The sequence below is a fragment of the Vibrio sp. 14G-20 genome (assembly GCF_026241515.1).
In the GTDB taxonomy this organism is placed as follows: Bacteria; Pseudomonadota; Gammaproteobacteria; order Enterobacterales; family Vibrionaceae; genus Vibrio.
Genome location: NZ_JAPHPW010000003.1, coordinates 173,015 through 230,685 on the forward strand (window position 1 = coordinate 173,015; position 57,671 = coordinate 230,685).

Consider the following 57,671-nt stretch of genomic DNA (forward strand, 5'->3'; position numbering starts at 1 on the left):
CAAGTTCAATGCAATCATCGAAGACATTAAAGACCGTGTAGCAGCTGGTCAGCCATCATTGGTTGGTACAGTTTCTATCGAGAAGTCTGAACTGCTGTCTAATGCACTGAAAAAAGCAAAAATTAAGCACAGCGTTCTAAATGCTAAATTCCACGAAATGGAAGCAGAGATCGTTGCACAAGCTGGTATGCCGAGTGCGGTAACTATCGCAACTAACATGGCTGGTCGTGGTACCGATATCGTGTTAGGTGGTAGCTGGCAGGCACAAGTTGAAAAGCTAGAGAATCCAACTAAAGAGCAGATCGAGAAGATCAAAGCTGACTGGAGAATCATACACGATAAAGTGCTTGAGTCAGGTGGTCTGCACATCATTGGTACTGAGCGTCATGAATCTCGCCGTATCGATAACCAGCTACGTGGTCGTTCTGGTCGTCAAGGTGATGCGGGTTCTTCTCGTTTCTACCTATCAATGGAAGATTCTCTGCTACGTATCTTCACATCGGATCGTATGGCTGGTCTTATCCAAAGTGGTATGGACGAAGGCGAAGCGATTGAATCTAAGATGCTGTCTCGCTCAATTGAAAAAGCACAACGTAAAGTGGAAGGTCGTAACTTCGACATCCGTAAGCAGCTTCTTGAGTACGATGATGTAGCCAATGACCAACGTAAGGTTGTTTATGAGCTACGTGATGAGCTGATGAGTTCTGATGACATCAGTGAGATGATCGAACACAATCGTGAAGATGTACTGGCATCAGTTATTGATGAATACATCGCTCCTCAGTCTCTTGAAGACATGTGGGATATCGCGGGTCTGCAAGATCGCCTGAAGAATGATTTCGATCTAGATTTTGATATTCAAGGTTGGTTAGACGAAGACGACAAGCTTTATGAAGAAGCATTGCGTGAACGTATTCTTGGTATGGCGGTAGATTCGTACAAACAGAAAGAAGAAGTGGTTGGTGCTCAAGTACTGCGTAACTTCGAGAAGTCTGTGATGCTACAAACGCTAGACGGCCTTTGGAAAGAGCACTTGGCTGCGATGGATCACCTTCGTCAAGGTATCCACTTACGCGGTTATGCTCAGAAGAACCCGAAACAAGAGTACAAGCGCGAGTCGTTTGAACTGTTTGAAGGCCTACTAGATGTACTGAAAACAGACGTTGTTACCATCCTTTCTAAAGTTCGCGTTCAGCAACAAGAAGAAGTAGAAAAGATGGAAGCTCAACGTCAAGCTCAAGCTGAAGAAGCGGCGCGTCGTGCACAAGCACAACACGCAACGGCTGAAAATCAGTTAGGTGACGATGAAGCTGAACCAGCATCTCCACAAACGGTAGTACGTGATGAGCGTAAAGTGGGTCGTAACGAACCATGCCCATGTGGAAGTGGCAAAAAATATAAACAGTGTCACGGTAAAATTGACTAAGTTTGGTGAATCGTTGCTGTAACGGATGATTGCAGTGTCGGAGGTACTCACTTACTAACGTAAGCTCCGTGCCTCCTCCTTGCACTCACCACGTCACAGCTTAGCTTCACACAAACTTATTGATAAAAAGAGTCGCTTAGGCGGCTCTTTTTGTATGTAAATTTCATGGCTTACTTTGTTACACAAGGAAGTCGTCATTCCCTATAGCGAGGAACGAGCGTAATAGGGAATCTCGTTTAGTTAGGCTCACGTTGCTTTAGCTCCTCAACTCAGTCGCTCCTCCTTCTTGAGGATGACGTATTCAGGGACTATGTGAGTTAAGCGTTTTATTAAGGAACACCATCACATGAAAAGAATCCATATTGTAGCGGGCATTATCTTCAACCAAGATAAGTCACAGGTATTTATCACTAAGCGCCCAGACGACAAACACAAGGGCGGTTTTTGGGAGTTCCCAGGCGGCAAGGTAGAAGCAGGCGAAACCATTGAACAAGCAATGACTCGTGAGTTGTATGAAGAGATTGGCATCAAAGTAACTGAACAGTCTCTGTTTGAGCACCTTGAGTTTGATTACACGGACAAGTCGCTTAAGTTCGACTTCATCCTTGTGACCGATTTTGAACAGCAACCTTATGGCAAAGAAGGTCAGCAAGGTGAATGGGTTAGTCTTGAATCATTGAATCAATACGCCTTCCCTGAAGCAAATGTGCCAATTTTAGAGCGAGTGGTAAAAGAGTTTTCGTAATTGCTAGCCTGAGTTTGAGATTGTTGTTAGTTTAAAGAGATTAATCGAATGAACGTTGCTGCAAGAGATAAGTGGCAACGGTAACCAAAACAATGGAGATATTCGCAGTGGTAAGAATTGCAATTGCAGGAGCAGCGGGCCGTATGGGTCGCAACTTGGTGAAAGCCGCTCATCATAATTCAGAAGCAAGTGTTGGTGCTGGCTCAGAGCGTCCAGAGTCATCTTTGGTCGGTGTTGATGTTGGCGAGTTATGTGGTGAAGGTCGTTTTGATGTCGCTCTAGTGGATGACTTGTCTAAAGCCATCGAAGAGTTTGATGTGATTGTCGATTTTACTGCCCCTGTTAGCACATTAGCGAATATTGAACTTTGTAAACGTCACGGTAAAAAGCTGATCATCGGTACGACGGGTTTTTCTGAAGAAGAGAAACAGGTGATTGATGCGGCTTCGAAAGAGATGCCTATCGTAATGGCACCTAACTACAGTGTCGGTGTGAACCTTGTATTTAAGCTGCTAGAAAAGGCCGCTAAAGTGATGGGCGATTACTGCGATGTTGAGATCGTTGAGGCTCACCACCGTCATAAAGTCGATGCTCCTTCTGGTACAGCGATTGGTATGGGCGAGGCGATTGCTGGTGCGATGGGCAATGAGCTCAACGATGTAGCCGTATGGTCACGTGAAGGTATTACTGGTGAGCGTACGAAAGATGAGATTGGTTTCGCTACGATTCGTGCCGGTGACATTATTGGTGAACACACCGCTATGTTTGCGGATATCGGTGAACGAGTCGAAATTACTCATAAAGCCACGGACCGAATGACTTTCGCTAATGGCGCAATCAAGGCTGCAGTCTGGTTAAATGATAAACCAGCCGGCTTTTATACCATGACTGATGTCCTAGGTTTGAATGACCTGTAAATAGATATTTATGCGCTGGCAATTGCCGGCGCTTTCTTTATTTAGCCTCTTTTTCGCAGTAATCCCTCTTCTAAGATCTTCCTTCTACTTTCTTATTATCGTCATTTTCTCTTGGTTTAGGTGCTATTTATGCTAACTTTGATGTGATTTCTGTTTTAGATCTTTAAATTGTTATGTTTTCTCTTTGAATTTATCGTTTGCTTTTTGTTGCTGATATTTTTGTTACTCTATACTTGGTTAAAATGAGGGGTGAAAATTAGAAAATCGTAATATTCGGCCTAAATGAGCATGAAAGTTAAACTTTTGAAGCTTTGATGGCGTAAATTGAATTAGTCCTTACAAATGTTTAATTTCTTTTGCGTTAAATGTTGACACGTATCACGCACATCACTAAAATACCGCCAATTTGTCTAATTTCCATAAACACGCAGTTTCTGGTGTTGCAGGAAGGTAGATTTGCAAATTAAATCAATTTTAATGCATTTTTATTTCTGGAGGTTGTCTTGAAGAAGTCAGCACTACTCGTCCTAGAAGATGGGACAGTATTTCACGGTGAAGCCATTGGCTCTGTAGGTTCTGCAGTTGGTGAAGTCGTTTTTAATACCTCGATGACGGGGTACCAAGAAATCCTCACTGATCCTTCCTATTCTCAACAAATCGTTACCCTTACTTACCCTCACATTGGCAATACCGGAACCAATTCCGAAGACGAAGAATCTTCTTCAATCCACGCTCAAGGCCTTGTGATTCGCGATCTCCCTCTAATCGCTTCTAACTTCCGTAATGAACAATCCCTTTCTGATTACCTTAAGTCGCAAAACGTTGTTGGTATCGCTGATATCGATACTCGTAAGCTGACGCGTATTCTTCGTGAAAAAGGCGCACAGAACGGTTGCATCGTAGCGGGTAACAACCTAGACGAAGCTTTGGCTCTAGCTAAAGCAAAAGAATTCCCTGGCCTGAAAGGTATGGACCTTGCGAAAGAAGTTACAACAAAAGAAGCGTATCAATGGAAACAAGGTTCGTGGACGCTTACGGGTGGACTTCCTGAAGCGAAAGCAGACTCTGAATTGCCATACCACGTTGTTGCTTATGACTTCGGTGCAAAACGAAACATCCTACGAATGCTTGTTGACCGCGGCTGCCGCCTAACGGTTGTTCCAGCTGAAACTTCTGCTGAAGAAGTACTAGCTCTGAACCCAGACGGTGTTTTCCTTTCAAATGGCCCTGGTGACCCAGAACCATGTACTTACGCAATTGAAGCGACAAAAGTGTTCCTAGAAAAAGGCTTACCAATCTTCGGTATCTGTCTAGGTCACCAGATTCTTGCTCTTGCGTCAGGCGCTAAGACTGTGAAGATGAAGTTTGGTCACCACGGTGCAAACCACCCGGTTAAAGATTTAGATCGTGATGTTGTGATGATTACTTCGCAAAACCACGGCTTTGCTGCTGACGAAGAAACCCTTCCAGAGACACTACGTGCAACGCACAAATCACTATTTGATGGTTCTCTACAAGGTATTCACCGTACAGACAAACCAGCATTCAGCTTCCAAGGTCACCCAGAAGCGAGCCCAGGTCCAGAAGACGCAGCGCCGTTATTCGACCACTTTATTGAACTAATCAAACAGCACACAGCGTAATTCGGAGTAGTAGACAATGCCAAAACGTACTGACATTAAAAGTATTCTTATTCTAGGTGCTGGCCCGATCGTTATCGGCCAAGCATGTGAGTTCGATTACTCTGGTGCTCAAGCTTGTAAAGCGCTTCGCGAAGAAGGTTACCGAGTTATTCTTGTAAACTCGAACCCAGCGACAATCATGACTGACCCAGACATGGCCGATGCAACTTACATCGAGCCTATCCAATGGGAAGTTGTGCGTAACATCATCGCTAAAGAGAAGCCTGATGCAGTTCTACCTACTATGGGTGGTCAAACTGCATTGAACTGTGCGTTAGACCTAGAAAAGCACGGCGTTCTTGAAGAGTTCGGTGTTGAAATGATTGGTGCAACGGCTGACGCTATCGATAAAGCAGAAGACCGTTCACGCTTCGATAAAGCAATGAAAGCAATTGGCCTTGAGTGTCCAACTGCTGATACAGCGAAAACGATGGAAGAAGCTTACAAAGTTTTAGACATGGTTGGCTTCCCTTGTATCATTCGTCCATCGTTCACGATGGGTGGTACTGGTGGTGGTATCGCTTACAACAAAGAAGAATTTGAAGAAATCTGTCGTCGTGGTTTGGACTTATCTCCAACTAACGAACTTCTTATCGATGAATCACTTATCGGTTGGAAAGAGTACGAGATGGAAGTGGTTCGTGACAAAAACGACAACTGCATCATCGTATGTGCGATTGAAAACTTCGACCCAATGGGTATTCACACAGGTGACTCAATCACTGTGGCTCCAGCTCAAACGCTGACAGACAAAGAATACCAACTAATGCGTAACGCATCTCTAGCAGTACTGCGTGAGATTGGTGTTGAAACAGGTGGTTCAAACGTACAGTTTGGTATCAACCCGAAAGATGGCCGCATGGTTATCATCGAGATGAACCCACGTGTATCTCGCTCTTCAGCACTAGCTTCTAAAGCAACAGGTTTCCCAATCGCTAAGATTGCAGCGAAACTGGCTGTTGGCTTCACGCTAGACGAGTTAATGAATGACATCACTGGCGGCGCAACGCCAGCATCATTCGAACCAACAATCGACTACGTAGTAACTAAGATTCCTCGTTTTAACTTCGAGAAATTTGCAGGTGCTAACGACCGTCTAACGACTCAAATGAAGTCTGTTGGTGAAGTTATGGCTATCGGCCGTAACCAACAAGAATCTCTACAAAAAGCACTTCGCGGCCTAGAAGTTGGCGCGACTGGTTTTGACGAAATGGTAGACCTAGACGCACCTGATGCTCTAACGACTATCCGTCATGAACTGAAAGAAGCTGGCGCAGAGCGTATTTGGTACATTGCTGACGCATTCCGTGCTGGCATGTCGGTAGATGGTGTATTCAACCTAACGCAAATCGACCGTTGGTTCCTAGTTCAAATCGAAGACATTGTTAAGCTAGAGCAAGAACTGAAAGCGAAAGGCTTTGCTGGTCTGAACAAAGACGAGCTAAACAAGCTTAAGCGTAAAGGTTTTGCTGATGCGCGCCTATCTAAGATTCTAGGTGTAGCGGAAAGCGAAATCCGTCGTCTGCGTGACCAATATGATATCCACCCAGTGTACAAGCGTGTAGATACGTGTGCGGCTGAGTTCTCTTCTGACACGGCTTACATGTACTCTTCTTACGATGACGAGTGTGAAGCGAACCCAACAGACAAAGACAAGATCATGATTCTAGGCGGCGGTCCAAACCGTATCGGCCAAGGTATTGAATTTGACTACTGTTGTGTACACGCATCACTAGCACTACGTGAAGATGGCTACGAAACTATCATGGTTAACTGTAACCCTGAGACTGTTTCTACAGACTACGATACATCTGACCGTCTGTACTTCGAACCAGTAACTCTGGAAGACGTACTAGCAATCGCTCGTGTTGAGAAGCCAAAAGGCGTTATCGTTCAGTACGGTGGTCAAACGCCACTTAAACTGGCTCGTGCTCTTGAAGCTGCTGGCGTACCAATCATTGGTACTAGCCCAGACGCAATCGACCGTGCAGAAGACCGTGAGCGTTTCCAAGTTGCTGTAGACCGTCTAGGCCTACTTCAGCCAGAAAATGCAACAGTAACAACAATGGAGCAAGCGGTAGAGAAATCTCGTGAAATCGGTTTCCCACTTGTTGTACGTCCTTCTTACGTACTTGGTGGTCGTGCGATGGAAATCGTATACGACGAGCAAGATTTACGTCGCTACTTCAACGAAGCAGTTAGCGTATCAAACGAATCTCCAGTACTACTTGATAGCTTCCTAGACGACGCTGTTGAAGTGGACGTAGATGCAATTTGTGACGGTGAGCGCGTTGTTATCGGCGGTATCATGGAGCATATCGAGCAAGCGGGTGTTCACTCTGGTGACTCAGCATGTTCTCTTCCTGCATACACGCTAAGCCAAGAAATCCAAGACGTAATGCGCGAGCAAGTTGAAAAGCTAGCGTTCGAGTTGGGTGTTCGTGGTCTGATGAACACGCAGTTTGCTGTTAAGAACAATGAAGTGTACCTAATCGAGGTTAACCCTCGTGCAGCACGTACGGTTCCATTTGTATCTAAAGCAACTGGTGCGCCAATCGCTAAGATTGCAGCTCGTGTAATGGCGGGTCAATCGCTAGAGTCTCAAGGCTTTACGAAAGAAATCATCCCACCTTACTACTCAGTGAAAGAAGTTGTACTTCCATTCAACAAGTTCCCTGGTGTTGACCCGTTGTTAGGCCCAGAAATGCGCTCTACTGGTGAAGTTATGGGTGTTGGTGCGACGTTCGCAGAAGCATACTCTAAAGCTGAATTGGGTTGTGGCAACATCTACCCAGAAGGCGGCCGTGCACTTCTTTCTGTTCGCGAAGGCGACAAAGAGCGTGTTGTTGACCTAGCATCTAAGCTATCTAAGCTTGGTTACCAGCTAGACGCAACACACGGTACAGCGGTTATCCTTGGCGAAGCGGGTATCAACCCACGTCTAGTAAACAAGGTACACGAAGGTCGTCCTCACATTCTTGACCGTATCAAGAACAACGAGTACACGTACATCGTGAACACAGCTGCTGGTCGTCAAGCGATTGAAGATTCTAAAGTACTTCGTCGTGGCGCATTGGCTGAGAAAGTTAACTACACGACTACGCTAAACGCTGCATTCGCGACTTGTATGGCGCACACTGCAGACGCGAAGACGTCAGTAACTTCAGTTCAAGAACTACACGCACAGGTTAAAGCTTCTCAAGCTTAATCGCCTAAAGTGTATCGCTGTTAAGCGGATATAAATGCTCAAAGCCCACTCTTCGGAGTGGGCTTTTTTATGTCTGTTATCTAGCATGAGTTAAATGATGAAAATCTGGAATAGGTTACAATCTTGTGTTTCGTTGTTGATCGTTTGCTCAGGGTGGTAACTTGTCGCTACACGAGAATTTAAGGCGTTGGGTATATGGAAATCACTCTAGAAATATTGGCTATCTTGTTTGTTGTTGCAACGGCAGCAGGCTTTATTGATGCAATGGCTGGCGGCGGTGGGTTGTTGACTCTACCTGCATTGCTCGCGGCTGGAGTGCCACCAACACAAGCTCTGGCGACCAACAAACTTCAAAGCTCATTTGGCAGTTTCTCAGCGAGCTGGTACTTCGTGCGTAACGGTATCGTTAGTATTAAAGAGATGCGCCTCGCTATCTTTTGTACTTTTATCGGTTCGGCTATTGGTGCAGAGTTAGTTCAATACATCGATGCGAGTCTTCTGACCAGCGTGATCCCACTGTTACTTATCGCTATCTCTCTCTATTTCTTATTAGCACCACAAACCAGAGCCTCTGAAGGCAAACAAAAGATCTCTGAGGCGATGTTTGCGTTATGTGTTGGTGGCGGTGTTGGTTTCTATGATGGCTTCTTTGGCCCAGGCACTGGCTCAATCTTCACGGTTTGTTTTGTCGCGATTGGTCATTTCTCATTAGTCGATGCTACAGCACGTACCAAAGTACTGAACTTCACCTCGAACATTGCAGCACTGATCTTCTTTATTTTGGCTGGTTTGCCAATTTGGGAATTAGGATTGGTGATGGCGGTTGGTGGCTTTATGGGGGCTCAGCTTGGCGCTAAAGTCGTGGTGACAAAAGGGCAGAAATGGATTCGCCCCCTTGTGATCGTGATGTCGATGCTGATGGCTTCTAAACTGCTTTGGGAACAGCATCAACAATGGATTCTATCAGTATTTTAACTCTCGGAGACTGATAGCTATTTGGTCTCACACAGATATGAATCGGTCGGATTAAGCCTGCTAATTCAGGGAAGCTATACAAATATTGAGGCTCAATATTGAGTGTTTTTACGATAGAGAGCGGGATTAAAGCCGGCCCAGTTCCACCCAATGCAAGCTGCGCTGCTGCGGTGTAGGCATCCATCTCCATCAAGGGCTTGATACCGAATTTTTCCAACACAGATAATTGATAAGAGTTAGCTGGGTTGGTCATATCGTTAGTAATGACCAATGGAGGAAGAGCCGTGAGTGGTTGCTTACTCACAATGTAAAACGGCTCATCAAACAGGTGGAAGGTCATCAACCCGTGATGCGGTGGCAATAAGCCTGCGCACAATCCTAGAGTTGCCTTGCCTGATTGCACTCGCTCTATGATTCTTGGCGTGTGGTTAGTGGTAATGGTGATGTATTTATCTTGCTGGATAAATTGCCCCATCATCTCACCTAAGTAGCCCGCTATCAGAGATTTAGAGCTGTCTAGGGTAATTAGAGTGGTATCTTCCAACTCTTGCTGTTCATAAATAAGACCACGAAGTTCATTGAACGTAGGGCCGATACTCTCGATCAATGCAATCGCATCTGGCGTCAGTTTTATCTGTCGGCCACTCGGCTCGATGAGCTTTTTACCTAGCTTCTTTTCTAAATTTGCAATCCGTTTGCTGACCGCAGATTGGCTGATATAAAGCAAACTGCCTGTACGGCTCATCGTCTTTGCTTTACTCAATACCAATAGAGTTTCGATTCCTTCGAGTAGCATTTAGTAATATTCATGAAAGTTGGGAATGATTGAATCAAGTTACCTCAAACACTCTTCATTCTCTAGATTTGAAGCGAAAGGTTTGAACTCAGTTAGGTATTTTAAATTGGGAACGTAAAGTGTCACGAAAGATCATAAGAATGGACTGGAGAGTGAGCCGGATTAAAAAAGGCTCCGTTGCGGAGCCTTCAATTTGTAACGATGGCCTATTTTATAGCAAAGGTTGGTAATGATAAATGCCAACGAATGGCGCCAAGCCTGATCAATAGTGTTGAAAACACGCCGGCCAAAAATGCAGTTTCTGAGTCGTGTCCCATGCTGATCGCTATAGTATGGAAAGCGCCACCAATGATACAAGCAGTCGCGTAGACTTCACTTCTTAGGATCATTGGGACCTCACGAGCAAGTACGTCACGGATAATGCCGCCACCGCAGCCTGTGATCACACCCATGATAATAGCAACCAATGCAGAGTCTTGATAAATCAGTGCTTTCTCAACACCAATGCCAACAAATACCGCTAAGCCGATCGCATCACATACAGGCAGGATCCACCAAGCCAAACGCTTTGGGCGTCTTACTATAATCATGGTCAGCAAACAGGTGGTGATGATGACCCAAAGGTAGGTGGTATCGGTGATCCAAAATACGGGAGTTGCACCTAATGCCATGTCACGAATAGTGCCGCCGCCAATCGCGGTTACACTGCCTAGAACGGCGACGCCAAAGGGATCCATCTTAAGACGGCCAGCGACAAATACGCCTGAGACAGCAAAAATGGCAGTGCCAAATAAATCGATAATATAAAGCAGCATGGAGTCCATGATACTGGTGCTCTTATAGTTAAAATTGTAGGGATAGGTCGGTGGCGAATTGTACGAAAAAATGCAGCAAATAGTTAGTGATTTTGCCTAGCTCTATCGAAGAAATCGCACACTTGTTGGATCGCTTTCAAGGTTCTCGTTGTCGGGCGATTAATCCAGTCAGAATTGAGGGACCAAATCTGATTTTGAGCGACAGCTGGGATCTCATCTTCCCATGTTTGCCACATGGTTCCATTCTCAATCGCGTGCTGAGATGTGAAGATCACTTGCGGTTTCCTTAAGACAACTTGTTCAATTCCAACTTGCGGATAAGGGGATGCGCTGTCTTCAAAAATATTGTGACCACCACAAAACTCAAACACCTCACTTGGCCAGTGCCCTTGAGCCACAGTGATGATCGGCTTTTCGCTAAGCTGATAAAAGTAGTTTACAGGCTCGGCGTCTTTATATTTTAGCCTTAACGCGTTGAGCTGTTCTTTGTATTGTTTGGCATTATTCTCACCGATACTAGGGTCACTTGCGTATTGGCTGAGTTGTTCAATATTGGTCGCGATGCTGTCTAGGCTTTTGGTTTTTGAGTAGTAAATATTGAAACCAAACTGCTCTAATTTCGCGAGTTCTCTAGGCGGGTTGCCTGCAGGCCACGCAAGAATCAGATCTGGCTGCAGTGCGATGATTTTCTCAACCTTGATGCCTTGATAGTTTGCTACCTTCTCAAGCTTATCAGCCTGTGGTGGGTAATCACTTCGTTCACTCACTGCGATAAGGTTGTCACCCAAGCCTGCGCTGTATGCAAGTTCTGTGGCATGAGGAGCGAGGCTGATAACACGTTCGGCCGTCACGACTTCTGTCGCAAGTGAAGTGGGTGCCCAAAAACTGAAGCTGAGACTGAACGCGAGGGCTGTACATCGTGTAACAAGTTGAGAGGGTTTCACTTTAAATCCCTTGGTGAATAATGAGTAAGGCTAGGCTTTGTAAGAATATCCAGACAGCGATGCGACCAAAAAGCAGCTTTTGAACCTGAGATAAGTGCAGCGCTGATGGGGCGATTCTGCCGCCTAATTTTGCACGAATGGCTTTGGTGTTGTCATAAATGGCAGGGCCACCCAATGATAACTCTAACTTGTTACCTACGGCGGTAATTAACCATGCAGGGCCGGGTAGAGGCCAAGAGCGGCTCTGAACGAGCATCATCTTGAATGTGTGAGACGCTTTATCACCACATACGATCATCAAGGCAAACAAGCGCATTGGTATAAATTCTAGGATAGCGACGATCTTGATTGCCGTTGAGCCAAAAGGAGAGAACTGCTTACGGCTTGGTGACCAAGCTCGAGCTAATTCTACAATCAGGCGATACATCAATGCGGCGATACCACCACCGATGGCATACCAGAACAGCACACAAACCACGTTACGAGCGTAACCCATGATGATAGTTTCTGTGGCGGCTTTGCCTAGTCCAAGTGAAGAAAGTGATTCGGTCTGACGATTGACAATTGGAGCCAGTAACTGACGAGCGGCAGCTTTATCTTCTCGACCAAGTGCTTTGATCAACTGATTAGCCAGCTTTTCATTATTACGCCAATCAATCGCGAGTAATAGCAGCGCTAACTCAAATAGCTGAGATTGCCAAACCAAAGGTTGCAAGGCCAACAGAATAATCAGAGTCGGCAGCACCATTAATCCCCAGGCTAATGTGCCCGAGATTAAGCTTTGGGAATAGTTTTGGTTGTTATTAACCTTGCTTGCTAAAAGCTCAGCAAACTTATGCCATAAGGTCGTGGGGTGTGCGGCATGAGGAATAGGTAAAATTAAATGAAAAAGCAGTGCTCCCCACATTACAAGGAGCACGCCATTGGCAAATACCTGATCAAACAGTGTTTGCATGTCTAGTCGCTTACTTTAGTAGGGCAACCATTTTGATAACCATTTCAGAAGAGCTTTGTGCTGCTAGCGGCAGGAACTCTTCGAAGCTCATTGGTGATTCTTTGTCTGCAACGTCAGAGATTGCACGTACAACCACGAATGGAACTTGGAATTGGTGACAAGCTTGAGCAATCGCAGAAGCTTCCATCTCTACAGCAACCACTGATGGGAAATGCTTACGGATGAACTCTTGGCGTTCAGCTGTGCATACAAATGCGTCGCCAGTACAGATAAGGCCACGAACAGCGTGCTTATCTTCCATTTGAGATAGCGCTTGTTCAGCAACTTGCATCAGCTTGTCGTCAGCTTTGAATGCTGCAGGTTGACCTGCCATTTGACCAATTTCGTAACCGAAAGCCGTAACGTCTGCATCGTGGTGACGAACTTCAGTTGAGATAACCACGTCGCCAAGGTTCAGTGTTGAATCAAAACCGCCAGCAGAGCCAGTGTTTAGAACGACATCTGGTTGGTATTCGCTTAGAAGGATTGAAGTACCAACTGCTGCTGCTACTTTACCAATGCCTGATTGAAGCAAAACAACGTCAACACCATTTAGCTGACCAGAGAAAAAGGTACAACCGCCTTTATTAACTTCAGTAATGTCTGAAATTGCTGCTTTTAGGATCGCAACTTCTTGCTCCATTGCGCCAATGATGCCGATTTTCATGTGTAGTCTCTTAATAAAAATATTTAAACAGTAGAGCGAAATTGTAGCATGGAAGAGAAGTGTCGAGCGACAGCCCTGAGGCACTTCTCATCCGAATAGCAGCGATTTATCTACGTATTCTTTTATCTATTTGATTAGGCCTTCGCTTTTTAGGCTTGCGCGAAGTTGTTCAGCACGTTTTCGGTTCACACCAAAATCAGAATGACCAGTACGAGACTCAGAACGTACGATCAGTTTGCCATCGGTGATTTTAAGTTCTAAGTCATCGACAAAACGCATGATGCGAGAGGTACATTCAACACGCAGGTAATCTTCTGTTTTGCTCGCGGTTTTTGACCCCGGTAAGGTGAGTGCAACCTGCTCAATCGCATCTAGGTTTGCTGAATCTGATAACTCAAACGCGGCCAATGCATGCTGCTCACGGTCATCTTGAGTTGATACGCAGTTTGGTTTGTCTCCACAAGGTGATGAAGTTCTGTCTTTCATGTCCGTGATTCCTTGGCTGCAAGCGGTTAACGTTAAAAGTGATAGCGAGAGGAGAGCGGCTTTTTTCATAGTGTTTCCTATGGCTTGTTTTTAATTCTAATTGTAGTTATCGGTATTGGCTTATTTGTAATTGTTTTACGTATTTTCGTTGTGCTTGTGATAAACGAATCTAATTCAAAAAAGGATCCATAATTGGATCCTTTTTTATAGTAACGAACTGAGTAATAAAGGAAACCTTGTATTAGGGCGTGTTGACCTTTCGTGGTTAAATTTTGTTCGAGATAAAAGCGTTTTAATCGCGGCGAGGGGGAAGTAGCCTAGTCACTCTAAGCAAATCTCCCTCAACAAAGAGTAAAACGCTTTTTGCGGGGGCGCCCAGCTCGAACCCTTCGGGCAGCGTTTGCTGGTCATTTCTACTGCGTTATCGGCTTCTCATGTAGGCTAGCTACACATCGACGCCTCTGCCTTGTATAAATACCCAGCAACTCGCTGCAAAAATCAGCTCGAAAGATCAACACGCCCTAGTCACACTTCTAGGTAATCCAATATTCCTTCTGCGGCTTTACGGCCTTCATCGATAGCGGTTACCACTAAGTCAGATCCTCGAACTGCATCACCACCTGCAAAGATCTTACTGTTGGTGGTTTGGTATTGAAACTCTTGTTTGCCGGGAGCCTTGATGCGGCCCCATTGGTCGAGTTCAACACCAAATGGTTCTAGCCACTCCATCGCGTGAGGTTGGAAACCAAATGCCATGATCACGGCATCGGCCTCAAGAACATGCTCACTGCCTTCGACCGGTTCTGGGCGACGACGGCCTGCTTCATCAGGTTCACCCAAAGCGGTTTTCACGACTTTTACACCAACCACATGACCAGCGCTGTTAAGCTCTAAGCCAATAGGTTGTAGGTTGAACTTGAACTTCACACCCTCTTCACGTGCATTTTTTACCTCACGGCGAGAGCCTGGCATGTTGGCTTCATCTCGGCGGTAAGCACACACAACATTGGCTGCATGTTGGCGAATCGAGGTTCTTACACAGTCCATCGCGGTATCACCACCACCAAGCACGACCACCTTCTTGCCTTGCATGTCGATGAACGGAGTTGGGTTTTCTAAATCCATTACCTTGTAGGTGTTAGATATTAGGAAAGGTAGGGCATCATAAACGCCCGGTGCATCTTCGTTGTCTAAGCCTGCACGTATGTTTTTATAGGTACCGACACCTAAGAAGACAGCATCGTAATCATCGACAAGCTGCTGAAGTTGTATATCTTTGCCGACTTCGGTATTCATTTGGAACTCAACGCCCATCTCGCTGAAGATACGGCGACGATTTTCCATGATGCCTTTCTCAAGCTTGAACGATGGGATACCAAATGTCAGTAGGCCACCGATCTCTGGGTAACGGTCAAATACAACAGCTTTCACGCCATTACGAACTAGGATATCAGCCGCCGCCAGACCTGCAGGTCCCGCACCGATGATAGCGACCTTTTTATCAGTCCACTCAACGTGAGACATGTCAGGCTTCCAGCCCATCTCAAAGGCTTTGTCGGTAATGTATTTTTCAATATTACCTATGGTGACCGCACCGAAATCGTCATTGAGGGTACAAGAACCTTCACACAGTCGGTCTTGAGGACAAACTCGTCCACAAACCTCAGGTAAGCTGTTGGTCTGGTGAGACAGTTCAGCGGCTTCGATAATACGTCCTTCATTGGCAAGCTTGAGCCACTGAGGGATGTAGTTGTGGACTGGGCATTTCCATTCACAGTATGGGTTACCACAGTCTAAACAACGGTCTGCTTGCGCTTTGGCTTGCTGTTTAGTGAAAGGTTCGTAGATCTCTACAAACTCAATCTTACGTATCTTGATTGGTTTCTTCGCTGGGTCTACGCGATTCACATCAATAAATTGGTATACATTCTGGCTCATTATTGGCTCCTTCCAATTATTGCGCTTGAACACGAAGTTCAGCTGAGCTGCGGCTTTGGTGGCCGAGCAAGGTGTTCAGATCCGCCGTCTTTGGCTTCACTAGGTAGAACTTTGGAATCCATTCATCAAAGTTCGCCAGAATAGCTTCAGCGTGTACTGAGCCAGTCTCTTCTAAGTGCTCTGCAATTAAGCCACGCAGATGTTCTTGGTGGATAAATAAGTCAGACAGAGAAAGTGCCTCGACCGACTCGTTGTTCACTCGACCTTGGAAGTCTTCATTCTTATCCATCACATAAGCAAAACCACCGGTCATACCGGCGCCGAAGTTGACGCCAGTCGCGCCAAGAATCGCAACAATACCGCCTGTCATGTATTCACAAGCGTTGTCACCTGCACCTTCAATCACCGCAACCGTACCTGAGTTACGTACACCAAATCGTTCGCCAGCCGTACCAGCTGCAAACAGCTTGCCTCCAGTTGCGCCATACAGACAGGTGTTGCCTATGATGGTCGCTTCGTTACAAGTAAATGCGGTGCCTTGGTGAGGCTTGATAGCCACTTTGCCGCCAGCCATACCTTTGCCAACATAGTCATTAGCATCGCCTGTTAGGTACAGCTCAACGCCGCCTGCGTTCCAAACCGCAAAAGATTGGCCTGCTGTACCGTCGAGGTATAACTTGATTGGTGAACCTGCCATGCCTTGGTTGCCGTATCGCTTAGCAATTTCGCCAGAGATACGTGCGCCAATCGAGCGGTCTGTATTAATCACGTTGTAGTAAAGGCTGGTGGACTGTCTTTTCTCGATCGCATCGAGTGCATCATCCAGAATTTGCTGGTTGAGCTGGGCCTTATCAAATGGCGCGTTTGGTTCGGTCCAATACAGAGGGTGACCCTCTGGAGAAACTGGAGCTTCGAGTATTGAAGATAGATCGAGTTTGCTCTGTTTCGCGGTGAGACCTTGAACAGCCTCAAGCAAATCAGTACGGCCAATCAAGTCGGTAAGTTTTTCTACACCAAGCTCTGCAAGGTATTGGCGAACTTCATCGGCTAGGCCAGTAAAGTAGTTCACCACCATATCAGGTAGACCTTTGAAGTATTCGCGGCGCAGTGTTTCATCTTGAGTCGCGACACCCGTTGCACAGTTGTTTAGGTGACAAATTCGTAGGAACTTACAGCCCATTGCAACCATCGGCGCGGTACCAAAACCAAAGCTTTCAGCACCTAAAATCGCGCCTTTAATCACATCGAGACCAGTTTTCAAACCACCGTCGACTTGTAGGCGGATCTTATGACGAAGCCCATTAGCAACCAGAGCTTGCTGGGTTTCTGCTAGCCCTAGCTCCCAAGGACAACCTGCGTATTTTACCGAGGTCAGTGGGCTCGCCGCTGTACCGCCATCGTAGCCAGAGATAGTGATTAGATCGGCATAGGCTTTTGCTACACCTGTCGCGATAGTACCGACACCCGGTTCAGATACTAGCTTCACTGAAACCAAGGCGTTAGGGTTAACTTGCTTAAGGTCGAAAATCAGCTGAGCCAAATCTTCGATTGAGTAAATATCGTGGTGCGGAGGAGGGGAGATCAGAGTGACACCCTGAACCGAGTATCTCAGTTTGGCGATTTCTGCCGTTACCTTATGACCTGGCAGCTGACCACCTTCTCCAGGTTTAGCGCCTTGTGCGACCTTGATTTGCAGAACATCCGCATTGGTTAAGTAGTGCGGAGTCACACCAAAACGACCAGACGCAATCTGTTTGATGCGCGAGTTACGGTCGGTACCAAAGCGTCGTGGATCTTCACCACCTTCGCCAGAGTTCGAGTAACCACCCAAGCGGTTCATCGCCATCGCTAATGCTTCATGCGCTTCTGGGCTCAGAGCACCAATCGACATCGCTGCCGAGTCAAAGCGCTTAAAGAGGTCACTGCTCGGCTCTACTTGCTCAAGTGTTAGCGGCTTATCGGCTTTTTTAAGGCTCATTAAGTCACGCAACATCGCGGCAGGGCGAGCATTTACTTGCTTAGCAAAAGAGAGGTAATCCGACGTTTCTCCGGTTTTCACTGCCGTTTGCAGTGTGCCGACCACGTCTGGGTTATAAGCGTGGTATTCACCACCATGGACGTATTTCAGTAAACCACCGTGCTCGATTGGCTTACGTTTGGTCCACGCTTTACGAGATAAGTTATAGATGTCTTGTTGGAAATCGCTAAAGCTCGCGCCTTGGATTCGTGTAGTAACTCCGCGGAAACAGAGCTCAACAACGTCGGAATGTAGGCCAACGGCTTCGAAAAGCTGCGAACAACGATATGAAGCAATCGTAGAAATACCCATCTTCGACATGATCTTATACAGACCTTTGTTGATGCCGTTTTGGTAGTTTTGCATCGCGGTGCGGTAGTCTTTGTCTAAAGAGCCATCATCCAACATTTTACCTAATGCTTCATAAGCCAGATATGGATAAACCGCGGTCGCACCGAAGCCAAGTAGCACTGCGAACTGGTGTGGGTCACGAGCAGTTGCTGTCTCAACCACGATGTTGGCATCACAACGCAGATTGGTATCAGCAAGTCTTGTTTGCACCGCACCAACCAACATGGCTGCAGGGATTGGTAGTTTGCCTTTTTCTAAACCTTTATCCGAGAGTACAACTAAAACCGCACCCTCGCGGACTTCTTGTTCTGCACTATCACATACCGCTTTGATCGCTTGTTCAAGGTCTTGATGGTTAGGATCGTAGTGCATACTGAGAATGACATGACGGTAATGTTTTTGACTCAACTGCAGAAGTTGCTGCATGTCTGAATAAAGCAGTACTGGTGAATCAAACGTGACACGATAGGCGTGACCGTCTGTTTCACAGAACACGTTCATCTCTTTACCAATACTGGTCGCCAAAGACATCACGTGTTTTTCACGTAATGGATCAATAGGTGGGTTGGTGACCTGTGCAAACTTCTGGCGGAAGTAATCAGTGACCAGACGTTCTTTTGAAGAGAGCACAGCCATCGGCGTATCATCGCCCATTGAACCTACCGCTTCTTGCCCCATGTCACCAAGTACACGCAGTACTTGGTCAGACTCCTCGTTGCTCATCGCAAACTGTTTTTGGTAGGTCTTGAGCGTGTCATCGTCAAAGCTACGCTTACCGACTTGGTCATCTTGCAGCGCGGAAAATGGCGTTAACTTGTGAACGTTCTTTTCCATCCACTCTTTATATGGGTGGCGACCTTTGAGGTCATTGTCGATCTCATTAGATTGCCATAGCTTGCCGCGGCGAGTATCTATTACCAGTAATTCACCTGGACCAACACGGCCTTTTTCTGCAACTTCATCTGGTGCGTAGTTCCAGATACCGACCTCAGATGCCAGTGTGATTAGGTTGTCTTTAGTAATCACATAACGCGCTGGGCGCAGGCCATTTCTATCGAGGTTACATGCGGCGTAACGACCATCTGAAAGTACGATGCCAGCAGGGCCATCCCACGGTTCCATGTGCTTGGAGTTGAAGTCGTAGAAGGCACGCAGATCTGGGTCCATGTCTGGGTGATTTTGCCAAGCGGGCGGAACAAGCATACGCATCGCTCGGAACACATCCATACCTCCGGCAAGGAACAGGTCGAGCATATTATCTAGGCTTGAAGAGTCTGAGCCTGTCTCATTCACAAAGGGCGCTGCGGTTTGTAAGTCTGGCAGCAGCGGTGAAGAGAATTTATAGGCACGAGCCTTGGCCCATTGGCGGTTACCTTCAATGGTATTGATCTCACCATTGTGCGCTAAATAACGGAATGGTTGAGCCAGTGGCCAGCGTGGTTGTGTGTTAGTTGAGAAACGCTGGTGGAACAGACATATTGCAGATTCCATACGTAAGTCTGCAAGATCGAGGTAAAATCGCGGAAGATCGGCCGGCATACACAGACCTTTGTAGACCATTACCTGTGTTGAAAGGCTACAGATATAGAAATCTTTGTCTTCGGTGATCTGCTTTTCAATTCTGCGGCGAGCAATGTATAGGCGTCGTTCGATGTCACGCTCACGCCAACCGGCAGGAGCAGAGATAAACACTTGTTGAATATTTGGAACCGAGTCTTTTGCGATTGGACCCAAAACGTCGGTGTTAGTCGGCACGACACGCCAACCTGCAACAGTGAGTGTCTCTTGAGCGAGCTCTTTATTGACGATGTCTTGCGCGGATTGCGCTTTGATTGGGTCTTGGCTGAAGAAAATCATGCCGACAGCGTATTGCTTGCCGAGGTTGAAGTTATTCTCTTCTGCGATAATTCTGAGGTAAGAGTCTGGCTTCTGTAGTAATAAGCCACAGCCATCTCCGGTTTTACCATCCGCAGCGATACCACCACGGTGTGTCATGCGATCTAGGGCTGAAATAGCAGTTCTTACCAACTTATGACTAGGTTGGCCTTCCATTTGCGCTATTAAACCAAATCCACAGTTGTCTTTTTCAAGACTAGGATCATATAGAGCCATTGCAATTCTCCCTTTTGCTTCTCTGTCATCCAGACAGTAAATGACTAACTATTCATGTACTTGTTGTTTTTTGTAAACTGATAGTTTGCTTTAGCCAGTTAAAACGTTATTGGTTGTGTTAACAAAACCGATTGATTTTATTTTCATCAGCTTTACAACGTATAGCTAATTGTGTTTAAGGTCAAGTTCATGGTTAATTATCATGCATAAACGCGATTAGCCACTTAATAATCTAAAATAGTCGATGGATATCAATGAGATATGCAAGATGAATGTTAATGATATTTAACATATACAACAGGGTGTTTTTGAAAACGCCGAAGGCCAGATAGAAAAAAGGCTAGCATCGAGTGCTAGCCAAATATAAAAGTTAGGAAGGGTGTCGCTTTTCCTCTAGGCTAACGTCATTGACGCTAGCCCGAGAAATATTATGCGGAAAGCATGAGTGAATCAGCTTTCGCTTCTAAGTTTGAGTTACCCATTAAGAAGTCATCAATAGCAATTGCACATTCACGACCTTCATTAATACAACGTACAACTAGAGATTGACCAGTACGCATATCACCAGCAGCGAAAACGCCTTTCTGGTTAGTTGCGTAACCTTCAGAAGCGACGTTACCGCGCTCGTCCAGTTTAATGTCTAGTTGAGCTAGCACACCTGTTGGTTCTGGGTGTAAGAAACCCATCGCTAGAAATGCCATATCACAAGGGATAACACGTTCTGTGTTCGCCACTTCATCAAAGCTTGGGCGCTCACCTGGTTTCGCATCTTGCCAAACGATGTCAGCAATACGTAGACCCGTTACTTGACCTTGCTCGTTACCGATGAACTCTTTAGTCAAGATGTTCCAGTGACGTTCACAACCTTCTTCGTGAGAAGTCGTTGTTTTCATGATCATTGGGTATTGAGGCCAAGGCATATTTGCAGGGCGCTTCTCTGGTGGGATCGGCATGATCTCTACCTGAGTAATGCTTGCTGCTTTATGACGGTTTGAGGTACCTACACAGTCAGAACCCGTATCACCACCACCGATAACCACAATGTGCTTATCTTGAGCGTGAATCTCTTCTGTTTTCAGGTCTAGGTCGTTGGCACGACGGTTGTTTTGGCCAAGGAATTCCATCGCAAAATGAACGCCTTTTAGCTCACGACCTGGAATTGGTAGGTCACGAGGAACCGTAGAACCACCCGTTAGCAGGACTACATCAAACTCTTGACGTAGTTGCTGAGCGTTAACATCAACACCGATGTGCTGGTTCACTTTAAATTCAACACCCGCTTCAGCCATTAGGTTGATCTTACGATCAATTACGTCCATACCTAGCTTGAAATCTGGGATACCGAAACGCAGTAGGCCGCCAACTTTCTCGTCGCGTTCAAATACAGTCACGGAGTGACCTGCACTGTTTAGTTGCTCAGCAGCGGCTAGGCCAGCAGGACCTGAACCGATAACAGCCACTGTTTTGCCTGTGCGAGAACGAGGTGTTTTAGGTTTTGCGTACCCTTCACGGTACGCAGTCTCTACAATTGTTTTCTCGATATTACAGATAGTGATTGGGTCTTGGTTGATACCTAGTACACAAGCACTCTCACAAGGAGAAGGGCACACACGACCTGTAAATTCAGGGAAGTTATTGGTCGAGCTTAGGATGTTCCAAGCCTCTTCCCAGCTGTCACGGTAAACCGCGTCATTGAATTCTGGGATGATGTTACCAATCGGACAACCGCTGTGACAGAAAGGTACGCCACAGTCCATACAACGAGATGCTTGAGTATTGATCTTGTCACCAAACTCTTCGTTAAGTACGAACTCTTTGTTGTCTTCAATTCGAACTGACGGGTCGAGCTTCTTTGGAAGCTCACGACCGTGTTCTAAAAATCCAGTAGGCTTACCCATTATACTGCCTCCACTTCTTCCGTTTGTGCCTGTTGTGCTTCAGCTTTACGCTTCTCAAGAACCGCTTTGTAGTCGCGTGGCATTACTTTAACTAACGATGCAACACTTGCTTCAAAGTTGTCTAGGAAAGACTGAGCAACTTCACTTCCTGTGAATTCAACATGCTTGGTTAGCATATCTAGTAGAAGATCTTTATCTTCTTGTTCAATTGGATCTAGGTCTACAAGTTCAGAGTTAAGCTTGGTTTCGAAGTCACCCGCTTTATCCCAAACATAAGCCACACCGCCACTCATGCCCGCAGCAAAGTTACGACCTGTTGAGCCAAGGATAATAGCAACACCGCCAGTCATGTATTCACAACCGTGGTCACCAACGCCCTCAACAACAACCTTCGCACCTGAGTTACGAACACAGAAACGTTCGCCAGCCATACCGCGAATGAAAGATTCGCCTGAGGTCGCACCGTAGAAACATACGTTACCAACCACGATGTTATCTTCAGCAACGATAGAAGACTTCGCATCTGGGTACAGTACCAAGGTACCGCCAGACAGACCTTTACCCCAGTAATCGTTCGCGTCGCCTTCTACTTCGAACTTAACGCCTTTCGCAAGGAACGCACCGAAAGATTGACCAGCACTACCGTGGAACTTAACGTTCATTGGTTGTGGTAAACCTTGGTCTTTGTAAACCTTCGAGATTTCGTTAGACAGCATCGTACCCGCAGAGCGGTCCGTGTTGATGATAGGGAAGGTCGCATTTACGGCTTCGCCTTTCTCAAGTGCAGGAATCGCAGCTTGAATCAACTTACGGTCTAGAACATCTTCTAGGTTGTGGTTTTGTTGTGTCTGGTTGTAGATACCATCTTCTTCACGCGCCTGCTCAATGTGCAGTACCGGCGTTAGATCTAGGTTCTTGTACTTCCAGTGACCGATGTCATCACGTACTTTCAGTTTGTGCGATTGACCGACCATCTCATCGATAGAGCGGAAGCCAAGTTCAGCCATTACTTCACGTAGACCTTCAGCCATGTATTGGAAGAAAGTGACTACGTCTTCTACGCGGCCGTCGAAACGCTCACGCAGAGTCTTGTTCTGTGTTGCGATACCAACAGGACATGTATTCTTGTGACACTTACGCATCATGATACAGCCTTCAACAACCAATGCTGCTGTTGCTACGCCCCATTCTTCAGCGCCAAGTAACGTTGCTACTGCAAGGTCACGTGGTGTTTTCATCTGACCATCAGACTGAACAACGATACGGTTACGTAGGCCGTTTTTCAGTAGTGTTTGGTGCGTTTCCGCTAGACCTAGTTCCCAAGGCAGACCAGTGTGACGGATAGAAGACATCGGTGATGCACCCGTACCACCATCAAAACCTGCGATAAGTACTACGTCAGCTTTCGCTTTTGCTACACCAGATGCAATCGTACCTACGCCCGCTTCCGATACTAGCTTCACGTTGACACGGCCGTTACGGTTCGCGTTTTTCAGATCGTAGATTAGCTGAGCCAAATCTTCGATTGAGTAGATATCGTGGTGTGGCGGTGGAGAGATAAGACCTACGCCCGGAGTCGAGTGACGCGTTGCGCCGATCCAGTCATCAACCTTATCACCAGGTAGTTGACCACCCTCACCAGGTTTCGCACCTTGAGCCATCTTGATTTGCAGCTCATCAGCGTTAGATAGGTAGTAAGACGTTACACCAAAGCGACCAGAAGCCACCTGTTTGATAGCTGAACGTTCCCAGTCACCGTTTTCTTTACGTTCGAAACGTGCTGGATCTTCACCACCTTCACCTGAGTTTGATTTCGCGCCAATGCGGTTCATCGCAACAGCCAGTGTTGAGTGAGCCTCATGCGAGATTGAACCAAAGCTCATTGCGCCAGTAGCGAAACGCTTAAGGATGTTCTCGATTGGTTCTACTTCTGCTAGAGGAATAGAGCCTGCAGGGTTCTTGATGAAATCAAGCTGGCTACGTAGCGTTGCTGCGTTGTCGCCTTGGTCATCGACTGCTTTTGCGTACTTCTTGAACTGAACGTAATCTTTGTTACGCGTCGACTCTTGAAGTAGAGAAATTGTTTCTGGGTTGAATAGGTGTTTCTCACCACGTTGTTTCCACTGGTAAACACCACCAACATCAAGGATTTGAGCTGGGATTTCACGTGCTGGGTAACCAACACGGTGACGAACCAGTACTTCTCGTGCGATATCGTCGATCGTTAGACCTTGGATACGAGAAACAGTACCAGTGAAGTATTTTTCAACCACTGATTTGCTAACACCAAGTGCTTCAAAGATTTGAGCGCCGTGGTAAGACTGCAGCGTAGAGATACCCATCTTAGAGAAGATCTTCAGTAGACCGCCGTTAACACCCTTACGGTAGTTATCGAATAACTCACGTGGATGAACGTTTGGATCTAGCTTCTTAGTACGTTGCAGTTCAACAATCGTTTCGATAACTAGGTATGGGTTAACTGCGTTTGCACCGTAACCAATTAAGGTTGCGAAGTGGTGTGTCTCACGAGCGTCGCCCGTTTCAACCACGATGTCACACTTAGCACGTAGCCCTTTACGGATTAGGTGGTGGTGAACCGCGCCAACCGCCAGCATTGCTGGGATAGCGGCATGGTTTGAGTTAACCGCACGGTCAGTCAGTAGAATGATAGAGTAACCATCAATAACCGCATCTTCCGCATATTGGCAGATACGCTTAAGTGCGCGCTCTAACTTACCTTGGTCTCCGTTCGCTTGGAATACGATATCCAGCGTCTTCGATTGAAGGTGCTCATTATCGATTGCACGCAGTTTCTCTAACTCTGAGTTAGAAAGAACTGGAGACTCAAGTTCCACTTTTTGACAGTGTTCAGGTGTTTCAGCAAGTAGGTTCTGATCTTTACCTAGGTAAGTGTTCAGAGACATAACCATACGCTCACGAATCGGGTCGATTGGCGGGTTAGTTACTTGTGCAAACAACTGCTTAAAGTAGTTTGAAAGGTGCTGAGATTGATGAGAAAGAATCGCTAGCGGCCAGTCAGCACCCATTGCAGAAAGTGGCTCGTAGCCTGTTTTTGCAAGAGGGAGAATGATTTCGTTTACTTCTTCAGAGCTCACACCAAACGATTGTTGTTTGTGTAGCAGTTTCTCTGGAGAAGGTTGGTTAAACTCGTTGCTCGCATCGGGTAGCTTTTTCAAGCTCAGAAGGTTCTCTTCAACCCATTTTTCGTAGGGTTGGGATTTAGCGATACCGTCTTTCACTTCTTCATCAGAAATGATGCGACCTTGCTCAAGGTCAGCAACGAAGATACGGCCAGGTTGCAAACGACCACGATATTCAACGTTTTCAGGTGCGATCTCAACAACACCAGACTCAGACGCCATCACTAGGAAGTCGTCTTTAGTTACTGTGTAGCGAGAAGGACGCAGACCGTTACGGTCAAGAGTTGCACCAACTTGAACACCATCGGTGAAACATACTGACGCTGGGCCATCCCATGGTTCCATTACGTTCGCGTGGTACTGGTAGAACGCACGACGAGTTGGATCCATGTTTTTGTTTTCTTGCCATGCTTCCGGGATCATCATCATCAACGCATGTGGCAGAGTACGACCTGAAAGAACAAGTAGCTCAAGCGCCATATCGAAGTTTGATGAGTCTGAGCTACCTTCTTGACAGATAGGAAGCAGCATGTCGATTTCAGCTTGTGTAAACAGATCCGATTCTAGGATTGCTTCACGTGCTTTCATCCAGTTCAGGTTGCCGCGAACCGTATTGATCTCGCCATTGTGCGCGATGTAACGGAAAGGCTGAGCTAGACGCCAACGTGGGAATGTATTGGTAGAGAAGCGAGAGTGTACCAGTGCTAGAGCTGTCACCATAGTTGGGTTTTGCAGGTCTAGGAAGTACTGAGGAACTTGTTCAGTTGTTAGCTGACCTTTGTACACCAATGTCTTGTAAGACATAGAGTTGATGTAGAAGTCATCACCGATATTTGAAACGCTTTCTAGGCATACACGAACCGTGTAGTTACGTAGAACATACAGTTTACGCTCAAGCTCTTCTGGTGTGATACCAGGGCCGCCAGAAATAAATACGTGTTCAAATTGAGGTTCAGTGCTTAATGGGTCAGCACCAATCATTGAATTGTCAGTTGGAAGTTCACGGTAGCCGATAACTTCTAACTCAAGGCGTTGTGCATTGCGTTCTAGAATGTCACGACACTGTGCACGTTTGTATTCATCTTTAGGGAAAAGTACAACACCAACACCATATTTTTCAAAAGATGGCAGTTTAATTCCAAGCTTTACGGCTTCTTCTAGTAAGAATTCGTGCGGCTTCTGTAGCAGGATACCTGCACCATCACCAGAACACGGATCGCAGCCTTGGCCGCCACGGTGTTCCATACGTGCAAGCATATCGAGTGCTTGAGTTACTACATCATGAGATTTGCGATTCTTTAGATGCGCAACAAAACCGATACCACAAGCGTCATGCTCCAATTCAGGAGTATACAGACCCTGTGAGTTCTGCTCTTGATCTACCATAGATACATCCTTCCAGTTAAATCTAGGCGCAACTTATTTGTATTAAGTTAGCCTTGTCCTTTTATATTTATGGGTCTAAACCTGCCTATGCTGGCGGTTTGAATCCTTTCCGTATCTCGCAGGAAAAGTATTGCGAGAAAAACAATCCTTAGTGATATCCGTTTATTTTTAGCCACAAACTAGTGGTTTATATAGGTGGGATATGGGTATCACCGACTTATTAGCAAGTTTTCGTTGTAAGTAAATACTCAAAAATAGCCAATATGTGTAAGTATCCTACAATTTTGTCTAGGCGAATTGCAATGAAAGTTGACCCATGTAGACCATTTTTTTCGTTTTATTTTGAATTTTTTGTCTAACAAATGTGCAACATTAGGCAAATAGAGCCGATTTTTTGCATGTTTATTGATATTTGATAGGTTGCTCGCAAAAAGCCTTGAGTAAACTAATTGGTCGAATTTTGCAGGGATGTAATTTTTTTTCAAAAAAAAGACTGATATTCATTCTTATTTACTTGAGCGCTTTGAAAATATGCAATTACATGAGTTGGTCAATACTATCGGCCAAGATCTTCAACGTCGTTATGGCGAAAAGGTTCACAAGCTAACACTGCACGGCGGTTTTAGTTGTCCAAACCGAGATGGAACTATTGGCCGCGGAGGCTGCACTTTTTGCAATGTGGCTTCTTTTGCTGATGAACAAACTCAGGTCCAAAGTATTGCAGACCAGCTAAAAGATCGTGCGGGTGAAATTGCTCGCGCTAAGAAGTACCTGGCTTATTTTCAGGCGTACACCAGCACTTATGCTGAGGTACAAGTGCTCAAGAATATGTATGAAGAGGCACTAAAAGCACCGGGCGCCGACATCGTTGGGCTGTGTGTTGGTACAAGACCAGACTGCGTACCTGATGCAGTGTTGGATCTGCTCGCGGGTTACGTAAAGCAAGGCTATGAAATCTGGCTGGAACTTGGCTTGCAAACGGCCAATGATAAGACCCTAAAACGAATTAACCGCGGACACGATTTTGCGGTGTATGAAACGATCACCAACCGCGCACGTGCGTTAGGTATCAAGGTGTGTACTCATCTTATTGTTGGCCTGCCAAAAGAGACCAAAGCGGACAATCTTGAAACTTTAGACAAGGTATTAGCGGTAGGAACCGATGGCATCAAACTTCACGGCCTTCATATAGTAGAGGGCAGTACCATGGCTAAGGCGTGGAAAGCAGGAAAGCTAGAGGCACCAAGCCTTGAAGAGTACATAGATGTTGCTACGGATATCATTCAACGTACGCCTGCGAACGTGGTTTACCATCGCGTTTCATCAGCCGCGAGGCGTCCAACGTTGCTCTCGCCTTTATGGTGTGAAAACCGCTGGTTAGCGATGACTGAGATTGGTCGTTCACTCGATAAAACCGGCGCGCAAGGCATCAAAACAGGTTCAGCATTTGAATACACGCTACCTGTTTTAAACGCGGCCAATTGATAGAAATCGGTGAGAGTAGGTAACAGCAGATAAAACCAACAAATAGTGGTAACATTTCCCTCACAGAATTTATGGTATAGATTGAGAGTAAATGGAACTGGTAATGACTTGGTTGTGGGACAGGGCGTATGGTTACGGTATTTATATCGTTCTCATGTTGCTGATTGCTCTCATCTGCTGGCATCTTTATTCACGTTATCAGTCGCATATTGAACAGCTTCTTCTTTCTACTCCGTCGCCACTCTATTTCGTCGATGTGCGAAGGGGCGAGATCCTCTATGCCAATCGCCAAGCGATGCAATTGCTTGGCATCCGCCAAATCGGTGTTAATTTTCGCTTTCCTACCGTGGAGAGTGAGAACAGCTTTCGCCACTATTTAACCAATCACATCAATTCCCGAGCATTTGAGCAGATCTCGTTTTGGGCTCTTTCTGAATTTGAATCTGTTAAGATCAATTTAGTGGCTCGTAAGATCCGCTTTAGAAGCAAGAAAGCGTGGATGATTCACGCCTCTCCCTACAAGAATACCAATGAAGAGCAGTCTCAAGAGGTTCGAGAACTGAATGTCGCGCGTACGGCTTTGGATTCTCTGTCTGAGTTGATCTACGTAAAAGATCAGAAGGGGGAGTTGGTCGCGAGTAATCGCTCGTTTAAAAAGTTTTGGCATGGTCGCCCTGAAGAGGGCACCTTGAGTGTATCTGGCGGTGCATTAAAAGGTCGTGTCAGTGAGCGATCGTGGACAACCGACCAAGACGGTAAAGGGTGCCTGCTCGAAACCTATCAAAGTGTGTTGCTTTCCCAAGACGGAGAAACCATAGGTACGCTCTCTATTAGCCATGATGTGACCGATTGGCATGACATGCAGCAGAAACTGCGTGGCGAGATGGAAAAACGTAAAGATACCGAAGTCGCTCTTGCCCAGCGTGACACCATCTTACAAAACATCTTAGAAGCCAGCCCTGACTCGATTGGTATCTTCAACGAGAACATGGTTTATCAAGCGTGTAATAAGCCATTCGTCGCGGCGCTTGGTATTTCTGAAGTGAGTGATTTAGTCGGTAAGCGTCTGCAAGACGTGGTGCCAAATAGCATGTACATGCGCATCTCAGACACCGATCATCAAGTGCTTCATCACGGTAAATCACTGCGCTACATCGATAAGGTGGTGTCTAGTGATGGCGAATACACTTGGTACGATGTGGTTAAATCTCCGTTCAGAGATCCAGCCTCAAGCACCAATGGTGTGCTGATCATGGCGCGTGATATCACTGAGCGCTACCTTGCTGAGCAAAAACTTGAAGAAGCCAACCTTGAGCTTGAGCGCCTCAGCTTTATGGACAGCCTGACTCAGGTTTCTAACCGACGCCGTTTTGATGAACAGCTGTCGACACTGTGGCATTACCATGTGCGTGAGAAGTTGCCACTGACGATTATGCTGTGTGATATCGACTTCTTTAAAGGCTATAACGACTATTACGGACACCAGCAAGGTGATGATGCGCTGATTCAAGTCTCTCAGGCGTTTAAAAAGGTACTCAATCGCTCGTCAGATTGTGTGGCTCGTTATGGCGGTGAAGAGTTCGGTTTTATTCTACCAAATACGACGGCTGATGGTGCGCAGCTGGTGGCAGAGCGTATTCATAGTGAAGTCGTTAAACTGGGGCTAATACACGAGAAGTCGGCAGTCTCCGAATTCATCACGGTGAGCATCGGTATCATCTCTTACATTCCGACACCTGATGATGAAATGGAATCTGCGGTTGCCTTGGCTGATAGCGCGTTGTACCAAGCGAAATCCGATGGCCGAAACCGTTCAATCGTGCATCCATCGTCGATTCGCTAAACAAACCTATCACTGACTTAACCAGTATTTACTCGGGTTATCTGTTTTAAACAATATAACCCGAGCTCTCTTGCTGCATGTGATGTAGCTAGCTTACCTCCTATCTTCAAACAGGGTAGAATGTTGCTAGTCTTATCGCATGGAGCGCTAAATGAAACCCATGAAAAATCTCGCCCAGTATTACGTGGATCTACTCGTAAAGCTGGGGATTGTCCGCTTTTCTATCTTACTCGCCCTAGCGCTTGTTGCCCTCGCTGTTGTTGTGCAAGTCGGCATAACCCTCGCACTCAAAGGTAATGTTGATGATATCGACATTGTCCGTTCAGTTTTCTTCGGTTTAGTGATCACGCCTTGGGCGGTTTACTTCCTGTCTGTAGTTGTTGATCAGCTGGAAGAGTCTCGTCAAAGATTGGCGAAGTTGGTCTCTAAGCTTGGTGACATGCGTGAGCGAGACCAAGAGCTCAACAATAAACTGCAACTCAATATCGAGAAGCTCAATCAAGAAATCGAAGAGCGTGAAAAAGCCGAAGAAGCACGTGCCGAAGCGATGCACGATCTCGAGAATGAAGTCTTTCAACGTGAACGTACTCAACTTGAATTAGCTGAACGTACAGCGCTATTGCGTTCGTTTATCGATGCCTCGCCTGACCTTATTTACTATCGCAATGAAGAGGGTGTTTTCTCTGGTTGTAACCGTGCGGTTGAAGAGCTCACCGGCAAGACAGAAAAAGAGCTAGTCGGTTTGACGCCTTGGGATGTCTACAGCAAAGAGGTCGCTCAACAAGTGGTGGAAACCGATAAGAAGGTGTTTGCCGATAACCAAGCGCTCACTTATGACCAATGGCTTGAATACCCAGATGGCCGTAAGAGCTACTTCGAACTGCGTAAAGTGCCTTTCTACAGCAAAGATGGCCGCCACTTAGGCTTAGTGGGTTTTGGTCGTGATATTACCGAGCGTAAAGAGCATCAAGAGTCGTTAGAGAAAGCCAGTCGCGATAAGACCACCTTTATCTCAACCATTAGCCATGAGCTAAGAACACCGCTTAACGGCATCATTGGTTTGAGCCGTATGTTGCTCGATAGTCAATTGACCACTGAGCAGCGTAAACAGATGCAAACCATCAAGGTGAGCGCGGTAACTCTGGGTAATATCTTTAACGATATTATCGATATGGATAAGTTCGACCGTCGTAAGCTTGAGCTATTCCCAACTCCAATCAACTTTGAAGATTTCGTTGTTGAGATCGAAAGTATCTCTGCACTGATGGCTGAACAAAAAGGGTTAAGGTTCGATCTAGAACGATTGTCTGATCTCCCTGCGGCCGTTGAAGTGGATGGCACTCGCCTAAGACAGGTGTTATGGAATCTTGTAAGTAACGCGATGAAGTTCACTAAAGATGGTGGTGTGGTGATGACAGTCAGCGCCGACATTGATGGCGACTTTGCCAACATCACTATGGAAGTCGAAGACACCGGCATTGGTATCCCTGAAAGTGAAATCGAGAAGATCTTCGCGATGTATTATCAGGTGAAATCCGGAACGGATAATCTGCATGCGGTGGGTACAGGCATTGGCCTTGCTGTCTCACAGCAGCTGATCAATATGATGGACGGCCACATCGAAGTGACCAGTGAAGAGGGCTTTGGTAGTACCTTTACGGTATCAATTCGCGTTCCTGTTAATCACGATACTCAAGCACTAATTAAAACGCCAAGAAAGCAGTCGAACCTTAAGATCTTCATGGTTGAAGATATTGAATTGAACATCACGGTGGCTCGCTCTCTACTTGAAAGCTTAGGTCACGAAGTGACAGTGGTTATGACGGGTAAAGAGGCGCAAATTGCGTTCAATCCGGAAGACTATGACCTGGTACTGTTGGACATCCAACTGCCAGACATGACTGGCTTTGACATTGCTCAGTACTACCGTGAGAAGTACAGCCAGTTACCGCCTTTGGTGGCGTTAACTGCTAACGTGTTAAATAACAAGCAAGAGTATTTCCAGAAAGGCATGGACGAAGCGATCAGTAAGCCATTGTCGGTTCGAGCTATCCAAGATGTGATCAGCGAGCTTATCGAGGATGCACCTGAGGTGGTCGAAAAAGTCGGAAATATTGAAAAGATAGAAGAGAGTAAGCCAGTTCTTTCATCGATTGACACCACTTTGCTTGATATTGATATGCTAGAGTCTTATGTTGACATTGTTGGGCCGAAACCGGTTTTGGATAGCATCGCGATGTTTGAAGATATGATGCCGGAGTATATGGAAATATTGAACTCCAACATGGTCGCGAAAGACCAAGCCAGTATCGTTTCTGAGGCGCACAAGATCAAAGGCGCGGCAGGTTCGATTGGTTTGAAACGCATACAGCAAGTTGCTCAGAAAGCTCAGTCTCCAGATATGCCTGCTTGGTGGGAGAATATTTCAGATTGGGTCGATGAAATTAATAACGAATACCAGAATGACATTGAAGTCCTAAAAAGTTGGTTAAACCAAAGGTAGAAGAATAATGAAAAAATTAGCATTCGCCGCATGCGTAGTGGCATTAGCAGGTTGTTCTGCACCGCAAGTAGAATGGCAGCAAGGTAACCAAGTTGAAGTATCTGCAACGACAGTAACAATGAAAAGCAATCTTTGGCACAACAAGATGCCAACGATTGGAGAGACTCAAGATAAGACACTGCATGGTGCTATCTACCTAGAATCAGATTCAGAGCTGCCAGCAACGCTAGCGGTTGAAAGCGTTACGGTAAAACAAGGTGCAGATACCTTGTTAGTGACGGCTGACGATCTTGATTTAAGAACGCACAGTGAAACTCAATGGGAAGTCGCTTTTGTATGGCAACTAGAGATCGACAGTGACAAGCCTGTAGATGTTGCGGTTGAACTGAAAGATGGCGAAACCGTGAAGTGGCTGGTGGAGAAAGACGTTAAGGTTGATACGGTTTACTAAACCTTAGCGAACAATGAACAACAAAAAAGGGAGAATGCGTTGGCATTCTCCCTTTTTAATAACTATTGATTGCGCCTCTACTGTTAAAACACTAAGTGCTAAACGACTAGAAACGCGAATCGAATTAGTCTTCTAGGTCACCACAAAAGCGGTAGCCTTCACCGTGAATCGTTGCAATGATTTCTGGCGTACCAGAAACAGATTCAAAGTGCTTACGAATACGACGGATTGTTACGTCTACAGTACGGTCGTGTGGCTTAAGCTCACGGCCAGTCATCTTCTTAAGAAGGTCAGCACGTGTTTGGATCTTACCTGGGTTCTCACAGAAGTGAAGTAGAGCACGGAACTCTGAACGAGGTAGCTTGTAGCCTTCGCCATCTGGGCTAACCAGAGAGCGGCTGTTGATATCTAGTACCCAACCGTTGAACTCGTACTTCTCAACGCTACGCTTTTCTTCTTGAACAGAGCTTGTGCTCATTGAACGGTTAAGAAGGTTGCGTGCACGGATAGTCAGTTCACGAGGGTTGAAAGGCTTAGTGATGTAGTCATCAGCGCCGATCTCTAGGCCAAGGATCTTATCAACTTCATTATCACGACCAGTTAAGAACATAAGCGCTACATTTGCTTGCTCACGTAGTTCACGCGCAAGTAGTAGGCCATTCTTACCTGGCAGGTTGATGTCCATAATTACAAGGTTAACTTGGTTGTCAGATAGCACTTGGTGCATCTCTTCACCGTCGCTAGCCTCAAAAACAGCATATCCCTCTGCTTCAAAAATACTCTTTAGAGTGTTACGAGTTACTTGCTCATCTTCAACGATAAGAATCTGCGGGGTTTGCATTTGGCGGTACCTAAATTTGTGACGAAACTGTGCTAATAGAATAAATTCTAGGCAAAAACATAACATACAGGTAATGTATTTTTGATGATAACTTAAAGTTTTCAAAAAAACACTTACTTCCAGCTATCTGCCTTCCTTGAAGTATTGCCCAATAACGTAGATCCAGTACGCCTTTCAATCATTCTTTTAGTGATTGCAACGGATTCTATAATGTTAACAGCATGCTAACAACGCGAGAATGTTAATTCCATTCACTTTGTTGATTTACATCAATTGCCGTATCGCAACAAACTTTAATAGTATGGCTACAACTTAACCAGTGTTATGGTGATTATTTAGCATCAAAACCAGAATGGTTATTCGAGATAGTTCTCACATCTCGCATGCTAAAGACCTGATTATGAACCAAGGAAGCGGAAAGCTGTCCTTAGAGTCTAGTAGATAAATATGCTCAATCAACTTTAATTAATGATTAAATTGAGCATAGAACAATGAAAACAAAGGATTAATTTTAATAACATATAAAAGCATAGAGGTAAGCCTGACTTAACAGGTAGCGCCTTACTCACGGAGGATATATGCACGATATAACACCCGACTTGTGTGATGAGTTTGAAAGCAAAGTCACCCTACTTAACCTTCCATTACAGAACTTCGGTCAACGTGGTGCGTTCTGGGGAAAAATTGTAACAGTTCGTTGTTATCACGATAATTCCAAGGTTCGCGAGGTTTTAGCGACCGACGGCAGCGGTAAAGTGCTGGTTGTTGACGGAAATGGCTCGTGCCAGAAAGCACTGCTTGGTGACCAACTTGCTATTCTTGCAATAGAAAATGGCTGGGAGGGCGTGATTGTTAATGGTGCTGTGCGGGATGTTGGCATGATGTCGCAAATGGACTTGGGTGTTCAGGCACTAGGTGCATCACCATTCAAAACCGAGAAGCGTGGCGTAGGCCAAGTGAATGTGACACTGACAATGCATAACCAACTGATTCAGCCTGGTGATTACATTTATGCCGATTGGAATGGCGTGTTAATTTCGTCGGAGCTGCTGCTCGAATCATAACGACGATTTGATTCGCAGTTGTTAATGGGTAACAAGCTTATTGGATTAGAAGCGAAACCCTAATCCCACTTCAACACCTTGCTGCCACTCTTCATAATCAAGGGTGGCATGCAGATCCAAGTTGTCCGTCAGTTGAACTCGGCTTGAAACTTCCGCAGCCACAGACTTTTCATTCTCTTCAGTTTCATCTTTATAGGTATGAAGAGAACTGTTGAAAGAGATTCTTTCAGAGAACTGATAACTGACACCGCTCAAGAATCCACTTTCACTTTTCAAAGACGCACTGTTTATACGTGTACCGACATAAAGATCAACATCATCAAACAAGCTATAGGCGTAGCCACTATCGACTTTCCAAGTATCGAAACTTTCGCTCGATGCATTTTGAGTTGAGATAAAAAACTTATGAGAAGAGCGATCGATTTGTCCGGGTAATAGGGGCAGGTTGCTTAACAGGGGTAAGCTGTTCGCTGAACATACAACAGGCATAGCAAAGGCTAAAAGAATAAGTAATCTCTTCACTTCCCACTCCTGATGTCATTATTATTGTTCTTTGAACGTTATCGTTCAATTAAAGCACAGTTCTTGTATGCTTGCTGAACAATCGATATAGCATTTTGTTATGACTATATATGCAATTAATCACTCTTGAGTGTTTATAGGATAAATCCACGATCTGAATTACAGGTGCATACAGGGTGATTTATCCCTTAAATGACGGTTTGCTCTGAAAAACGGTGTGAATGTAAAAAAAACGCAACTTTTCATTGACGTCTAGTGGTAAAAATTGATACACGTAGAGTAAAGCACAAGCAGAGAATTTGATATGCAGCACGTAAGCCACCTAGTAATGACCACAACCATTATTATTACCGACATTAACATTGTTGGGGCAGGCTGCTAAGTAACGGATTTTAAAAAAAAGGCCTGTATCCAACAAGATACAGGCCTTTTTTTGTACCATTTTTATGACTTATGGAGAAAGGGATGCGCGTTTTAAAGTTTGGAGGTTCATCATTAGCTGATGCAGATCGTTTTTTACGAGCGGCTGATATCATCGCTAATAATGCCCAGCAAGAAGAGCTAGCCGTTGTACTATCGGCTCCAGGAAAAACAACCAATAAGTTGGTCGCTGTTATTGAAGCTGCACTGAAAAATGGTGAAGCTGACGCACAAATTACAGAGATCGAATCTTCATTTACTGCGCTGTTTGCAGAGATTAAAGCGGTTGTACCTTCGATTGATGGTACTGCGTTCCAAGAGCAGGTTGATACTTCTCTTGCTCAGCTAAAGCAGTTCGTGAACGGCATCAACCTACTTGGTATGTGCCCGAACCACGTCAATGCTCGCATCATCAGTAAAGGTGAGCGAATCTCTATCCAGTTAATGAAAGCGGTACTTGAAGCAAAAGGCCAACCAGCAAGCCTGATTGACCCAGTTCAATACCTATACGCTAAAGGTGATCACCTTGAAGCTATGGTTGATGTGGATGTGTCTACTCAGAACTTCCGTCAGTCTCCACTTCCACAAGGTCACGTTAACATCATGCCGGGCTTCACTGCAGGTAATGATAAAGGCGAATTGGTCACTCTTGGCCGTAATGGCTCTGACTACTCAGCAGCAGTGCTAGCAGCATGTCTACGTGCTGATTGCTGTGAAATCTGGACAGATGTAGATGGCGTTTACAACTGTGACCCACGCTTAGTCGATGATGCTCGTCTGCTTAAGTCACTGAGCTACCAAGAAGCAATGGAGCTTTCTTACTTTGGTGCTTCAGTTCTACACCCGAAAACCATTGCTCCTATCGCACAATTCCACATTCCTTGTCTGATCAAAAACAGCTTTAACCCACAAGGTGCAGGTACTTTGATCGGTCAAGACACTGGCGAAGATAACCTAGCAATCAAAGGCATCACTACGCTAAGTGACCTAACGATGGTTAACGTATCAGGCCCAGGTATGAAGGGTATGGTTGGCATGGCGAGCCGTGTATTCGGCGCGATGTCTTCAGCTGGCGTTTCTATTGTCCTTATTACTCAATCTTCTTCTGAGTACAGCATCAGCTTCTGTATTGAATCGGCTGACAAAGTAAAAGCGAAGCAAGTACTGTCTGACGCATTTGAACTTGAACTTAAAGATGGCCTGTTAGAGCCCGTTGAGTTCATGGACGACGTAGCGATTGTAACGCTGGTGGGTGACGGTATGCGTACTTCACGCGGTGTTGCTTCTCAGTTCTTCTCTTCTTTAGCTGAAGTGAACGTGAACATCGTTGCGATTGCTCAAGGCTCATCAGAGCGTGCTATCTCTGCGGTTATCCCTGAAGATAAAATTTCAGAAGCAATCAAAGCGTGTCACGAAAACCTATTTAACTCTAAGCACTTCCTAGACGTATTCGTTGTGGGTGTTGGCGGTGTTGGTGGTGAGCTTGTTGACCAGATCCAACGTCAGCAAGGCAAACTGGCTGAAAAAGGCATCGTGATTCGTGTATGTGGTTTAGCAAACAGCAAAGGCTTATTGCTAGACAGTGAAGGCTTACCACTAGAGCAATGGCGTGATCGCATGTCGAGCGCGACAGAAGAGTTCAGCCTAGCGCGCTTAGCGGCTCTGGTTCAACGTAACCACATCATCAACCCGGTATTGGTTGACTGTACGTCTAGTGAAGGTATTGCTGCTCAATATGCAGACTTCCTAGCGGCAGGTTTCCACGTGGTAACACCAAACAAGAAAGCGAATACAGCTAGCATGGCTTACTATCATCAGCTTCGTGAAGTTGCACGTAACTCACGTCGTAAGCTGATGTACGAAACAACGGTAGGTGCAGGCCTGCCAGTAATCGAAAACCTACAGAACCTAATCTCTGCAGGTGATGAACTTGAGAAGTTCAACGGTATCCTTTCTGGTTCACTGTCTTACATCTTCGGTAAGCTTGATGAAGGTATGACGTTAAGCCAAGCGACCAACATTGCTAAAGACAACGGCTTTACTGAACCGGATCCTCGTGACGATCTATCAGGTATGGATGTGGCGCGTAAGCTGCTTATTCTTGCTCGTGAAGCTGGTATGGCACTCGAACTTGAAGACGTTGAAGTAGACCAAGCACTTCCACCGGGTTTTGATGATTCAGGTACGGTTGAAGAGTTCATGGCTCGCTTGCCAGAAGCAGATGCTTACTTCCAAGAGCAGTCAGCTATCGCAGCAGAAGAAGGCAAAGTACTTCGTTATGTTGGTGAGATCGCCGATGGTAAATGTAAGGTTCGTATCGCTGCTGTTGATGGCGACGACCCAATGTTCAAGATTAAAGATGGTGAGAACGCGCTTGCATTCTACAGCCGTTACTACCAACCAATCCCGTTAGTACTTCGTGGCTACGGCGCTGGTACTGAAGTAACAGCAGCAGGCGTATTCTCTGACGTGATGCGTACTCTTGGTTGGAAATTAGGAGTTTAGGAATGAGTTCAAGTGATATGGATGTTGTCGTTTATGCTCCTGCATCAATCGGTAATGTCAGTGTAGGGTTTGATGTGCTGGGGGCCGCGGTGTCTCCAGTGGATGGCACACTGCTGGGTGACCGAGTTATGGTTAAAGCAGGTGATGAACCATTCTCACTTAAAACAGCAGGCAGCTTTGTTTCTAAGCTGCCGACTGAAGCCAAAGAAAACATCGTCTACGACTGCTGGGTGGTGTTCTCTAGAGAGCTTGATAAAAAAGGCGTTGCGCTAAAGCCTTTAGAAATGACACTCGAAAAGAACATGCCTATCGGTTCTGGTTTAGGTTCAAGTGCATGTTCAATCGTAGCGGCGCTTGATGCGCTAAACCGTTTTCACGGTCAACCACTGAATGAAACTGAACTGCTTGCTCTGATGGGCGAAATGGAGGGTAAGATTTCAGGCGGTATTCACTACGATAACGTTGCGCCATGTTACCTTGGTGGCGTGCAGCTTATGCTTGAAGAGCTAGGCATCATTAGCCAAGAAGTCCCATGTTTTGATGACTGGTACTGGGTGATGGCTTATCCGGGCATTAAAGTATCTACGGCGGAAGCGAGAGAGATCCTACCATCTCAGTATCGTCGTCAGGATATCATTGCTCATGGTCGCCACTTAGCGGGCTTTATCCACGCATGTCACTCAGGTCAACCTGAACTGGCGGCGAAGATGATCAAAGACGTGATCGCTGAACCATATCGTGAGAAACTGCTTCCAGGGTTTGCTGACGCTCGTAAATACGCGCTGTCGGCAGGTGCATTGGCTACTGGGATTTCTGGTAGTGGCCCAACTCTATTTAGCATTTGCAAAGAACAAGATGTCGCCGAGCGTGTTGCACGCTGGTTAGAACAAAATTACGTACAAAATGAAGAAGGATTCGTTCACGTTTGTCGCCTAGATAAGCAAGGTTCGATCGTTACAGGAAGTGAGTTATGAAACTGTACAACATCAAAGAAAATGATGAACAAGTCTCTTTTGGCCAAGCCGTTCGTCAAGGCTTAGGCCGTAATCAAGGTCTATTTTTCCCATCAGAGCTGCCAAAGTTTGATGGTATCGATGCGTTGCTAGCAGAGGACTTTGTCCCTCGTAGCTCAAAGATTTTGTCGGCGCTTATCGGTGATGAACTGTCGAAAGAGCAAATTGACCAGATGGTGGACGCAGCGTTCCAATTCCCTGCGCCAATCAACCAAGTAAAAGACGGTGTTTACGCACTTGAGCTTTTCCACGGTCCAACACTGGCATTTAAAGATTTCGGTGGCCGCTTTATGGCTCAATCTTTAGCAGCAGTTTCAGATGGTGGTCAAATCACTATCTTAACGGCAACATCAGGAGATACTGGTGCGGCGGTTGCGCATGCTTTCTACGGCATGGAAGACATCAACGTTGTGATCCTTTACCCGAAAGGCAAGATCAGCCCGCTGCAAGAGAAGCTGTTCTGTACGCTGGGTAAGAACATTCACACTGTTGCAATTGATGGCGACTTTGATGCGTGTCAGGCACTGGTTAAAGACTCATTTGATGACGCTGAACTGCGTAAAGAGATTGGCCTTAACTCGGCAAACTCTATCAACATCAGTCGTCTAATGGCTCAGATCTGTTACTACTTTGAAGCGGCTTCTCAGCTGACTAAAGAGCAACGTGAAAACCTCGTTATCTCGGTACCAAGCGGTAACTTTGGTAACCTAACGGCTGGTCTATTAGCGAAAGCGCTTGGCCTACCAGTGAAGCGTTTCATTGCTGCAACCAACGAGAATGACACGGTTCCTCGTTACCTAGAAACAGGTCAGTGGGATCCAAAACCGACCGTTGCGACAACATCGAACGCAATGGACGTAAGTCAACCGAACAACTGGCCTCGTATCGAAGAGCTTTGCCAACTGAAAGGTTGGGGCTTAGATACACTAGGCAAAGGTAAAGTATCTGACGAGCAGAGCGCTGAATCAGTACGCGACCTAAAAGCACAAGGTTACCTATGTGAACCACATGGTGCGATTGCTTACCGTCTATTGGAAGAGCAACTGCAAGAGAACGAAACTGGCTTGTTCCTATGCACAGCGCACCCAGCGAAGTTCAAAGAAGTGGTTGATGACATCCTAGGTTCTGACATTGAACTGCCTGGCCCGTTAGCAAAACACGCGGCGATGGAGTTGTTGTCTGAAGATCTAGATAACGATTTTGAAGCACTAAAAGCGGTACTTCGTCGAGTTCAACCGTAACGTACATTTGTTTTTTGAACAAATAAAAACGGCGCTCAATGAGCGCCGTTTTTGTATTCTAATTCAAGCTCTAAAAAATTATAGAGACTCAGTGAACGTACGTGCGATAACGTCACGTTGTTGTTCAGTCGTTAGAGAGTTGAAGCGTACAGCGTAACCCGATACACGGATAGTTAGCTGTGGGTAGTTCTCTGGGTGAGCAACTGCGTCTTCTAGCGTTTCACGCTTAAGAACGTTAACGTTTAGGTGTTGGCCACCTTCGATGCGAGGTGCTGCTTCGATTGCAACTTCACGGCTTTCGTACTCGCCTAGGTCTGCAGCTGAGATAACTTGGTCAGCTTCGAAACCTGCAGTAGCAACAACACAACGAGCTTCATTCTTCTCGCTATCTAGTAGCCAGATTGAGTTTAGTAGGCCATCGTTTGCTGCTTTAGTAATTTGAATACCTTGGATCATAACTATCTCCTAGTCCACTGAATGTGGTTTGATTATGGTGTTAACTTTCGATTTTTATTGAGCTGGGTAATATATACCTAATATCAGTAAGGTTAACATTGATTTAAGTCAAAAAACAACCAAAAACCATAATTTTACAAAGGTGATTATATTGAGGTAAATCAATAAAACCTTTGAAAACAAAGTAATTACAAAATATTTTAAAGTATAAAAAATATTTAACAGTCTAATTTGTTGTAAGTTTACTACATTTGTTGTGTTTTTATTGAACTACAACCGATACGACCCTTTATTTATTAAGCATTCTGAAAGTGTAAAGTGATTTAATGACAAACAATAATTCATCCTCAAAACCGGAAACAAATATTAAGTTTATTGGCGCTCATGTGTCGGCTGCTGGTGGTGTTGATCAGGCACCTATGCGTGCACGTGAAATAGGTGCTAATGCGTTTGCGCTGTTTACCAAGAACCAGAGACAGTGGGCGGCAAAACCGCTAGAAGCGAAAACCATTAGTGCCTTTAAAGCCAATTGCAAAATGTTGGGCTTCGGTGCTGAACACATTCTTCCTCATGACTCCTACCTGATTAACCTAGGAGCACCAGAAGAAGAGAAGCTAGAGAAATCACGCGCGGCTTTTATTGATGAAATGGAGCGTTGTAATCAACTTGGATTAACGCTTTTGAATTTTCATCCTGGGAGTCATTTAAAGAAAATCTCAGAAAGCGAATGTTTGGCGAAGATCGCTGAATCGATCAACCTAGCTCATCAAGCGGCACCTGACGTAATCGCAGTGATCGAGAATACGTCTGGGCAGGGCACTAATCTGGGTTGGAAGTTTGAACATCTAGCAAAGATTATTGAACAGGTAGAAGATAAGTCACGTGTTGGTGTGTGCTTAGACACCTGCCATACGTTTACTGCTGGCTATGACTTACGTACAAAAGAGGCGTGTGAGCATACTTTTGCTGAGTTCGACCGCATCGTGGGTATGCACTATCTAAGAGCAATGCACATCAATGATTCAAAAGCTGAGTTCGCGAGCCGAGTCGATCGACACCATTCTTTAGGAAAAGGCGAAATTGGCTGGGATTGTTTTGAGTATATTGCCTCTGATTCTCGCTTTAATGGTATCCCTCTTATCTTGGAAACCATTGATTCGACCATCTGGAAAGAGGAAATTCAACAACTTAGAATGTTTCATCGCTCAGCAACGCTAGCGAGCGAAGAAGCGTAATAATAGAGGGGAAAATTTATTTCCGTCTATTTCTAATAATTGGCACCTTTCTTTCATAGTATTAAAGTGAATATGTAGTTCACGATGTCTTAGAGGAGGTGCCTTTATGTATTCAATCACCCAAACTTCAACTATTGCTGTCGCACGCCGTTTACCAACACCAAACCGTCACGTTCATAACCACGGCCACCATCGTACACAGCAGAAAAGTGGTTAATCGAGATAAACACAACTTGAACTGATTATTATGATTCATCAACAAGTGAACCCTACACATCATGTTTATTGATAGCTGTATGAGGTATAACTAGAGCCTTATTTAGGACAGTTAGCCGATACAGCTATTTTTTTGTCTGGCGAAAGCCGCTAGAAACCTTGATGATTGGGAAGTAAAACGATGAGCGCACCAAAGACTTGGGAATCCATTATTAATGATGAACGTGACAAAGAGTACTTTCAGAGTGTCCTCGCGTTTGTTGAACAGCAACGTAATAGTGGCAAAACCGTCTACCCGCCACAAGATCAGATGTTCAGTGCCTTTGATATGACGCCTTTTGGGTCTGTACGTGTGGTTATCCTTGGGCAAGATCCTTATCACGGCGCTAACCAAGCTCATGGCTTAGCATTTTCTGTGCTACCTGGCGTTAAAATCCCACCGTCTCTGCGTAATATGTACAAAGAACTCGCACAAGATATAGAAGGCTTTGAGATCCCTAGTCATGGCTACCTCGATTCTTGGGCACGGCAGGGGGTGTTGATGTTGAACACAGTCCTTACCGTAGAAGAGGCAAAAGCACACTCACATGCTAAGTGTGGTTGGGAAACTTTTACCGATGCCATTATTGCTGAGCTTAATCAGCGTTCTGAACCGATCATCTTTTTGTTGTGGGGCGCACACGCCCAGAAGAAAGGCCAAGCGATTGATGACGACAAGCATCATGTGTTGGTTGCACCTCACCCATCGCCATTATCGGCACGCCGTGGCTTCTTCGGTTGTCAGCACTTCTCTACAACCAACAAGCTGCTTTCTTCTATGGATCAACAACCTATTGACTGGAGTTTACCAACAGAAGAGTAGGTTGGTGGTTTTCTGAGCAGGGTCAAATCATAAATCAGCACATTCGTATACACTTATAAATAGTAGGTGTAATGGAGTGCAATACTATGATGATTGAAAGGATAAGACGAGAGCATGGCTATATGGCTCGTTTACTCGCGATACTCAACAATAAGTTAGAGTTCCTCAAGCAGGAGCGAGAAATTAACTATAGCCTGATCGCCGAGGTGGTTCATTACTTGATGAACCACTCAGACAAAGTACATCACCCTAAAGAAGACGTCATTTATCGCTACTACCTTAAGCAATATGGTAGTGACCAAGCGATTGAGGACTTGGAGCTCGAGCATCAGTTACTATCTGAGAAAACAGCCGACTTCTTAGGCGTGGTTGATATGATTCTCCAAGATGCTGTGGTGCCGCAACAGGTGTTCATTGACCAACTTGAGAGCTTTGTGAAAGCTCAGCGTAAGCACATGGAATATGAAGAGAAGCATGTGTTGCCAATGATTGTTGATGCATTCACGGTGAAAGATTGGCAAGAGGTCGAGTCACAGTGGCTTCAACCAGAAGACGACCCTGTTTTTGGGGACACGATTGCTGACCAATATCGCCAGCTCGCAGCTCGCGTTCGACAAAATGAACAAGAGTGCGTTTAGCCTGTTTTAATGTTGAAACGCACCTATTTTTAGGTGTCCTCTATATTTAGAGGGTTGGTTTCCAAATGTCGCTTTGAGCGGATTAACTACCTCAAAAAATAAAAAAGGCACCTATATAGGTGCCTTTTGCTATCTGATTTCTTATCGTGCTGATTAAAGCTTTATATCGTCAAGGCTAAAATCAAGACCTAGGTTCATCTCTCTCAGCTCTTTCTCAAGCTGCCTACGATCGTTGATGGCTTCGATTTCACGCCACTTACGCTTGAGTGGTTTCGAGCGTGATTTTTGAGTTACACGAGGCATTTCTAGTTCTGATACTTCATCGAATTGAAAGCTATCCATAAGCCATATCTCCTTCCGTGGGACTAGTTCTTACGAACCAATAAATATCATATTTAGGTTCACAATAACTTTGATTTGTTTCTCATTTGTTTCAAATCTATGAAGCTTTTGTTCTATTTTCTTATGCATGCTCACACATTGTGAGAATTATTATGTATAAAAAATAAGCAAACAAACCTAAGTAAACGATTAAATTGGGGGTTATTGAATGTTAATTCATTGTGCGAATGGAATAGCGTTTTGACTACAATGCATTTAAGTGCACATGGTGCCGTGCGGTATAGGGATATCATTGGCCTAGAAAAAAACGAAGATCTTCACTATACCTTGTAAAACCTAGGCTGACGTCATTTTTATAGGATGATGTTCTTGTTGGGGCGGTGCTGTGGCTGTTGTTGATATTATGTCCCGATGATGTGACTTTTATTGGACTGTATTGTTGAAAGTTGTGTTAACAAAAGGTGTGTTATTAGTGAAATGTCATTTTAATATAAGTGTATTTGCATATTGATTTTTAGGCCGTCTCGCTGCATTATCCGCCCGTCAAAAAATACACTGATACGTAAAATGGATGCATGAAGCGACATTTACAGTCTCAATCGCTGCAAGAATATAACAAGAGTGCCGACACAACATTGACAGAGGCATAGGCGATTAAGAGGAAGGCTAGGAAGCATGATCGGTGCTTAAACTCAATTACGAGGTTCACGTGACAGACTTAATCAATTTGATGAACGATCTCCTTTGGGGATCTATCTTAGTTTACTTACTGGTTGGTGTGGGTATCTACTTCACTGTACGACTAGGCTTCATTCAATTCCGCCATTTCGGCCACATGTTCTCTGTTCTTAGAAACAGCCGTAAAGCAGACAGTGCTGGTATCTCTTCTTTCCAAGCTCTTTGTACTAGTCTCGCTGCTCGTGTCGGTACGGGTAACATGGCAGGTGTTGCTGTAGCTCTAACCGCTGGTGGCCCTGGCGCTATCTTCTGGATGTGGCTAATCGCAATGCTAGGTATGGCAACATCGTTTGCAGAAAGCACACTGGCACAGCTATACAAAACGCGTGACAACGAAGGTAACTACCGCGGCGGCCCTGCATACTACATGGAGAAAGGCCTAGGCATGCGTTGGATGGGGGTTCTATTCTCTATCTTCCTAATCATTGCATTTGGTCTTGTATTCAACGCGGTTCAAGCAAACGCGATTGCAAGCGCAATGAACACAGCATTTGACCTTGAGCGTAGCTACGTTGGTGTTGGTATCGTAATTATCTCTGCATTCGTTATCTTCGGTGGTATCCGTAAGATTGCACGTACAGCAGAAATTATCGTTCCAATCATGGCATTGGCTTACCTAGCGATCGCTATGTACGTGATGTTCACAAACATTGAGAAAGTGCCTGAAGTACTGGCTCTTATCTTCAAGAGTGCATTCGGTCTGCAAGAAGCAGCGGCGGGTGGCTTAGGTTACGCAATCGCACAAGCGATGATTAACGGCATCAAACGTGGTTTGTTCTCGAACGAAGCGGGTATGGGTTCTGCGCCAAACGCAGCAGCTTCTGCTACGCCTTACCCACCGCATCCAGCATCACAAGGTTACGTGCAAATGCTAGGCGTGTTCATGGATACCATTGTTATCTGTTCAGCAACAGTAGCAATCATCCTGATGTCTGGTGAGTATGTACCACACGGTGAAGTAACAGGTATCGAACTAACGCAACGTGCATTAACAGCACAAGTTGGCGAATGGGGCGGCATCTTTGTAGCGGTAGCGATTTTCTTCTTCGCTTTCACTTCAATCATTGCAAACTACTCGTACGCTGAAACGAACCTTATCTTCCTTGAGCACAACAACAAGAAAGGCCTAGTGCTGTTCCGTATTGTTGTTCTGGGTATGGTTATGTTCGGCTCTCTAGCGACACTACCAACGGTATGGGCTCTGGCTGACGTATCGATGGGTTTAATGGCGATTGTTAACTTGGTGGCGATTATCCTGCTATCGGGCATCGTGATTAAGCTAGCGAAAGACTACAACCGCCAACTAGACGCGGGTAAAGTACCAACATTCGATTCGAATGACTTCCCAGAGCTTAAGTCTCAACTGGAAGACGGTATTTGGGACAACAACAAGAAGTAGTCTTGTTGGAGCGATAAATCGCTCATCCTAAAACGATTAGAAAGGCTAAGGTTTCGACCTTAGCCTTTTTCTTTGTCTGTTATTTGTCTCATTCTGTCTACCAAAGCTCATTCCCCCTATCGAAGCTCATTCTCCCTATTAAAGTAATAGGAATAGTCATAAAGACAAGTTGATGTTTTTTCTATACTCTAGCAGCATCCAGTTAGATAACCGATTAGGGTAAAGTTATGTTAGTTGTCGTTTCTCCAGCCAAAACACTTGATTACGAATCACCAATAGCGACTGAACGCTTTAGTCAGCCTGAGTTTGTTGAACACTCTGCTGAGTTGATTGAAGAGTGCCGTAAGCTGACGCCAGTGGATATTTCTGCACTGATGAAAGTCAGCGATAAAATCGCAGGGTTGAACGTAGCGCGCTTTGAGCAGTGGAGCGAGACCTTTACCCAAGACAACGCACGCCAAGCAATCCTAGCCTTTAAGGGCGATGTATACACTGGCCTAGACGCTGAAACGCTATCGGATGAAGATTTTGACTACGCACAAAATCATCTGCGCATGCTTTCTGGCCTATATGGTTTGCTTAAGCCGTTAGATTTGATGCAGCCTTACCGCCTAGAGATGGGCACACGCTTAGCGAATGCTCGTGGTACTAACTTGTACCAGTTCTGGGGCAATATCATCACAGACAAGCTGGATGAAGCGTTGAATGCCCAAGGCGACAATGTGTTGATCAACCTAGCGTCTAACGAATACTTTAAAGCAGTGAAGCCGAAGAGCCTTGATGGTCAAATCATCACGCCAGTTTTTAAAGACTGCAAGAATGGCCAGTACAAAGTGATCAGCTTTTACGCGAAAAAAGCGCGTGGCATGATGGCTCGGTACATCATTGAGAACAAAATCGATTCAGTTGAAGCGTTGACCCAATTTGATACGGCGGGTTATTACTTCGTTGAAGAAGAGTCGAACGCGAAAGAGTTGGTCTTCAAGCGCGAAGAACAAAACTAGACGCTATCGATTAATAGTCGTCACGCTATACGGCGAGATACCCATTAGATAGAAAAAGCCCCATGCAGATAACTGCATGGGGCTTTTTATTGAATCATAGAAAGGCGGTTAGATTACTTGTTCTTAACGGCTTTCTTTTTCTTAGCGATTTTCTTTTTCTTAGCAATTTTTTGCTTCGCTACCGCTTTCTTGTCTTCTTTCTTCGGTTTCTTCTTCTTCGTTACCGCGGCTTTCTTATGCGTTGGGCGCATGCCTTCGATGAAGCGCTCTTTGATCGCATCTTCAGTGTAACGAGCAACACGTTCAATCATTAGCTGATCGTGTGCTTCAATGATAGAAACCGCGTTACCTTTTTTACCTGCACGAGCCGTACGGCCGATACGGTGTAGGTAGACATCTGCTGTACGTGGCATGTCGTAGTTAATAACGTGGCTCACATCTGGAAGGTCGATACCACGAGCTGCGACGTCAGTTGCCAGCAGTACGTTGATAGAACCATCGCGGAAACGAGCAATAGCGTTGTTACGACGATCTTGAGGCATTTCACCTTGGATCCATACACACGGGATCTGTGCACTTTCTAGTTGAGCTCGAAGGTCACCTAGGCGGTCACGAGTCTTCAAGAAGATGATGCTGCGTTCAGCTTGCTCTGTGATGATATGTTTTAGGATATCAAGTTTGTGTTTCGCTGAATCGGCGCGGTGATACCATTGAGTGATCTTCTTACGTTCACGAAGTGATGATTTCGCATCGATCTCCGCTGGGTTTTTCAGCAGATCTTCAGTGAAACCTTCAATGCCTTTACCTTCTAGCGTTGCTGAGAACAGTAAAGTTTGCTTACGCCAGCGACATTCTGCTGATAAACGGTCCACAACCGGGCCAAAGCCCATGTCTAGCATGCGGTCTGCTTCATCCAGAACTAACCATTCAATCGCACGACAATCGAAACGCTCACCTTCAATGTATTCCATCAGACGACCAGGTGTTGCGACTACGATATCCTGAGTTGTACTTAAGATCTCTGCGTGCTCTTGGTACATCACACCGCCCGTGATCGTGAAGATATTTAGGCTAGTGTATTTAGCAAGCTCACGTGCTTGTTCGGTGATCTGCATTGCTAGCTCACGCGTTGGCGTCAGGATAAGCATACGTGCAGGGCCAGATTTCTTACGTGGGAAATCCAGTAGGTATTGCAGTGCTGGCAATACAAATGATGCTGTTTTACCAGTACCTGTTGGCGCAGAAGCCAAAACGTCTCTTCCATCTAACGCTTGTGGGATAGCTTCAGCTTGTATCTGTGTAGGGCGTTCGTAGCCCATTTCGTCAATTGCTTTAAGCAGCTCTTGGTTTAGATCGAGTTCTGCAAAGGTTCTGATCACTGTTGTTTCTCCACAAGCAATAAATGTTTCTGCCTCAAAAAGCAGACGATAAAAAAGAGTAGTCGGACATTATAGAAGCATTAGTGATTAGGATCACATGGTATTTGCTACATCTTGAGATAAAAATCTTTAGTAAGGGCAATAAATGCCTCGCTATAACCGCCATCGTGATGGATCGTAAGCGATTCACGCTTCAAATCTTGCTCGCAAGCAGGATCTTTAGACAATTCAAACAGAACTCGAATTGCCGGTTTTTTGTCGGTTGTTTTCACATCAAGGCGTTTTGCTAGGTACCAACCACATTGCTCGGCAAGTTTGATGAAGCCTTCTCCCTCTGGAGTTGGCAGTATGAAGCTGGCCGTCGCAGAGTCGGTTGTTATCTCGAAGCAACGCTTTGCAAGATCAAAGTGATCTAAGCTGTCTGTGTGTCTGGCGGTGGCTCTTTGGCTTTGTTGAGCCTGTTCTCCAGAGTTGAAGTAGGGCGGGTTACAGATGATTGCATCAAACCTTTGTGGAAAATCCGCCGTTAACACGCTGCCGTGATAAAGGGATATTCTATCTTGCCAAGGCGACTGCTCAATATTGACTGTGGCAGCATCAATGGCGTGTTGATCAATATCTATCGCAGAGATTAAAGCATCCTCAAAACGCTGCGTAGCCATCAAGGCCAACAAACCTGTTCCTGTTCCAATATCGAGTACACATGATCTTTGTGGCAGGCTTACCCACGCGCCAAGTAATACGCCATCGGTACTGACTGGCATGCCGCTTTGCCCGCCGTAAATTGAGAATTGCTTAAAATTGAAGCTTTTAGTTTGCACTGTTTTGTCTTTCATTAATGTTCTGAGTATCGAGATATTTTAAGTGATTAGCTCTAATGTTAACCGCTTGTATGAATCAATGTTCTGCTTGGGAAACTATTGTTGTGAATTATGGTTAGTTTATAATTGTGGCTATTTTTCTATAGCTAGTGGAATCCACTGCTTTTTGTTCTCATATGCAAATTTATATGGTGTTTTTGTGTGGTGACTTGCAGCTAGTCAGTTGTTTCGTCATTATGCGCGACTATTTTATAGATTGATTGGCAGCTTTGAGCTGTAACATTCATGTAAGCACAACATAAACTCATAAATATAACTAAGGATTATCTGTGAAACAGAGTCTAAAACTAACAGATATAATGGCATTGGGCTTTATGCTTTTTGCGTTTTTCTTGGGTGCGGGTAACATCATCTTCCCACCTCTAGCTGGCCAATTAGCCGGTGATCACTTCCTTCCCGCTATGTCTGGTTTTCTGCTGACTGCCGTTGGTCTGCCGTTAATCACTATCGTCGCGGTCGCAGTGGCTGGTGGCTCTTGGGGTCACTTAACTAAAGATCTTCCTAAGAAAGCTGCAACCATCATGGCTGTGCTGATCTTTATCATTATCGGTCCTGCATTTGCTGCACCGCGTACTGGCCTTGTTGCCTATGAGATGGCGGTGAAACCGTTCTTCATCGATGCCTCTCAAGCTCACCTTACGCTTTTTTCGATTGCATTTTTTGTAGTAGCGATGTTCTTCTCATGGTCGCAAGGTAAGCTTATTGACGTCATTGGTAAGGTACTAACACCTGCACTGTTCGTTGGTTTGGTTGTACTGGCGATTGCTGTATTCGTTAACCCTCAAGGCGATATTCTTGCGGCTCACGGTGAGTACATCACTCAACCACTGACCAAAGGTTTCCTTGAAGGCTACAACACCATGGATACTTTTGCTTCTTTGATGTTTGGTATGCTGATTGTTGATGCGATTCGTAGCAAGGGCATTACTGACCGTGCAGCGACGACTAAGTACCTGATCAGCGCTGGTTGCATTGCCGCAGCAGGTCTAGCGTTTGTTTACATCTCTCTATTCTTCCTAGGCGCAACAAGTGCAACAGTCGCAGCCGGTGCAGACAATGGCGGCGCTATCTTAAGCCTATACGTTCAATCGTTGTTTGGTCCTTCTGGTCAGCTAGTGCTTTCTGTGATCGTACTATTAGCGTGTCTAACTACGGCGATTGGCCTTGTGTCAGCATGTTCTGATTACTTCAGCTCGCTAACGCCTCTGTCTTACAAGACTTGGGTAATCATCAACGGTGTCGCTTGTGCAACCGTTGCGAACGTTGGCCTTTCTCAACTGATTTCTCTGTCTGTTCCAGTACTGTTTGCACTGTACCCAGTCGCTATCGCGTTGGTTGCTCTGACATTCTTGCGTAGCCGTTTCCCTAATCCAAAAGCGGCTTACCGCGTAGTGGTATTAGTGTCACTGCTGTTTGCTCTTATTGATGGCGCTAAAGTAGCGGGTGTAGACGTGTCTGCACTTAAGATGTTGCCACTGTTTGAGATCGGTATGGGTTGGTTGCTTCCAACAACTGCTGCAATCATCTGTATGTTCTTCGTTGGTAAATCAACAGAACAAGAGATGGCTGAAGAGACTGTTTAATCTTCCGTTGAGATTAGATTGTCCTTCGAGATGAAATAGAAAAGGCCTCATTACTTCGCAGTAATGAGGCCTTTTTGTATTCTGTGTGTTTCTATATATGAACAGCTCTTCGAGTGTGAATATGCGCTTATAGCTTTTCGCTGTACTCAACCAGAACTTGTTCTACCCAGCTTGCGATACGGTCGTCGCTCAATTCGTATTGTGAATCTTCATCAAGCGCCAAACCAACGAATTGTGATTTGTCTTCCGTTAACGCTTTAGACGCTTCGAACTCGTAGCTATCATCGTTTGGCCAGAAGCCAACAAACTCTGCACCCGCGGTTTTCAGTTCATCATGCAATAGACCCATCGCATCTAGGAACCATTCGCCGTAGCCTTCTTGGTCACCTAAACCAAACAGAGCCACAACCTTGCCTTTCATTGGCGTGGTTGCGATGTCTTCCCACAGTTCATTCCAATCTTCTTGGATTTCACCGAAGTCCCAAGTCGAGATGCCCAGCAATAAAAGGTCGTAGTCCGCCATCAATGAAAGAGGGGTTTCTTTCACGTTATGGATATCAACTAGGTCTTCACCAATAATGCCGCGAATTTTCTCTGCTGCCATTTCTGTGTAGCAGGTGGTTGAGCCGTAAAATAATCCAATTTTCATAGCAAACGTTCGATTTTAATTTCAGATGGCGAATTCTAACCATAAATCGACTTCGATTGCAGCGATTATCCGCTCAAGTCGTAATTTTTATGGCATTCATATTTGCTCTGGCATACTCTCAAAACAGTTTCCAATATTGTGAGTAACACTATGCAGTCGCCTCAAGGGCAGAGCGCAGACCACGGTCTCGTTGAGCAGTTTTTAGATGCTATGTGGATGGAGCGAGGATTATCGGAGAATACGCTTGTCTCGTACCGTACCGATTTGTCCAAGTTATTAGCGTGGATGGAAAAGAACAATTACCGCCTCGACTTCATTAGCCTTTCAGGTTTACAGGATTATCAAGGCTGGTTAGCCGACGCTGATTTTAAGCAGACTTCTCGTGCTCGTATGTTGTCGGCGATTCGTCGCTTGTTCCAATATTTACACCGCGAGAAAATCAGAGGCGATGATCCAAGCGCCTTGTTGATTAGCCCGAAGCTGCCGCAACGCTTGCCGAAAGATTTGAGCGAAGAGCAGGTTGATGCTTTGCTTGATGCGCCAGATCCGAACGATCCGATTGAGCTTCGCGATAAGGCGATGCTTGAGTTACTCTATGCAACCGGTTTGCGTGTGACAGAACTGGTTAGTTTGACGATGGAAAACATCAGCCTAAGACAGGGCGTGGTGCGTGTTATTGGTAAGGGTGGTAAAGAGCGCTTGGTACCCATGGGTGAAAATGCGGTGGATTGGATAGAGACTTTTATTGAACAAGGTCGTCCACATCTACTTGGTGAAAACAGTTCTGATGTGGTTTTTCCGAGTAAACGCTCCAAGCAAATGACCCGTCAGACGTTCTGGTATCGTATCAAGCACTACTCGGTCGTCGCTGGGATCGACACAGAGCTGTTGTCACCACACGTATTGAGACACGCTTTTGCGACGCATTTACTGAACTATGGCGCAGATCTCAGGGTCGTACAGATGTTACTTGGGCATAGTGACTTATCGACAACCCAAATTTATACTCACGTGGCGACTGAAAGGCTGAAGCAAATTCACGCGCAGCATCACCCACGTGCTTAAATCCATTTATTTTTAAGGTGAACTTAATGAGCGTATTACGCCGTCTTCCTCTACTAGCGCTTCCTCTTATGATTACTGCATGTAATGCATCAGAAGCGAAAGTAGAAACAACATCAACAGCCGTAGAAGCTGCTCCAGCTCAAGCTATTGATACAGCTGCGTTAACTAAGCGTTTTGAAAAAATCGGTATTAAAGTTGATAAGATTGTTCCTTCGGATATCGATGGTCTGTTAGAGGTTCAAACGAACAGCGGTATTATCTTTTCTTCTCCAGAGGGCGATCACTTTCTAGCCGGTACACTTTACTCTTTGGATGACAACGGTAAGTTCAGTGATGTTTTGGCTGAGCGTCAAGCTCCGTTGAATGCTGAAAAAGTTGCGGCGATGTCGGATACGGTTATCGAATATAAAGCCGATAACGAAAAGTATGTTGTAACGGTATTTACTGACATTACGTGTGGCTACTGTGTTCGTCTGCACAGCCAAATGCAGGGCTACAACGATCTGGGTATCACCGTTCGTTACATGGCTTACCCACGCCAAGGCGCGACAGGGCAAGTTGCCGATCAAATGGCAGCAATCTGGGCGTCAGATGATCCAAAAACAGCGATGCATGACGCTAAAGTAAACCGTCAAATGCCAGCGTCTGGTAAAGACCTAGCAGAGCAAAAGCAGATCATTGCTAAACAATACCAACTGGGTCGTGAGCTTGGCATCAATGGCACACCGGCTATCGTGCTAGCAAGTGGTGAGTTGGTGAGTGGTTACTTACCGCCAGCACAACTTCTTCAACGTTTAGAGCAATAATCTCGTTTCTGTATTGCTAATTTGTCCCCCATGTTTTTGATTTAAGGAGTGGCCTGATTGATATCGGGCCCATTTTTATATGATAGAGATCCAACGCCGTCCTGAGGTCGACATTTCAGTTTTACCTACTCACTTACCTGACTTGTTAAAGCGCATCTATGTGAGTCGTGGTATCGACAGTGCTGACCAACTTGAGACTGCTGCGAAAGGCTTGCACTCTTATCAGAAACTGGGCGGCATAGATGCAGCAGTTGAGCTGTTGTTCAAAGCGATTCAGCAGCAAAAACGCATCATCATTGTTGGTGATTTTGATGCCGATGGCGCGACCAGTTCGGCGCTGTCTGTTTTAGCGTTACGTATGCTCGGCAGCTCTAACGTCGATTATCTAGTACCAAACCGTTTTGAAGATGGTTATGGTTTGAGCCCGGAGGTTGTCGAACAGGCAATAGAGCTTGGTGCTGAAGTGATCATGACGGTCGACAACGGTGTCTCTTCAATTGAAGGTGTTCGCTTTGCTAAAGAGAAGGGGCTAGAGGTTCTGGTTACCGATCATCACTTGCCGGGCAATGAACTGCCAATGGTCGATGCGATGGTTAACCCAAACCTTGAGAGTTGTGCTTTTCCTTCGAAAGCTCTAGCGGGTGTTGGTGTCGCGTTCTATTTGATGATGGCACTGTGTGTTCACATGCGTAAGCTGAATTGGTTTGCAGAGCGTGGAATGACCGAGCCTAAGCTGATGGAGCTGATTGATCTTGTGGCACTAGGTACGGTTGCCGACGTGGTTCCTCTTGATGAGAACAATCGAATCTTGGTGCATCAAGGTTTACAACGTATTCGTGCGGGTAAAGCTCGTCCGGGTATTCAAGCCTTGATCGAAATTGCTAAGCGAGATGCTAAGCGCTTGGTGGCGTCTGACTTTGGTTTTGCACTTGGCCCTCGTATTAATGCGGCTGGCCGACTGGATGACATGTCTTTTGGTGTTGAGCTGCTAATGAGCAACAACATCCATGCTGCGCGTCGAATGGCGAGTGAGCTCGATGGTTTGAACCAGACCCGCAAAGAGATCGAAGAGGGTATGAAGCAAGAAGCGATGGCTTTTTGTGAGCGCCTTGAGTTTGGTAAAGACGATCTGCCTTCGGGTTTAGCGTTGTTCCAGCGTGATTGGCATCAAGGTGTGATTGGTATCTTGGCTTCGCGCATCAAAGATAAATACCACCGCCCGGTGATTGCTTTCGCTGATGGTGGGGAAGGGAGCATAAAGGGCTCTTGTCGTTCGATTCCGGGTTTACATATGCGTGATGCGTTGGACCGAATCGACACTCAAAACCCAGGTTTGATTCTTAAGTTTGGTGGCCACGCAATGGCGGCAGGCTTAACCATCATGGAAAAGGACTTTGATCGCTTCAGCAAGCTGTTTAACGATGTCGTGAAGAATGAGCTTGGAGAAACAGCACTGAAGGGCATTATCTTGTCTGATGGTGAGTTGTTACCTGAAGAGTTCTCAATGCACACCGCCGAAACGCTTCGTTCAGGTGGTCCGTGGGGACAAGCTTTCCCTGAGCCAATCTTCGATGGTGAATTTAAAGTACTGCATCAAAAGTTGGTGGGTGAAAAACATCTTAAGTTGATGTTGGAGCCGCTCTACAAAGGTCACCCGACCAATGTGATGATTGATGGTATCGCCTTTAATGTGGACCTACGCCGCTGGCCTGATGCTTCGGTGAAAACTGTGCACCTTGCATTTAAGCTCGATATTAACGAGTTTCGTGGCAACCAATCTTTGCAGCTGATGATTGATTACATCGAGGCCAAATAGTTCTTTTTTAGACTCAACAATTCTCATCATATAGCGCCAAATTCAACAAGCTCTGTTCAAAAATAGAGCTTGTTCTCTTTCCTTCCCTTACAAATTTTACGTGTTTTTTCTGCCTGTCAATTTTATATCCCATTAAGTTATTGAATCTTGGTTCACCGCTCTAAAAAATTCTGTATCTCCGTCACACTTTTGAGTACAATTCTTCGGTTAAATTCTACTCATAAATGATGAGCTAAAATGTTTGAAATCAATCCTATAAAAAACCGTCTGCAGGATGTGTCTGAGCGCACAAATATCCTGAGGGGGTATCTTTGACTATGACGCTAAGAAAGAGCGTCTAGAAGAAGTAAACGCAGAATTAGAACAACCGGATGTATGGAACGAACCTGAGCGTGCTCAAGCGCTAGGTAAAGAACGTTCTGCATTGGAAGCGGTAGTAGAAACAATCGACCAACTTGACCAAGGCGTTGAGGATGTTGATGGCCTATTAGAGCTTGCGGTTGAAGAAGAAGATCAAGAAACGTTCGATGAGATTGAACCAGAACTCGCCGAGCTTGAAGCTAAGCTAGAGAAGCTGGAATTCCGTCGTATGTTCTCTGGTGATCACGATGCATCAGATTGCTACATCGATTTACAGTCAGGCTCGGGCGGTACAGAAGCTCAAGACTGGACTTCAATGATGTTGCGTATGTACTTACGTTGGGCAGATTCGAAAGGCTTCAAGACTGAAGTTATCGAAGTGTCTGATGGTGATGTTGCTGGCCTTAAAGGTGCAACGGTACGTATCTCTGGTGAGTACGCTTACGGTTGGTTACGTACAGAGACTGGTGTTCACCGTCTAGTTCGTAAGTCACCATTTGATTCAAGTGGTCGTCGTCATACTTCATTTGCCTCTGCGTTTATCTATCCTGAGATTGATGACAACATTACGATCGACATTAATCCTTCTGACTTACGTATTGATGTATACCGTGCCTCTGGCGCTGGTGGTCAGCACGTAAACACCACGGAATCAGCGGTACGTATTACTCACGTTCCGACTAACACCGTGGTTCAGTGTCAGAATGACCGTTCGCAGCATAAGAACAAAGATCAAGCGATGAAGCAGCTACGTGCTAAGCTTTTTGAACTTGAGATTCAAAAACAAAATGCTGAAAAACAAGCGAGCGAAGAAACGAAATCAGACATCGGTTGGGGCAGTCAAATCCGCTCTTACGTACTGGATGATTCTCGTATCAAAGATCTGCGCACCGGCATCGAAAACCGTAACACTCAAGCGGTTCTTGACGGTGACTTAGACAAGTTTATTGAAGCTAGCCTGAAATCAGGTCTGTAAGCTTTACCAACTATTAAGCTTTACCAATAATATTGGTAAAAATGCCTATATTTGAAAAAATATAGCTGTCCAAATTATAAAAGCAGGGTACATCTCTAATGACTGATGCTGTTCAAAACGAAAACGCACAAGAAGCTTCTTCACCTGAAGAGAACAAACTAATCGCTGAGCGCCGCAGCAAGCTGGATCACATCCGCCTGAACTGCAAAGCTAACGGTCACCCAAATGATTTCCGTCGTGAGCACCTAGCTGGCGACCTTCAAGCAGAATTCGGTGAGAAGACTAAGGAAGAGCTAGAAGAGCTTAACCACATCGTTGCGATCGCTGGTCGTATTATGGCGAAGCGTGGTCCATTCCTTGCGATTCAAGAAACTTCTGGTCGTATCCAAGCATACGCAGCGAAAGACGTTCAAAAAGTACTAAAAGAGAAGTACCAAGGCCTAGATATCGGTGACATCATCGGTGTTAAAGGTGCGCTTCACAAGTCTGGTAAAGGCGACCTTTACGTGAACATGGAAGAGTTTGAATTGCTAACGAAAGCACTTCGTCCTCTGCCAGAGAAGTTCCACGGTCTAACTGACCAAGAGATGCGTTACCGTCAGCGTTACGTTGACCTAATCGTGAACGAAGACTCTCGTAACACATTTATCGTGCGTTCTAAGCTTGTGTCTTCAATCCGTAACTTCATGAGCTCAAAAGGCTACCTAGAAGTTGAAACGCCAATGATGCACGTGATCCCAGGCGGTGCAACAGCACGTCCATTTATCACTCATCACAACGCACTAGACATCGACATGTATCTACGTGTTGCACCTGAGCTTTACCTTAAGCGTCTAGTAGTTGGTGGTTTTGATCGTGTA

Annotated in this window: 42 protein-coding genes, 1 pseudogene and 1 other annotated feature (2 of these 44 running past the window's edge); of the genes and pseudogenes, 25 read left to right on the forward strand and 18 right to left on the reverse strand. The window is 45.5% G+C overall.

Annotated features, from left to right (window positions below; genetic code table 11):
* The 6 genes from secA to OQJ75_RS03945 all read left to right on the forward strand — a co-directional run.
* Positions 1-1,426: the 3' portion of a preprotein translocase subunit SecA gene (gene secA / locus OQJ75_RS03920; protein ID WP_265971080.1), read on the forward strand. The gene continues 1,301 nt to the left of window position 1, outside the view; 1,426 of the gene's 2,727 nt are visible here — the last part of the coding sequence; the start codon falls outside the window, past its left edge; it ends in the stop codon at positions 1,424-1,426.
* Between the two features lie 346 nt (positions 1,427-1,772).
* Entirely contained in the window at positions 1,773-2,171 is a 399-nt protein-coding gene (mutT, locus tag OQJ75_RS03925) for an 8-oxo-dGTP diphosphatase MutT (protein WP_265971082.1), read from the forward strand.
* Between the two features lie 92 nt (positions 2,172-2,263).
* A complete protein-coding gene (dapB, locus tag OQJ75_RS03930; RefSeq protein WP_026084086.1) occupies positions 2,264-3,088 on the forward strand; it encodes a 4-hydroxy-tetrahydrodipicolinate reductase in 825 nt (274 codons plus the stop codon).
* A gap of 503 nt (positions 3,089-3,591) precedes the next feature.
* The gene (gene carA, locus OQJ75_RS03935; protein WP_265971084.1) at positions 3,592-4,731 is read left to right on the forward strand and encodes a glutamine-hydrolyzing carbamoyl-phosphate synthase small subunit; all 1,140 of its coding nucleotides are present in this window, start codon (positions 3,592-3,594) and stop codon (positions 4,729-4,731) included.
* 16 nt (positions 4,732-4,747) lie between these two features.
* Positions 4,748-7,978 carry a carbamoyl-phosphate synthase large subunit gene (carB, locus tag OQJ75_RS03940; protein ID WP_061019048.1) on the forward strand — a complete coding sequence of 1,077 codons (3,231 nt, stop codon included), beginning with the start codon at positions 4,748-4,750 and terminating at the stop codon, positions 7,976-7,978.
* A gap of 195 nt (positions 7,979-8,173) precedes the next feature.
* Complete coding sequence (locus OQJ75_RS03945) at positions 8,174-8,953, forward strand: TSUP family transporter (RefSeq protein WP_102319698.1); 780 nt, start codon at positions 8,174-8,176, stop codon at positions 8,951-8,953.
* Here OQJ75_RS03945 and OQJ75_RS03950 read toward each other — a convergent pair.
* From OQJ75_RS03950 to gltB (OQJ75_RS03995), 10 genes are all read right to left on the reverse strand, one after another.
* On the reverse strand, positions 8,904-9,749 hold the full coding sequence (locus OQJ75_RS03950) for a LysR family transcriptional regulator (RefSeq protein ID WP_265971090.1): 846 nt from the start codon (positions 9,747-9,749) through the stop codon (positions 8,904-8,906). The genes OQJ75_RS03945 and OQJ75_RS03950 overlap by 50 nt on opposite strands.
* A gap of 206 nt (positions 9,750-9,955) precedes the next feature.
* Positions 9,956-10,573, reverse strand: coding sequence for a TRIC cation channel family protein (locus tag OQJ75_RS03955; RefSeq protein WP_016796206.1), 618 nt, complete (start codon positions 10,571-10,573; stop codon positions 9,956-9,958).
* Between the two features lie 74 nt (positions 10,574-10,647).
* On the reverse strand, positions 10,648-11,508 hold the full coding sequence (gene btuF / locus OQJ75_RS03960; RefSeq protein ID WP_265971093.1) for a vitamin B12 ABC transporter substrate-binding protein BtuF: 861 nt from the start codon (positions 11,506-11,508) through the stop codon (positions 10,648-10,650).
* Position 11,509: 1 nt separating this feature from the next.
* A complete protein-coding gene (locus tag OQJ75_RS03965; RefSeq protein ID WP_265971095.1) occupies positions 11,510-12,463 on the reverse strand; it encodes a cobalamin biosynthesis family protein in 954 nt (317 codons plus the stop codon).
* Positions 12,464-12,473: 10 nt separating this feature from the next.
* Complete coding sequence (mtnN, locus tag OQJ75_RS03970) at positions 12,474-13,169, reverse strand: 5'-methylthioadenosine/S-adenosylhomocysteine nucleosidase (protein ID WP_017630246.1); 696 nt, start codon at positions 13,167-13,169, stop codon at positions 12,474-12,476.
* A 126-nt stretch (positions 13,170-13,295) separates the two neighbouring features.
* A complete protein-coding gene (locus tag OQJ75_RS03975) occupies positions 13,296-13,724 on the reverse strand; it encodes a DUF1499 domain-containing protein (RefSeq protein WP_017070085.1) in 429 nt (142 codons plus the stop codon).
* A 456-nt stretch (positions 13,725-14,180) separates the two neighbouring features.
* Positions 14,181-15,593, reverse strand: a complete 1,413-nt coding sequence (locus OQJ75_RS03980; RefSeq protein WP_265971101.1) for an FAD-dependent oxidoreductase — start codon at positions 15,591-15,593, stop codon at positions 14,181-14,183.
* 16 nt (positions 15,594-15,609) lie between these two features.
* Complete coding sequence (gene gltB / locus OQJ75_RS03985; protein WP_265971103.1) at positions 15,610-20,073, reverse strand: glutamate synthase large subunit; 4,464 nt, start codon at positions 20,071-20,073, stop codon at positions 15,610-15,612.
* Positions 20,074-20,501: 428 nt separating this feature from the next.
* Complete coding sequence (locus OQJ75_RS03990) at positions 20,502-21,971, reverse strand: glutamate synthase subunit beta (protein ID WP_017630242.1); 1,470 nt, start codon at positions 21,969-21,971, stop codon at positions 20,502-20,504.
* A complete protein-coding gene (gene gltB / locus OQJ75_RS03995; protein ID WP_265971104.1) occupies positions 21,971-26,518 on the reverse strand; it encodes a glutamate synthase large subunit in 4,548 nt (1,515 codons plus the stop codon). Before gltB (OQJ75_RS03995) ends, OQJ75_RS03990 begins: the two co-directional genes overlap by 1 nt.
* A 531-nt stretch (positions 26,519-27,049) precedes the next feature.
* Here gltB (OQJ75_RS03995) and OQJ75_RS04000 point away from each other — a divergent pair.
* The 4 genes from OQJ75_RS04000 to OQJ75_RS04015 all read left to right on the forward strand — a co-directional run bounded on the left by OQJ75_RS04000 (position 27,050) and on the right by OQJ75_RS04015 (position 32,800).
* The gene (locus tag OQJ75_RS04000; protein WP_265971105.1) at positions 27,050-28,003 is read left to right on the forward strand and encodes a TIGR01212 family radical SAM protein; all 954 of its coding nucleotides are present in this window, start codon (positions 27,050-27,052) and stop codon (positions 28,001-28,003) included.
* A gap of 91 nt (positions 28,004-28,094) precedes the next feature.
* Positions 28,095-29,846, forward strand: a complete 1,752-nt coding sequence (locus tag OQJ75_RS04005) for a diguanylate cyclase domain-containing protein (RefSeq protein WP_265971107.1) — start codon at positions 28,095-28,097, stop codon at positions 29,844-29,846.
* 151 nt (positions 29,847-29,997) lie between these two features.
* On the forward strand, positions 29,998-32,349 hold the full coding sequence (arcB, locus tag OQJ75_RS04010) for an aerobic respiration two-component sensor histidine kinase ArcB (RefSeq protein WP_176682020.1): 2,352 nt from the start codon (positions 29,998-30,000) through the stop codon (positions 32,347-32,349).
* 7 nt (positions 32,350-32,356) lie between these two features.
* Positions 32,357-32,800, forward strand: a complete 444-nt coding sequence (locus OQJ75_RS04015) for a hypothetical protein (protein WP_017630237.1) — start codon at positions 32,357-32,359, stop codon at positions 32,798-32,800.
* A gap of 124 nt (positions 32,801-32,924) precedes the next feature.
* Here OQJ75_RS04015 and arcA read toward each other — a convergent pair whose 3' ends face one another.
* Both arcA and OQJ75_RS04025 read right to left on the reverse strand, forming a co-directional pair.
* Positions 32,925-33,641, reverse strand: a complete 717-nt coding sequence (gene arcA, locus OQJ75_RS04020) for a two-component system response regulator ArcA (protein WP_004741534.1) — start codon at positions 33,639-33,641, stop codon at positions 32,925-32,927.
* 372 nt (positions 33,642-34,013) lie between these two features.
* A pseudogene (locus OQJ75_RS04025) lies at positions 34,014-34,172 on the reverse strand (ribonuclease activity regulator protein RraA).
* Between the two features lie 47 nt (positions 34,173-34,219).
* On the opposite strand from OQJ75_RS04025, the gene OQJ75_RS04030 reads away from it, so the two are divergent.
* On the forward strand, positions 34,220-34,705 hold the full coding sequence (locus tag OQJ75_RS04030; RefSeq protein ID WP_176682018.1) for a putative 4-hydroxy-4-methyl-2-oxoglutarate aldolase: 486 nt from the start codon (positions 34,220-34,222) through the stop codon (positions 34,703-34,705).
* A 45-nt stretch (positions 34,706-34,750) separates the two neighbouring features.
* On the opposite strand, the gene OQJ75_RS04035 is transcribed toward OQJ75_RS04030, so the two are convergent.
* On the reverse strand, positions 34,751-35,227 hold the full coding sequence (locus tag OQJ75_RS04035) for a hypothetical protein (protein ID WP_017630235.1): 477 nt from the start codon (positions 35,225-35,227) through the stop codon (positions 34,751-34,753).
* A 317-nt stretch (positions 35,228-35,544) separates the two neighbouring features.
* Positions 35,545-35,663: a sequence feature (Thr leader region), on the forward strand.
* Between the two features lie 29 nt (positions 35,664-35,692).
* Between OQJ75_RS04035 and thrA the strand changes: the two genes are divergently transcribed.
* From thrA to thrC, 3 genes are read left to right on the forward strand one after another with little or no spacing between them, the layout of a single operon-like run.
* Positions 35,693-38,152, forward strand: coding sequence for a bifunctional aspartate kinase/homoserine dehydrogenase I (gene thrA, locus OQJ75_RS04040; RefSeq protein ID WP_176682016.1), 2,460 nt, complete (start codon positions 35,693-35,695; stop codon positions 38,150-38,152).
* Between the two features lie 17 nt (positions 38,153-38,169).
* Positions 38,170-39,126, forward strand: a complete 957-nt coding sequence (gene thrB, locus OQJ75_RS04045) for a homoserine kinase (protein WP_048615050.1) — start codon at positions 38,170-38,172, stop codon at positions 39,124-39,126.
* Positions 39,123-40,406, forward strand: a complete 1,284-nt coding sequence (gene thrC / locus OQJ75_RS04050; RefSeq protein WP_265971119.1) for a threonine synthase — start codon at positions 39,123-39,125, stop codon at positions 40,404-40,406. The genes thrB and thrC overlap by 4 nt, the downstream gene beginning before the upstream one ends.
* Positions 40,407-40,484: 78 nt before the next feature.
* Here the strand turns inward: thrC and grcA are convergent, their stop codons facing one another.
* A complete protein-coding gene (grcA, locus tag OQJ75_RS04055) occupies positions 40,485-40,862 on the reverse strand; it encodes an autonomous glycyl radical cofactor GrcA (protein WP_265971121.1) in 378 nt (125 codons plus the stop codon).
* A 326-nt stretch (positions 40,863-41,188) separates the two neighbouring features.
* Here grcA and nfo point away from each other — a divergent pair, with 326 nt between their 5' ends.
* From nfo to OQJ75_RS04070, 3 genes are all read left to right on the forward strand, one after another.
* Entirely contained in the window at positions 41,189-42,097 is a 909-nt protein-coding gene (nfo, locus tag OQJ75_RS04060; protein ID WP_265971122.1) for a deoxyribonuclease IV, read from the forward strand.
* 397 nt (positions 42,098-42,494) lie between these two features.
* The gene (gene ung / locus OQJ75_RS04065; RefSeq protein WP_265971123.1) at positions 42,495-43,175 is read left to right on the forward strand and encodes a uracil-DNA glycosylase; all 681 of its coding nucleotides are present in this window, start codon (positions 42,495-42,497) and stop codon (positions 43,173-43,175) included.
* A gap of 86 nt (positions 43,176-43,261) precedes the next feature.
* Positions 43,262-43,813 carry a hemerythrin domain-containing protein gene (locus OQJ75_RS04070; RefSeq protein WP_026084176.1) on the forward strand — a complete coding sequence of 184 codons (552 nt, stop codon included), beginning with the start codon at positions 43,262-43,264 and terminating at the stop codon, positions 43,811-43,813.
* A gap of 153 nt (positions 43,814-43,966) precedes the next feature.
* Here the strand turns inward: OQJ75_RS04070 and OQJ75_RS04075 are convergent, their stop codons facing one another.
* Positions 43,967-44,155, reverse strand: coding sequence for a DUF3545 family protein (locus tag OQJ75_RS04075; protein WP_017059319.1), 189 nt, complete (start codon positions 44,153-44,155; stop codon positions 43,967-43,969).
* A gap of 709 nt (positions 44,156-44,864) precedes the next feature.
* Here OQJ75_RS04075 and OQJ75_RS04080 point away from each other — a divergent pair.
* Entirely contained in the window at positions 44,865-46,292 is a 1,428-nt protein-coding gene (locus OQJ75_RS04080; RefSeq protein WP_265971194.1) for an alanine/glycine:cation symporter family protein, read from the forward strand.
* Between the two features lie 227 nt (positions 46,293-46,519).
* On the forward strand, positions 46,520-47,296 hold the full coding sequence (yaaA, locus tag OQJ75_RS04085) for a peroxide stress protein YaaA (RefSeq protein ID WP_265971127.1): 777 nt from the start codon (positions 46,520-46,522) through the stop codon (positions 47,294-47,296).
* 113 nt (positions 47,297-47,409) lie between these two features.
* Here the strand turns inward: yaaA and srmB are convergent, their stop codons facing one another.
* Together srmB and OQJ75_RS04095 are read right to left on the reverse strand one after the other, a co-directional pair.
* Positions 47,410-48,675 carry an ATP-dependent RNA helicase SrmB gene (gene srmB / locus OQJ75_RS04090; RefSeq protein ID WP_265971129.1) on the reverse strand — a complete coding sequence of 422 codons (1,266 nt, stop codon included), beginning with the start codon at positions 48,673-48,675 and terminating at the stop codon, positions 47,410-47,412.
* Positions 48,676-48,782: 107 nt separating this feature from the next.
* The gene (locus OQJ75_RS04095) at positions 48,783-49,511 is read right to left on the reverse strand and encodes a tRNA1(Val) (adenine(37)-N6)-methyltransferase (RefSeq protein WP_248388225.1); all 729 of its coding nucleotides are present in this window, start codon (positions 49,509-49,511) and stop codon (positions 48,783-48,785) included.
* 314 nt (positions 49,512-49,825) lie between these two features.
* On the opposite strand from OQJ75_RS04095, the gene brnQ reads away from it, so the two are divergent.
* Positions 49,826-51,139: a branched-chain amino acid transport system II carrier protein gene (brnQ, locus tag OQJ75_RS04100; protein WP_019820574.1), complete on the forward strand. Its 1,314-nt coding sequence runs from the start codon at positions 49,826-49,828 to the stop codon at positions 51,137-51,139.
* Positions 51,140-51,266: 127 nt separating this feature from the next.
* Here brnQ and fldB read toward each other — a convergent pair whose 3' ends face one another.
* Positions 51,267-51,788: a flavodoxin FldB gene (gene fldB, locus OQJ75_RS04105; protein WP_048606779.1), complete on the reverse strand. Its 522-nt coding sequence runs from the start codon at positions 51,786-51,788 to the stop codon at positions 51,267-51,269.
* A gap of 150 nt (positions 51,789-51,938) precedes the next feature.
* Between fldB and xerD the strand changes: the two genes are divergently transcribed.
* From xerD to lysS, 5 genes are all read left to right on the forward strand, one after another.
* On the forward strand, positions 51,939-52,853 hold the full coding sequence (xerD, locus tag OQJ75_RS04110; RefSeq protein ID WP_050648715.1) for a site-specific tyrosine recombinase XerD: 915 nt from the start codon (positions 51,939-51,941) through the stop codon (positions 52,851-52,853).
* A 26-nt stretch (positions 52,854-52,879) separates the two neighbouring features.
* Positions 52,880-53,659, forward strand: coding sequence for a thioredoxin fold domain-containing protein (locus OQJ75_RS04115; protein WP_057621955.1), 780 nt, complete (start codon positions 52,880-52,882; stop codon positions 53,657-53,659).
* A gap of 79 nt (positions 53,660-53,738) precedes the next feature.
* Complete coding sequence (gene recJ, locus OQJ75_RS04120) at positions 53,739-55,475, forward strand: single-stranded-DNA-specific exonuclease RecJ (RefSeq protein ID WP_265971130.1); 1,737 nt, start codon at positions 53,739-53,741, stop codon at positions 55,473-55,475.
* A gap of 237 nt (positions 55,476-55,712) precedes the next feature.
* Positions 55,713-56,811, forward strand: a protein-coding gene (gene prfB, locus OQJ75_RS04125) for a peptide chain release factor 2 (RefSeq protein ID WP_100208942.1) whose coding sequence is annotated in 2 segments (ribosomal slippage) — positions 55,713-55,787 and positions 55,789-56,811 — 1,098 coding nt in all. Because the reading frame shifts where the segments join, the coding sequence is not laid out codon by codon here.
* A gap of 98 nt (positions 56,812-56,909) precedes the next feature.
* Positions 56,910-57,671: the beginning of a lysine--tRNA ligase gene (gene lysS, locus OQJ75_RS04130; protein WP_017110548.1), read on the forward strand. Its footprint extends 771 nt past the window's final position; the window shows 762 of its 1,533 coding nt (coding positions 1-762); the start codon lies at positions 56,910-56,912; the stop codon falls past the right edge of the window.

Bases quoted from the DNA above. Each gene is read 5' to 3' on its own strand.
- OQJ75_RS04015 (WP_017630237.1), top strand. From the start codon at position 32,357: ATGAAAAAATTAGCATTCGCCGCATGCGTAGTGGCATTAGCAGGTTGT.
- thrB (WP_048615050.1), top strand. From the start codon at position 38,170: ATGGATGTTGTCGTTTATGCTCCTGCATCAATCGGTAATGTCAGTGTA.
- OQJ75_RS03945 (WP_102319698.1), top strand. From the start codon at position 8,174: ATGGAAATCACTCTAGAAATATTGGCTATCTTGTTTGTTGTTGCAACG.
- yaaA (WP_265971127.1), top strand. From the start codon at position 46,520: ATGTTAGTTGTCGTTTCTCCAGCCAAAACACTTGATTACGAATCACCA.
- OQJ75_RS03980 (WP_265971101.1), bottom strand. From the start codon at position 15,593: ATGAGCCAGAATGTATACCAATTTATTGATGTGAATCGCGTAGACCCA.
- thrC (WP_265971119.1), top strand. From the start codon at position 39,123: ATGAAACTGTACAACATCAAAGAAAATGATGAACAAGTCTCTTTTGGC.
- fldB (WP_048606779.1), bottom strand. From the start codon at position 51,788: ATGAAAATTGGATTATTTTACGGCTCAACCACCTGCTACACAGAAATG.
- OQJ75_RS03965 (WP_265971095.1), bottom strand. From the start codon at position 12,463: ATGCAAACACTGTTTGATCAGGTATTTGCCAATGGCGTGCTCCTTGTA.
- OQJ75_RS04070 (WP_026084176.1), top strand. From the start codon at position 43,262: ATGATGATTGAAAGGATAAGACGAGAGCATGGCTATATGGCTCGTTTA.
- mutT (WP_265971082.1), top strand. From the start codon at position 1,773: ATGAAAAGAATCCATATTGTAGCGGGCATTATCTTCAACCAAGATAAG.
- OQJ75_RS03990 (WP_017630242.1), bottom strand. From the start codon at position 21,971: ATGGGTAAGCCTACTGGATTTTTAGAACACGGTCGTGAGCTTCCAAAG.
- ung (WP_265971123.1), top strand. From the start codon at position 42,495: ATGAGCGCACCAAAGACTTGGGAATCCATTATTAATGATGAACGTGAC.
- OQJ75_RS04000 (WP_265971105.1), top strand. From the start codon at position 27,050: ATGCAATTACATGAGTTGGTCAATACTATCGGCCAAGATCTTCAACGT.
- OQJ75_RS04075 (WP_017059319.1), bottom strand. From the start codon at position 44,155: ATGGATAGCTTTCAATTCGATGAAGTATCAGAACTAGAAATGCCTCGT.
- mtnN (WP_017630246.1), bottom strand. From the start codon at position 13,169: ATGAAAATCGGCATCATTGGCGCAATGGAGCAAGAAGTTGCGATCCTA.
- OQJ75_RS04005 (WP_265971107.1), top strand. From the start codon at position 28,095: ATGGAACTGGTAATGACTTGGTTGTGGGACAGGGCGTATGGTTACGGT.
- OQJ75_RS03975 (WP_017070085.1), bottom strand. From the start codon at position 13,724: ATGAAAAAAGCCGCTCTCCTCTCGCTATCACTTTTAACGTTAACCGCT.
- OQJ75_RS03955 (WP_016796206.1), bottom strand. From the start codon at position 10,573: ATGGACTCCATGCTGCTTTATATTATCGATTTATTTGGCACTGCCATT.
- OQJ75_RS04095 (WP_248388225.1), bottom strand. From the start codon at position 49,511: ATGAAAGACAAAACAGTGCAAACTAAAAGCTTCAATTTTAAGCAATTC.
- xerD (WP_050648715.1), top strand. From the start codon at position 51,939: ATGCAGTCGCCTCAAGGGCAGAGCGCAGACCACGGTCTCGTTGAGCAG.
- OQJ75_RS04115 (WP_057621955.1), top strand. From the start codon at position 52,880: ATGAGCGTATTACGCCGTCTTCCTCTACTAGCGCTTCCTCTTATGATT.
- gltB (WP_265971104.1), bottom strand. From the start codon at position 26,518: ATGGTAGATCAAGAGCAGAACTCACAGGGTCTGTATACTCCTGAATTG.
- nfo (WP_265971122.1), top strand. From the start codon at position 41,189: ATGACAAACAATAATTCATCCTCAAAACCGGAAACAAATATTAAGTTT.
- carB (WP_061019048.1), top strand. From the start codon at position 4,748: ATGCCAAAACGTACTGACATTAAAAGTATTCTTATTCTAGGTGCTGGC.
- OQJ75_RS03950 (WP_265971090.1), bottom strand. From the start codon at position 9,749: ATGCTACTCGAAGGAATCGAAACTCTATTGGTATTGAGTAAAGCAAAG.
- gltB (WP_265971103.1), bottom strand. From the start codon at position 20,073: ATGGCTCTATATGATCCTAGTCTTGAAAAAGACAACTGTGGATTTGGT.
- arcB (WP_176682020.1), top strand. From the start codon at position 29,998: ATGAAACCCATGAAAAATCTCGCCCAGTATTACGTGGATCTACTCGTA.
- OQJ75_RS04030 (WP_176682018.1), top strand. From the start codon at position 34,220: ATGCACGATATAACACCCGACTTGTGTGATGAGTTTGAAAGCAAAGTC.
- arcA (WP_004741534.1), bottom strand. From the start codon at position 33,641: ATGCAAACCCCGCAGATTCTTATCGTTGAAGATGAGCAAGTAACTCGT.
- grcA (WP_265971121.1), bottom strand. From the start codon at position 40,862: ATGATCCAAGGTATTCAAATTACTAAAGCAGCAAACGATGGCCTACTA.
- dapB (WP_026084086.1), top strand. From the start codon at position 2,264: ATGGAGATATTCGCAGTGGTAAGAATTGCAATTGCAGGAGCAGCGGGC.
- thrA (WP_176682016.1), top strand. From the start codon at position 35,693: ATGCGCGTTTTAAAGTTTGGAGGTTCATCATTAGCTGATGCAGATCGT.
- recJ (WP_265971130.1), top strand. From the start codon at position 53,739: ATGATAGAGATCCAACGCCGTCCTGAGGTCGACATTTCAGTTTTACCT.